The organism is Rhizobium sp. 01L410 (assembly GCF_056400165.1).
Genome location: NZ_JBFTST010000006.1, coordinates 57405 through 112660, shown reverse-complemented (window position 1 = coordinate 112660; position 55256 = coordinate 57405). Strand labels below are relative to the sequence as shown.

The window sequence follows — 55256 nt, the reverse complement described above, 5'->3', positions numbered from 1 at the left end:
GCGCAGGATCTTTTCGGATTCGGCGACGTGGGGATCGGTCAGTTGCTCGGCGGTGAAGTTTGTTTGCATCAGTGGTGTCCCGTCGAGGGGTTGTGGGTGGGGGCACCCCCCTCTGCCCTGCCGGGCATCTCCCCCTCAAGGGGGGAGATTGGCGAGCGGCGCCCGCTCGCCAGAACAATGATCGTCGTGAGGGTGCACCCAGCCGATCTCCCCCCTTGAGGGGGAGATGTCCGGCAGGACAGAGGGGGGTAGCCCACAGATGCTAAGCCAGCCATCACCACCCCATCTTCCCCGGATTGAAAATCCCGGCCGGATCGAACTTTTCCTTCACCCGCGCCGAGAGCATTGCCACCGCTTCCGGCTGCGGCTGGAAAGCCGCCACGTCAGCACGCATCACTTCCGAAGCACGCATCAGCGTTGCATGCCCGCCGCCGAGCGCCTTGATGAAGCGGCGTAGCAGGCCGGCTTCGGGATCGGCCTCCATGCGCATCCAGACGAGGCCACCCTGCCAGTCGTAATAAGCATCGACGCCAGCTTCGAGACGGAGAGCGGCGACGAGCTGGTGACCAGCGGACGGCGCGACCGAGACGCGCCAGACGGGGCGCATCGTGCCATCGGCATAGGGATGGACATCGCGGATTTCGCGCCAGAGGCCGCGGCTCACCTGCTGATCGAGCTTGGTGACCGGCCCGAAAGCGGCCATCGCTTTGGCGAGCTTTTCGGCACGCACCTCGACGGAACCCGGCAGGCCCTCGAGGCGCAGCACCGTCGCCTCGCCTTCGGGCAGCGTGCCGCCTGCAAAGCGCCAGGTGACCGTCATCGGCAGATGCGCCGCACCCGAGACCTCGACAGATAGCGCCATGGCGGCAGCCATCGCATTGGCCGCTTCGGCATCGTTGAGGCCGGATATGACGACTGTCTCTTCGGCTTTCGGACGCGGGGGAACGCGGAAGGTCACTTCGGTGAGAAAGCCGAGCGTGCCGTGCGAACCCGCCAGCAGTTTCACCAGATCGAGACCGGTGACATTCTTCATCACCCGGCCGCCGTTCCTGATGATCTCGCCGCGGCCATTGACGAAGCGGATGCCGAGCAGACTGTCACGCGCCGCACCCGAAACGAAGCGTCGGGGGCCGGAGACATTGGCGGCAAAGACACCGCCGATCGTCGGCTCGCCCGAGGTGCCCATGACGCCGCGGTGATCCATCGGCTCGAAGGCCATCATCTGGCCGTTTTCCGCAAGGGCGGCCTCGATCTCGGCGACCGGTGTTCCGGCACGCGCGGTCATGACCATTTCGCCGGGGTTATAGGCGACGATGCCGGAGAGGCGGGTTGAGCGGAGCGTGTCTTCGGCCGCGACAGCATTGCCGAAACCGGCGCGGGTGCCGCCGCCGGAGATGGCGAGTGCTCTGCCTGATGCGGCGTGTTCGCGGATCAGCCCTGCGGCTTCGTCTTCGCTCCCGGGGAAGAATTCACTCATGCGGCCGGCCGTCCATCGAGCGGGAAAACCTTGGAAGGATTGAGGATCCAGCCCGGGTCGAAGGCAGCACGCGCCGACATCTGCTGTGCCAGGTCCACCTCGGAATATTGATGGCGCATCAGGTCGCGCTTTTCGATGCCGACGCCGTGTTCACCGGTCAGGCAACCGCCGGCATCGACGCAGAGCTTCAGGATGTCGTTACCCGCCGCTTCGGCGCGCGCCGCATCCTCGGGGTCGTTGGCGTTGAAGAGGATCAGCGGGTGCATGTTGCCATCGCCGGCGTGAAAGACGTTGGCGACGCGCAGGCCGTAGTGATCGACGATCTCGGCGGTCTTCTTCAACACGTAGGAAAGCTGGCTGAGCGGCACAGTGCCATCCATGCAGATGTAATCGGCAATGCGGCCGGTAGCGCCGAAGGCGGATTTGCGGCCTTTCCAGATCAGCGCGGCTTCCGTCGCCGACTGGCATTCGCGCACGGTCTTGACCCGGTGCTTGCGGGCGATCTCGACGATGCTCTTCAGCATGTCGTCCATCTCGGCTTCCGAGCCCTCGACCTCGACGATCAGGAGCGCGCCGACATCGAGCGGATAACCGGCATGGGCGAAGGCCTCGCAGATCTCGATCGCCGGCTTGTCCATGAATTCGATGGCGACGGGGATAATGCCGGAGGCGATGACATCGGCGACGCAGGAGCCGGCGTCCTCCGATGTATCGAAGCCGAAGAGAACCGGGCGGGCGCCTTCAGGCTTGGCGATCAGCCGCACCGTCGCCTCGGTAACGATGCCGAGCTGTCCCTCGTGGCCGCAGACGAGGCCGAGCAGATCATAGCCGCCGGCATCCAGCGCCTTGCCGCCGAGTTCGATGACCGTGCCATCGGTCAGCACCATCTTGACGCCGAGCAGGTTGTTGGTGGTGACCCCGTATTTCAGACAGTGGGCGCCGCCGGAATTCATGCCGATATTGCCGCCGATGGTGCAGGCGAGCTGCGAGCTCGGATCCGGCGCATAGAAAAAACCGTCCGCAGAGACGGATTCCGAAATATTGAGGTTGGTGACGCCCGCCTGGACGACGGCAACGCGGTTGGCGAGGTCGATCTCGAGGATGCTGTTCATCTTCGACAGTCCGATGACGACGGCGTCTTCCTGCGGGATGGCGCCACCCGACAGCGAGGTGCCGGCGCCGCGCGGCACGACCGGGATGCCATAGCGATGGCAGTATTTCATCACGGCGGCGACTTCGGCCGTCGAGCGCGGCAGGGCGACGGCGAGCGGCAGGCGGCGATAGGAGACGAAGGCATCAGTCTCGAAAGGCACCAATTCGCGCGCCTCGTGCACCAGACATTCCGGCGGCAGGAGATCGATGAGATCGCCGACGATCTGGCTGCGGCGGGCAAGCACATCGGCGCGCGGAGCAAGGAACGAAATGGTGTCGGACATGGCGCGCTTCCTCCCGATTGGCAGCGAGGCCGGCCCGTCCTCCGTGGCAGCCGGTTTCACTCGGCTTAACACTTTCCCGAAACCGGCGCAAATGCTAAGCACTTATGCCTAAAGGGGAAACAGTGCTGCATCATGACCAATCTGGGTGATCTCGAGATATTTGCCAAGGTCGTTTCGACCGGCAGCATGTCGCTTGCCGGCCGGGCGCTGGGCTTTTCCCCCGCCGTTGTCTCCAAGCGCATCAAGCGGCTGGAAGACCGGCTCGGTACGCGCCTCCTGCAGCGCACGACGCGGCAGATTTCGCTGACAGAGGCCGGTCAGGGTTTCTACGACCGCGTGCTCGGCATTCTGGCCGGTCTTGAGGAGGCCGAATATTACATTTCCGGCCGCTCGGCGCAGATGCACGGCACGCTGAAGATCTCGGCGCCGACCTCCTTCGGGCGCATGCATATCGCCCCGCATCTGAAGCGCTTCATGGAGGAGCATCCGGAGCTGGCCATCAATCTGGTGCTGACAGACGAGTTCAGCGACATTGTCGGCGGCGGCTTCGATCTGGCGATCCGCATTGCCGAACTCACCGATTCCAGCCTCGTCGCCAGGCGTCTGGCGCCGGTGCGCCGCCTGCTCTGCGCCGCACCGTCCTACATCGAGGCGCATGGGATGCCCGCGAACCTCGACGACCTGAAGAACCACCGCTGCCTGCCCGCGCACAACAATGATGTCTGGCGGCTGGAAGGACCTGACGGCGCCATGACGCTGCGGCCGGAGGGCATGCTGATCACCAATTCCAGCGAGGTCATCCGCGAGACGGTGATCGCAGGTCTCGGCATCGCGCTGCGCTCGACCTGGGATATCGGCGAGGAGCTGAAGAGCGGCAAGCTGGTGCAGGTGCTGCGGGAATATGAGGGCTCGCGGAACGTGGCGCTTTCGGCGGTCTATCCGAGCCGCCAGTTCCTGCCCGCCAAGGTGCGGTTGTTCATCGATTATCTGGCGGAGCTTTATGGGCCTGTTCCCTACTGGGAGCTCTGACGCCTCCACCGTAGATCACATCTGGAGACTGACATGACTGCTTCGCCTCCCTTCCTCGGCCTGGCCGACAGTCTCGATGACGGCGGAACGCCGCGTATGGTGATCTTCGGCGCCGGTCACGGCACGACCTATCCCGGCAAGGACAGCAGTGGCTATGCGGGCTCGGCCAACGCCATCCGCGCGGCCAGCCAGGAGGATGCGGGGCTGATCGAGCATTGGGATTTCGATCTCGGCGGGCCGCTTTTCGACGGCAAGCCGGTCTGCTGCGTCGATGCCGGGGATTTGCCGACCGACGCCCGGGACAATGCCGGAAACCGGGCGCTGATCGAGGCGAAGACGCGGGAGGTGCTGGCGATGCCGGCCGTGCCGATCCTGCTTGGCGGCGACGATTCCGTGCCGATCCCCTTCCTTGCCGGTTTCGCAGATCACGGCCCGATCTGGATCCTGCAGATCGATGCTCATATCGACTGGCGCGACGAACTGCATGGCGAGCGCCAAGGCTATTCCAATCCCATGCGCCGGGCGAGCGAGATGGCGCATGTGGCGGGCATGGTGCAGGTCGGTATCCGTGGAGTCGGCAGCGCGCGCCGCGCGGAGGTCGAGGCCGCCGAGCGCTATGGGAGCCATCTCGTCACCGCGCGGGAAATTCATGCGCAGGGCGTCGAGGCGGCGCTGCGGCATATTCCTGAAGGTGCGCAGGTGGTGATCACGCTCGACTGCGACGGGCTCGACCCCAGCATCATGCCCGGGGTCGCGGCCCGCACGCCCGGTGGGCTGACCTATACACAGGTCATCGACCTGATCGCCGGCGGCGGCAGCCGTGGGCGGATCGTCGGTTTCGATCTTGTGGAGCTTTATCCGCCCGCCGATATCGACGGCATTTCGGCGCTGACGGCAGCGCGGCTGCTCGTCAACGCAATCGGGACGATCGTCCGCCAGGGCTGAGCCTAGCGCGCGAGATCGAGATAGGCGCTCGCGACCGTCGCATCGATATCCCTGGGCACCGGCACGATGCAGGCCTCAGGTCCCGCTCCGCGCTTGGCGACACGTTCGAGGCAGCGGGCCTGCAGCGTGAAGCCAAGATCCATGGATTCGACCGAATTGCCGAGCGGGCGCGGGCCGGCGAGATTGGCCATATGGCCGCCACCGAGGATGTGGATCGAGCGGCCGTCATTCAGATGCAGCGTCTCCATGACATCGGTCTCGTAGCGATCGATGGCGATTACATCGGAATGAGCGCGGAAGCCCGATACGTCGATCTCCAGCGGGAAATGGCCGCCGTTCATGAGGATCGCGCCGTCCTTGATCAGCGGCAGGTCGGCGACCGTGACGATGCCGGGGAAACCGGTGACGGTGATCAGGATATCGGCGGAGCGGATCGCATCCTCGCGGAGCGGCGTGACAAAGCCGTCGAGATGCGCTTCCAGCGCCGTCACCGGATCGATATCGACGACGCTGACGGTCGAGAAGGCGTTGCGGAAACTGGCGGCCGTGCCCTTGCCGCAGGCGCCGTAGCCGAAGACGGTGACGCGCTTGCCGTTGGTGGAGCGGTTGGTGAAGCGCATGTAGCTTTCGAACAGGCTCTGGCCGACAGCATGCTTGTTTTCGGCGAATTGCTTGATCGGGCTGTCGTTGATGACAAGGATCGGCATGTTCAGCTTTTCACGCATCGGCAGCAGGCGCGTGCGGCCCGAGGTCGTCTCCTCGGTGCCGCCGAGCAGGTTGGCATAGGGGCGTTCCGCGGCAATGGCGAAGAGATCGCCGCCGTTATCGAGCAGCAGGTCGGGCTTGGCAGCGACGACGGCTTCGAGGCTGCGGTGATGTTCTGCCGGATCGGTGGTCTGCGTTGCGAAAACGGTGATGCCCTGGGATCGGAGATAGTCGACCGTCGATGGCTGGGTGCTGTTCAGATTTCCGGTGCAGACGAGCTTTGCGCCGCCGGCACGCAGCGTCGTCAGGAGCGCCACCGTCTTCGGCTCCAGGTGGATACCGGTGCCGATCATGAGGCCTTCGAAGGGGCGGGTGCGTTCGAACTCGGCGGCCGTTGCCTTCAGCAGACGGCAGCTGTTTCCGATCCAGTCGATGCGGGTGGCGGTATTTTCCATGATGGTCTCCTGTCGCTGATGACCGTCATAATGCCCACCGCGACCGCGCGGCATGGATAATCCGCTGCCGATACGGCAGTAAATCTGCCCTATTCGGTTCCCTCGCCTGCCTTGACCAGCCAGTCGCGCAATGCGGTGAAATGCGGCTTTCGGAGATCGGTCGTGCGGCAACAGAGGCTGTAGCCTGCCGGGCGACGGATGAAGCCGAAGGGAGCGGTCAGAATATTGCGCGCCAGATCATCCTCGATCGACGCGCGCGGGGCGAGCGCTACACCGAGCCCGGATCGGGCGGCACCGAGCGCCAGCAGCAAATCCTCGAATTCCTGACGGCGGGCGAAGCTGACTGCTGGCGTGCCGCTTTCGGCAAACCATTCGTCCCAAAGCTTCGGCACGCTGCGGCTGACGAGCATGGCAGCCGTAGCCATGCCCATGGGATCGCTGCCGAAGGTGGCGGCAAGTTGGGGTGCAGCCACCGGACCGAACTCGTCTTCCATGAAGCGAATGGCGGCGACACCGGCCGAGGGGCGGTATTCGCCACCCATGATGACGGCATCGAGCTCCGGATGCTGCAACAGCGGCTCGGCGACCGCCATCGGCACGATATCGATCTCGGTATCGCCAAGCGCCCTTTGCAGGCTACCGATGCGCGGCATCAGCCACCAGATGCCGAAGGCAGATGGAACGCCGAGACGGAGCCTGCGGCTATCGTCCTTCTGCAGGTCACCGGCGGCATGCTGCAACAGGGAGAAGGCCGCCGTTGCCGCTTCGGCAAAAGCCCTGGCCCGGTCGGTCGGCACGAGGCGGCGACCTTCACGGGTGAAGAGCTTCTCGCCGAAATAATTCTCGAGCGCCGCGATCTGCAGACGCACCGCGCCGCGCACGACACCGAGCTCCTCGGCAGCCCTGAGCACGCTGCCCCGACGGCAGACGGCTTCGAAAGCTCTGATTGAATTGAGTGGCGGAAGGCGCATGGCGGTCATCAACAGGAAACGATATCCCCAGATTGATATGGGCATTGAACGAAAGGCAAGAAGGCCCCATATTGAACACCTGTGCAAAGGCGGAAACAGAACAGGTTTTGCCGGAATTTCGACCCGCTGCGGCGTGAGATTTGCCTATTAAAAACCATAGCCGCGTTATGCACCGTTAAATGGCGCATGGATCGCGCAAGCTTTCCAGCACATGCTAATATTAATGATTCTTTGAAACGACTCGAAAGGTGACCCGACAGTTGACTCTTCTCTCCCGCCTAGCCTCCGACATGCAGCTGATGTTCCGGCGTCCGCCGAGACAGCAGTATGCTGCGCTGTGCTATCGGATGAAGAAGAAGAGCAACGACGTCGAGGTCCTGCTGATGACCAGCCGCGATACCGGCCGCTGGGTCATCCCCAAGGGCTGGCCGATGAACGGCAAGTGCTCCTATGAGGTCGCCGCCCGCGAAGCCTATGAAGAAGCAGGCGTGCGCGGCAGCGTCGAGCACGAGACGCTCGGCGCCTACAGCTATCCGAAGGTCCTGAAGGATGGACTGAAGGTGAGCTGCAAGGTGCAGGTCTATGCGCTCGAGGTTTCCGAGCTTGCCAAGAACTTCAAGGAAAAGGGCGAACGCACGATCGAGTGGGTTTCCTGCGACGAGGCCTGCAAGCGGGTCCGTGAGCCGGAGCTTCGCGACCTGTTCCTGCAGTTCAAGCGCCGCATCGACGAACATCTTCAGGCAAGCCGCGCCAAGCAGATTCCGGCGGAATGATTCCTGCCATCTTGCGCTGTTAGGAATGACAGCGTTAAAGCAGGATTCCTTCCAGGAAAGAGCATGGCCGAGAAGACACCTGTCCTTACAAAACGCACGCTCGACAAGGACCTCGACAAGTATAGCCACGTCGAGGATGCCTCGAAGTTCGTTGCGCGCAAGCTGATCGCGCCGGGCATCGGCCTGGTGTTCCTCGGTCTCGCGATGCTATTTGCCGGGGTCTACGTCTTCGACCGGCCGAGTGCGGTGCTGATCATCGCCGCTGCCGCGCTTGCCGCCTACATGGCAATGAATATCGGCGCGAACGACGTGACGAACAATGTCGGCGCCGCCGTCGGTGCACGCGCGATGACGATGGCGCAGGCGCTGGTGATTGCCGCGATCTTCGAGATCCTGGGCGCGACGATTGCCGGCGGCGAAGTGGTGAAGACCATTTCGTCCAGCATCGTCGATGCCGTGCAGGTTCCGGAAGGATTGCTTGCCTGGATCATGATGGCGGCGCTGATGGCGGCCGCGTTGTGGATCAATCTCGCGACCTGGCTGAATGCACCCGTTTCCACCACCCATGCGATTGTCGGCGCGGTCATCGGCGCCGGCATCGCTGCCGTCGGCCCGGAGCCGGTCAACTGGCGGGTGATGGCGGAAATCTCGTCGAGCTGGGTGACGTCGCCGATCATCGGCGGGGTGATCGCCGCCGGTCTGCTGTTCCTCGTCAAGACCTTCGTCATTTACCGCGACGACAAGATCGCGGCGGCCCGGCGTTGGGTGCCCGTGCTGATCGCGGCAATGGCCGGCGCATTTACGGCCTATATGATCCTCCAACTCACGACACCGGACCGTTTCCCGGCAACGACGGTGCTGGCCTATGGGCTGGCGACAGCCGTTGTCTGCTGGCTGATCGCCCGGCCGATCGTCCGCCGCCAATCCGAGGGGCTCGAGAACCGCAACAGCTCGTTGCGCATCCTGTTCAAATATCCGCTGATCGGCTCTGCCGCCCTGCTCTCCTTCGCCCATGGTGCCAACGACGTTTCGAACGCGGTCGGCCCGCTTTCGGCAATCGTGCGCTCGACGACGCTTCTGCCCGTTCACGGGGAGATCGCCCCGCCGCTCTGGGTGATGCTGATCGGCGCTCTCGGCATCTCGGTCGGTCTGCTGCTGTTCGGCCCGCGCCTGATCCGTCTCGTCGGCGAACAGATCACCAAGCTCAATCCGATGCGCGCCTATTGCGTGGCGCTGTCGACCGCCTTTACCGTCATTCTTGCCTCCTGGTTCGGCCTTCCGGTCAGCACGACGCATATCGCGGTCGGCTCGGTCTTCGGCGTTGGCTTCTTCCGCGAATGGTACACCCGCAACTCGAAGCGCCGCATCGCCTATATGCGCCATAAGGCGGAGAGCTGGGCGATCGACGAACCGGCCGATCCGAATGTCCATGAGACCCGCCGCCGCTATCTGGTGCGCCGGTCGCATTTCATGACGATCATCGCCGCCTGGGTGATCACGGTTCCGGCCTCCGGCGCGCTTGCGGCGCTGCTCTATTGGGTTATGTTCGCCCTCTTCGTTTGACCGGGAAATCTAGAATGCGCGCCAATTTCCGCATGCAGCGGCTGTTCATCGACGCACCGCTTGCCGCCAATGCCGCCGTCGAAGCCAGCTCTGACCAGTATAATTACTTGGCGAATGTGCTGCGCCTGACCGACGGCGCGGAGATTCTCGTTTTCAACGGCCGGGATGGGGAATGGAAAGCCACCCTAGCCTTCCCGACCCGCAAGCGCATCCTGCTGACACCGGTCGAACAGACGCGGCCTCAGCCGGCGCTTTCCGATCTTCACTATCTCTTCGCGCCGCTCAAAGTGGGGCGGCTGGATTATCTGGTGCAGAAGGCGGTGGAGATGGGAGCCGGCGTTCTGCAGCCGGTCATGACCCAGCATGTGCAGGGCAAGATCACCAATCTCGACAAGCTCAAGGCCAACGTCATCGAGGCGGCAGAGCAATGCGGCATTCTCGGCATTCCCGATGTCGCCGAACCCTTGAGACTTTTCGATCTTCTGGACGGCTGGAAGGCCGATCGGCGGATCATCTATTGCGACGAGGGCGATGCCGGGCAGAATCCGCTGCCGCTGCTCTCGGCGATCACCGAAAGGCAGCTGGCGCTTCTGGTCGGCCCTGAAGGCGGATTTTCGGAAGAGGAGCGCGCCCGGCTTCGCAACCTCGATTTCGTCACCGCCATCCCGCTCGGCCCGAGAATCCTGCGCGCGGATACCGCTGCCGTGGCGGCAATGGCCGTCATCCAGGCAGCGATCGGCGACTGGAATTAACCTTGCGCCTATTCACTCAAGATACAGGATGCTATTTTTTTGAACCGGCGTTGAAAGAATTTCACTTGCAACATACCTGAGAGCGGTCCTAATCACCCTTCCATTGCCGCGCCCAAAAGGCGTTCCCCCAGAATACAGGTTAGATTTGCATGGCTCGCGACACCACCGACCAGACACCGCTCTCTTCGGTTCAGGAGCTGACCGATTATCTTGCTGCGGGGAACAAGCCGACGGAAAAATTCCGCATCGGCACCGAGCATGAGAAGTTCGCCTTCTTCCGCGCCGACAACAGCCCCGTTCCCTATGCCGGCGATGCCAGCATTTCCGCGCTGTTGAAGGGCCTGCAGGAACGTTCCGGCTGGGAGCCGATCATGGACGGTGAGAATATCATCGGCCTTGGCGAACAGCACGGCATGGGCGCGATCTCGATCGAGCCCGGCGGCCAGTTCGAACTGTCGGGTGCTCCGCTCGAAACCATTCACGAGACCTGCAGAGAATCCAACCAGCATCTCGCCGTTCTGCGCGAGATCGCCGAGCCGATGGGCATCCGCTTCCTCGGCATCGGCGGCAGCCCGAAATGGACGCTGGCGGAAACGCCGCGCATGCCGAAATCCCGTTACGACATCATGACCCGCTACATGCCGAAGGTCGGCAGCAAGGGGCTCGACATGATGTACCGGACCTGCACGATCCAGGTGAACCTCGACTTCTCCTCGGAAGCCGACATGCGCAAGAAGATGCGCGTTTCGATGAAGCTGCAGTCGTTCGCGACAGCGCTCTTTGCCTCCTCGCCGTTTACAGAAAACAAGCCGAACGGCCTGCTCTCCTGGCGCGGCGACATCTGGACGGATACCGACAACCGCCGCTCGGGCCCGCTCGATTTCACCTTCCGCGACGATTTCGGCTTCAAGGACTATGCCGAATGGGCGCTCGACGTGCCGATGTATTTCATCGTCCGCGACGGCCGTTACAAGGACTGTACCCACGTCACCTTCCGCCAGTTCATGAACGGCGCGCTGAAGAGCGAGATCAAGGACTGGGAGCCGACGATGGGCGACTGGACCAATCACCTCTCGACGCTGTTCCCGGATGTACGGCTGAAGCGCTTCCTCGAGATGCGCGGCGCCGATGGCGGACCGTGGCGCCGGATCTGCGCGCTGCCCGCCTTCTGGGTCGGCCTGCTCTATGATGAAGCGGCACTCGAAGCTGCCGACCAGTTCACCAAGGACTGGACGTTCGAAGAGGTCGTCGCATTGCGCAATGACGTGCCGGCCGAGGGCCTGAAGGCTTCGTTCCGTGGTCATGCCTTGTTCGACGCAGCGAAGGATGTGCTCGCCATTTCGAAGGCCGGGCTCAAGTCGCGCAATCGCCTCAACAAGGAAGGCCAGGACGAAACGATCTTCCTGTCGCCGCTCGATGAGGTGATGGCCAAGAAGGCGACGCTCGCGGAGGACCTGCTCGCCCGCTTCAACGGCCGTTGGAATGGCTCGGTCGAACCTGTCTTCGAGGAATATCAGTACTAAGGTCTCCGGCAAAAAGCCGTTTGCGCATTCCTATTTCTGTTTATAGTAGCGATTCAAACGCACTAAACAGCGGAAGGACTGCCCATGCTGCCACTCTTCGACATGATGATGCAGGCGCAGAATGGCGCGGCGATGGATGCCATCGCCAAGCAGTTCAACCTTGCGCAGGAACAGGCGACCAAGGCGATGGCGGCGCTGATGCCGGCCTTCTCCGCCGGACTGAAACGCAGCACAAGCAATCCCTATGATTTCATGGGGCTGATGCAATCGGTTTCCTCGGGGAATTACGGCAAGTATTTCGAGGACATGAGCAAGGCCTTCACGCCGCAGGGCGTGACCGACGGCAACAATGTCCTCGCACAACTGTTCGGCTCTCAAGAGGTCTCCCGTGCCGTCGCGGCTCAGGCAGCACAGATGACCGGGATCGGCCAGGAGATCTACAAGCAGATGCTGCCGGTGATCGCCAGCACACTGATGGGCGGGCTGTTCAAGCAGTCGATGGGCCAGATGTCATCGCCGGTCAATCCCTTCGTCAACACGGCGATGGGCGAGACGATCCAGACATGGCTGGAGAGCACCGGTTTTGCGCCGAAGCAGAAGGCCGCACCCGAGCCCAGCATCTTCGACAATCCCTTCACGCAGGCGATGCAGCTGATGTTCAGCGTGCCGAAGCCTGAACCGGAGAAGACGCAGAACCCGTTCCTCGACAATCCCTTCGCCAAGGCATTCCAGGACATGATGGCGGGGATGAACCCGCAACCGCCGAAAGCCCCGGAACCGGCCAAGGACGCGCCTAAGGAACAGGCTGCGGGCTACATGGACATGTTGAACACCATGTTTGACAGCGGGCTGGAAGTGCAGAAAAGCTATCAGAAGAGTATCGAGACGATTTTCGGTGCCTATCAGAACGGCGGGACCGCCAAGAGTTAGCGACGTTTCCCGCTAAGGGCGATTGTGAGTTGCAATTCTGTGTTGCATCATGCCTCCAGACAATCCGGGGGTTTCGATGTCCGATAAGTCTTTTCCCACAGCGGCAATCATTACCGCTTCCGGCGCGATACTCGTTTGGGTTTTGACCAAGATTGGCGAGTTGGCGCGGGATCGGCGACAGAGAAAGAACGATACCGAAAAATACGTGATGGCGCTCTTTGCCGAGATCGACTTCAACACGCGAGACATGGAAATCTTTCTGGAAGAGTCTGCTTCAGTCGACGCCGTGATCAATAAGGTGAAGTCGGATCAGAAATTCATTCCGCACATTACCGACGCACGCCATATTTCCATATATTCGGAAGGCATCTCCAATATCCATTACATCGGAAAGGAGCAGATAGGCGCGCTCGTCTACTTTTACGGCCTGCTTGAAAAATTGAAAAACCAGGTTGCCGGCATCTATCTGCCGAGCTTTGTTCTCATTTCTCCTGAGGGCCGTGCGGCCACGATCAGAGAGATCATACAGACAGCAGATGAGATCGAAAGCGTGGGAAGGACGGTGCTTGATCGCCTGAAATCAAGCTACAAGCACTTAAGCTTAGAGCGAACGATCAGACACAAGCCAACGCGCGGTCTCACCGACGCGCAGCTGAAAACGAGAGCTGAAATCCTCAGCTCAGATCTTGATCGGATCAATACCAAACATAAAAGGTCTCCTTACAACGCCAACGAGAATAGCATTCTCTTTCTATCAACACCAGACACGACGTTGCTGCTGATATCGAAATAGATGGCGCTGGAATTCCGCTCTTTCAAGCCACCGCCAAACCATAAAAAAACCGGAGACGGCTTGGGAAAGCGGTCACCGGGTTAAGAGGCAGGGCTATTGGCTATCACCCTGCGGGGAAAAAGGGTCCGCTCCTAATCGATATAGGAGCGGAAGATCGACAGACGCCAGCGGCGGCGGGCGGAGTCGGTCAGCTGCGGTGACGGGTCCTCGAAGAAGGTCGACGTCAGCAGGGCGGAGGCGATATCGGCGCGGGTCAGGCCGATATCCCGCAACTGATAGTCATCAAGCTCCGTAAGACCGTTGATTGCTCTGCGATTGCGGTAGCCGCGAAAGAGAGCAGCGAGCGGCGCAAGGAGGCCGGCAAGACGTGCGGACACGCTCACAGGCTGCTTGGCACAGTCGAGTTCTAAAGTCTGGTCAATCATGCGCATCGAACTCTCCTTTCTTTCGGGCGCAACAACCCACCCCTCCCGCGAGGTCGAGCGGGAAGGCATGCGGGCTGGAACTCAAGGCGGACAGAAGGGTCTCTGTCCTTCACTTTGCTTGATTTGCACGCTGAAGATGCCAAAGCCCTATTGATCAGTCCAACGAATGTTTCTAATGGTTATTATCAGAGATCGTTATAGGTGAGCCCATGTCAGCGCCTCTTGATATTGACCAGTTGCAGACCTTCATCGCCATCGTCGATTCCGGCAGCTTCACCAAGGCGGCAGATCGCGTCTACAAGACGCAGTCGGCGGTCTCGATGCAGATGCGGCGGCTGGAAGAGCGGATCGGCAAGCAACTTTTTATCAAGGACGGCCGCGGCAACCGGCTGACGGCCGAGGGCGAGAAGCTGCTCAACTATGCGCGGCGGATCATCCGTCTGAACAACGAGGCGATGGCGGCTTTCGACGACAATCGTCTCGAAGGCATGCTGCGCATCGGCACGCCCGACGACTATGCCGACCGTTACATGCCTGAGATCATCGGCCGTTTCGCCAAGACGCATCCAAATGTCGAGCTCTATATCGTCTGCGAGCCATCGGTGGACCTTGCCGAGCGCATGCACAAGGGCGAGCTCGATATCGCGCTCGTCACCCATAACCCGCGCGAACGCATGTCGGATGTCGTCAGAACCGAACCGCTCTGCTGGGTCGGCTCCGCCAACCATCCGATCCGTGACGACGCGCCGGTGCCGCTTGCCGTCGGGCGCCGTGACTGCCAGTGGCGCCAGCTTGCCTGCTCGGCGCTCGATGCCGTCGGCCGCGAGCATCAGATCCTGTTCACCAGCTGGTCCTGCACTGTTGTTGCCGCTGCCGTGCTGGCGGGCATGGCCGTCTCGGTCATGCCGGAATCGGCGCTGAGAACCGGCATGAAGGTGCTCAGCCAAGCAGACGGCTTCCCCGCCCTGCCCCCGGTCCAGATCGGCATCATGAAGCGTCCCGGCGTTTCGATCTCGCTGATGAATGCGATCACCGCCCATATCACGGCCTGCCTCGACAACATCACGCCTGCTGTCGTCGACGACAATCTGGAAGTCGATCTGAAGACCGCCTATGCGCGCAACTACCCGCGTCTGAAAGCCGCCAACATGGTGCCGAGCTGGTAAGTTTCAGCTTGCCTTGGAGAAGAGCGAAGCGCGGATCACGCGCTTCCATTCGCCGAGCATGCGCAGCGCCAGTTCTTCCTCGCTCTTGACCGCAAGACGGATCGAGGCTCCAATCAAGTGGCTGAAGAGATAGGTGCGCGCCTGCATGTCGATCGCTTCGAGTTCCGGCGCTACGCGCTTGACGGCTTCGTAGAAGATATCGGCAACCCGATTGCTGTGATCGATGTTCAACCGCAACAGATCCTGATCGGTTTCGGTGCCCATCCAGACGCCGAGATAGGTCGGGTCGTTGCGATAGGCATCGTAGTACCAGTCGATCATCCCCTCGATGAGATGAAGGGCGTCTTCCAGTGAATGGACGTTGGCGAAGACCTGCGCGGTCTTGGCCTGCACCTCGCTGGCATGACGATCGAACAGCGCTTTGACGATCGCCGCCTTTTCGGGAAAGTACTGATAGACCGAGCCGATCGGTACCTTGGCGGCGACCGCAAGCTCGGTCATGCGCATGGCACTCACACCTTTTTCGGCTATAATCTCGGCGGCAGCTGACAGGATGAGATCGAAACGCTGAATGCTGCGCTCCTGCTTCGGTTTCCGGCGCAGGCCGATGCGATCCACATTGTCTATGCTCATGCCGACCCGCCCCCACAGCTTATTCTTGAGCGGCGGCAGCTGTCTCAAACCGGCGCATCCGAGCGATATGGCATGCAGGTCTTCATGCGCCGTGAAGGGAAAACTTCGCATTTTATCGAACTGTCAAACTCGACAAAAATCGGAGCAAAATGCCCCGATTTTTCATGTCTAACCCTGTGGATGACTTGGCAGCCGAAAGATCAGGCCAGGTTCTTCTTGAGGAAATCCACGGTGCGGCTCCAGGCCAAATCAGCAGCCTTCTTGTCGTATCGCGCAGACGACGTATCGTTGTTGAACGCGTGATTGACGCCATCATAGACGAAGATCAGGAAATTCTTGCCGTTGGCCTCCAGCTCCTTCTTGTAGGCATCGATCCCGGCATTGATGCGATCGTCGAGACCGGCATAGTGCAGCATCAGCGCCGCCTTGATACCGGGCACCTGATCTGCCTTCGGCTGGGCGCCATAATAGGCGACACCCGCCTTGAGCTCCGGCGATTTGGTGGCGAAGTTGTTGACCGTGCCGCCGCCCCAGCAGAAACCAATGGCGCCGACATTGCCATTCGCATTGGGCAGCGTCTGCAGATATTTCAGCGTCGCTTCGGCATTGGCCGCTGTGGCTGCGGCATCGAGCTTGCCGAAGAGCTCGCGGGCCTGATCCTCGTTTTCAGGCGTGCCGCCGAGCGGCGACAGGAAGTCTGGCGCCAGCGCGATGAAGCCTTCCAGCGCCATGCGGCGGGCGACATCGCGGATATGCGGGTTGAGGCCGCGGTTCTCGTGAATGACGATGACGCTGCCGAGCTTGCCGGATGCGGCCTTCGGCTCAACGAGATACCCCTTCATATCGCCGCTGCCACTCGGATAAGTCACGTCCTTCGCCGTCAGCCGCTCGTCGCCGGCCGGCACCATTTCGGCTGCGGCCTTGTTTGCCGCCAGCATCGGGGCGATGACGGCGGCGGCACCTGCGGATCCGGCAAGCTTCGTCAGCTTGTCCATGAAGCCGCGGCGGTCCAATGTCAGATGTGTGTATTCATCATAGGCGCTGATCATCGCCTGTGTGATTTCCGGCTTGTCCATATCGATCTCCTCTTCCCTACCCGGGCCATGCCCGAGCAGGAAGATAGGTCAGTGCAAAACAAGCGGTGTACAAATATGCGTTACCCGCTGAAGGCCATCCAGCCGATCAGCCAGGCCCACATGCCGAGCAGAGCGGCGCAGCCGAGCGCAAAGAGCGGGCTGCGGATTCGCATGTTATTGCTGGTCACGTGAACATAGGCGTGTGCGTAGCGCAGCACGACAAAGAGCCAGGCGAGCACGAGCGACGGAAGATTGTCGGCCTCGGTGATGTAGAGAAGCACACAACAGACATAGAAGAGAACCGGCAGCTCGAACTGATTGGCGATGCTGTTCTTGACGAAAAGGCTCTCCGGCGGCTCATCCCGGTTTTCGCGGTACTCGGAAATCCTGATCTTGCCCTGCCTCACCATCCGGCGGCGGCGGTAGCCGAGTAGACCGTAAAGGATGAAGACCAGGACGACTTGGCCGACGATCGGCCAGAAGATCTCGAAACCGGTCATATGGGCATTTCCTTTCAGCTTCTTTCAAATTTTTCAGAGCAGTAAAGGAAAAGGAAAGAGCTTGCCAGAGGAATGCCCGCCGCGAAAAGACGCAGCGGGCATGAGGTTCAGACTTGGGCGATGCCGCCATCGGCAAAGAGCTCGGCACCGGTGACGAAGCTCGAGTCATCGGAGGCGAGGAAGAGCGCGGCGGCGGCGATCTCATCCGCGCGGCCGACGCGGCCCATCGGAACCTGACCGGCCAGAAGATCGAGCAAGCCCTGCTGCTGCGCCTTGTCCTGACCGGCAAGTTCGACGAGACCGGTGGTCTCGGTTGGGCCGGGGCTCAGCGTATTGATGCGGATGCCGCGATCCTTGAGATCGAGGATCCAGTTGCGCGAGAAATTGCGGATCGCAGCCTTGGAAGCGGCATAGACGCTGAAGGCGGGCGTGCCGGTCGAGCCTGCCGTCGAGCCGGTGAGGATAACGGAGGAGCCTTTGGCGAGTAGCGGCAGCGCCTTCTGCACGGTGAAGAGCACGCCCTTAACATTGCGGCCGAAGGTGTCGTCATACTGCGCCTCGGTGATTTCGCCGATCGGTGCGAAAGAGCCGCCGCCGGCATTGACGAACAGCACATCGATGCGGCCGGCCTCAGCCTTCACCTGCGCGTAGAGCCTGTCGAGATCGGCAAGCTTTGCCGAGTCGGCCTGAATACCGGTGGCATTGCCCCCGATTTCGGCGACGGCCTTCTGCAGCACATCGGCACGGCGGCCGGTGATAAAGACGCGTGCGCCTTCGGCGGCGAAACGTTTGGCGGTGGCAAGGCCGATGCCCGAGGTGGCGCCGGTGATGACGGCAATCTTTCCATTCAGTCTCTGGGTCATATCAGTCGTCTCCTTGTGTTCGACTGATGCTGAGATATGGACGAGCAGATCATTTCGGAATAGAAAGAAATGAAAGTCATCATTGCATTTGAAACAATGAAACTGCCCGATTTCGAAGGTCTCGCAATGTTTGCCAAGGTTGCCGAGGAGCACTCTTTTGCCCGCGCGGCAAAGACGCTCGGCGTCTCGGTTGCCACCGTCTCGCGCGGTGTCGCAAGGCTGGAAGAACGGCTCGGGGCGCGGCTTTTCAACCGCACCTCCAGGCAGCTGTCGCTGACCGAGTTCGGAGCACGGCTCGCCGACCGGGCAACGCGCATCTATTGCGAAGCGGAAGAGATGGAAAATGCCGCCCGCGAACTCTCCAGCCGTCCGCGCGGGTTGATCCGGCTGGCTGTGCCGATGTCCTTCGGCCTGCGCTGGGTGGCGCCGATCCTGCCCGATTTCTTCGAACAATACCCTGACATCAGCATCGACCTGCATATGAGCGATGCCAGCGTCGATCTCGTCGGCGACGGCTTCGATGCGGCGCTCAGGATCGCCGTGCTGCCCGACTCATCGCTGGTCGCGCGGCGGCTGGCGCCGGTTGCGCCGTTCATTCTGGCCGCACCCGCCTACCTTGAGAAATACGGCTGCCCTGAGCATCCGCGCGATCTCGCCGCCCATCATCTGCTCGGTTATTCCTACCGGCCGAAGCAGGATGTCTGGCGCCTGAAGAACCGGCAGGGCGACGAGGAATATGTGACGCCTAGCGGGCGGTTGAGGGCGACCAATTCCGAAGCACTGGTGCCACTGGCGCTACGCGGTCTCGGGATCTGCGAACTTCCGGAGTTCCTGGCCAGCGAATATCTGGCAGACGGGCGGCTGAAGGCGATCTTGCCGGACTGGACGCTGCCGAGCGGGGCGCTCTATTTCGTCACGCCATCGGCGCGGGCACGCCCAGCGAAGATCGAGGCACTGTCGGAATTCATGATTGCGCGGCTTTCTAACCCGCCCTGGCGCTGGCCGCGCTAGGCTTCGTCCTTCGGCCCGAAACGGATCAGCGCGAAGCGGATGATGGCGATCACGGTGACGGCGAGCGAGGCGAATTTCAGCTTGGTCAGCCAGGGCAGGATGGTGACCGCGGTGGTCGAAGACGGGCTGCCGCCGAAGGCAATCAGGCTCGATATGTTTTCGGCATAATCGGAAAACGCATAGATGAGTGGCAATGCCAGGACGGCTTTTACAAGGGCCGGGTGAACCGGTTTGCCGAAATATCGCCCTGTCGTCTCGAGCTTGAGGATGAGGCTCAGGAGCAGCATCGCCAGCAAGGCGGGCAACACCAGCTCAGGGCCGAGATACATGGAACGGAGAATTCCATAGGCGGCGGCATTGTCCTTCAGCAAGGACTGCATGGCCGCGACAGTCGCCTCGTCATAGCCTGCGACATAGGTATCGAGCATGGCGCGGCCGGTTTCGTGCTGAAAGGGTAAGACGAAACCGAAGAGCGCCCAACCAAAAGCGGCAATGCAGAGAATGGCGAGCAGCCCGATGATGCGGAGCGGTATCCGGCTGCCCGCTGTCATCATCAGACGCCGGAGCCCGGATAGTTCGGGCTTTCGCGGGTGATCGTCACGTCATGCGGATGGCTTTCGCGCAGACCGGCGCCGGAAATGCGCACGAAGGTGGCGCGCTCCTGGAATTCCTTGAGGTCCTTGCCGCCGACATAACCCATGGCAGCCTTCAGGCCGCCTGCGAGCTGGTGCAGCACGCCCGATACCGGTCCCTTGTAGGGAACCTGGCCTTCGATACCCTCTGGCACGAGCTTGAGCGTGTCGCGGACCTCGGCCTGGAAGTAGCGGTCAGCAGAGCCGCGGGCCATGGCACCGACGGAGCCCATGCCGCGATAGGCTTTGAAGGAACGGCCCTGATAGAGGTAAACTTCGCCCGGGCTTTCGTCAGTACCTGCGAGCAGCGAGCCGATCATGACGGCCGATGCGCCCGAGGCGATCGCCTTCGCGACATCACCGGAGAACTTGATGCCGCCATCGGCGATCACAGGGACGTCCTGCGCCTGCGCTGCTTCGACAGCCGACATGATGGCTGCGAGCTGCGGAACGCCGACACCAGCGACGATGCGCGTCGTGCAGATCGAACCCGGGCCGATACCGACCTTGACCGCATCCGCACCGGCATCGATCAGCGCCTTGGTGCCATCAGATGTGGCGACGTTGCCCGCCATGACGCGAACCGAGTTGGAGAGCTTCTTGACGCGCGCCACGGCATTGAGAACGCCCTGCGAATGACCATGGGCGGTATCGACGACCAGAAGGTCGACGCCGGCTTCGATCAGGCGCTCGGCGCGCTCGAAACCATCGTCACCAACGCCGACAGCAGCGGCGGCTCGAAGACGGCCCTGCGCATCCTTCGAAGCGTTCGGGTTCAGCTGAGACTTCTCGATGTCCTTGACGGTGATCAAACCGACGCAACGGCCTTCACCATCGACGACCAGCAGCTTCTCGATGCGGTGCGTATGCAGAAGGCGCTTGGCCTCCTGCTGATCGACATTTTCCTTGACGGTGATGAGGCCTTCGCGGGTCATCAGCTCGTAGATCTTCTGCGAAGGATCGGAGGCGAAGCGAACGTCGCGGTTCGTGAGGATACCGACGAGGCGGCCGGACTTCTCAACGACCGGGATACCGGAGATCGAGTACATTTTCATCAGGCCCAGCGCATCAGCGAGCGTCGCATCGGGGCCGATGGTGACAGGGTTAACGACCATGCCGCTTTCGAACTTCTTGACCTGGCGAACCTGCTCGGCCTGCTCGACCGGCGTCAGGTTCTTGTGGATGACGCCGAGGCCGCCGGCCTGCGCCATGGCGATCGCCAGACGGCTTTCGGTGACGGTGTCCATGGCAGACGAAATGATCGGGATATTCAGTTCGAAGTCGGTGGCGATACGTGTCGCGACGCTGGTCTGGCCCGGCAGAACTTCGGAATGACCGGGCTGCAGCAGCACGTCGTCAAACGTGAGTGCGTCCAAACCGGTCGGCGTTTCAATGATGCGAGCCATGGCCAATTTCCTTCAAATAAGAAAAATGCGACCCCACCCGGAACGAATCGTCCGCACCGGCGGTGTGCAAGGGTTGCTTTGGAAGTTGGCGAGGGCTGGTAACACGTCTATGACAGGTTGGGAATAGCAAAACGCGAATGCCTGCTGCGCGTCCAGGGAATAGGACGATGTGGCGCATTCCCAGGCCACGCAGCCTTGTTTCCGGCATGTCCGTTTCCCATGTGTCCACGGGCTGGACCGCATTGCCTTCAAGACGACACCATCCGCCAATTCCAACGGGCACTGGAGCTGCAAGCCGTGAACACCACCTGCACATCCTCCGACACGTTTCTATTTCTGCGCGCCTGGCTGCGAAATCCGCTGCGCGTCGCCTCCGCCATTCCTTCCGGCCACTCGCTGGCCCAGCTGATTACCCGGGAGATCGAGCCGGCAGCCGGCCGCGTCATCGAACTCGGGCCGGGCACCGGCGTCTTCACGCGCGCACTGATCGGCCGCGGCGTTGCCGAGAGCGACCTGGTGCTGATCGAGAAAGGACGCGAATTCACCGGCATGCTGGCGGCACGTTTTCCGCAGGCGGCGATTGTCGAAAGCGATGCGGCGAAGATCGGACAGCTCGATATTGGCGGCCCGGCGGGCGCCGTCGTCAGCGGCCTGCCGCTGCTCTCCATGCCGCCGCGCCAGGTGATGGCGATCCTGGCCGGTGCCTTCAGGCATCTCGACAAGCAAGGGAAATTCTATCAGTTCACCTACGGCCCGCGCTGCCCGGTGCCACGCCCGATCCTCGACAGGCTGGGCCTGAAAGCGGTGTTCCTGGGACGGACGATCCAGAATTTCCCGCCGGCTGCCGTGTACCGTATCTCGAAGCGGACCACCCTGCCCTTCTGGCAGGGCGACTGAGCTTTGAAAATACGGGAGCGGCATTGGCCGCTCCCGTCTCCCATCAGATATCGAACTGATAGCTCTTGGGGACGAAGCGATAGCCTGCCCCCTGCTTCTCGACGAAACCGACCGCCGGGAACGGCATGTGATAGCCGAGGAAGGCGATCTTGTCGGTGGCGATCAGGTCGAACACCTTCTTGCGCGAGGCGGCGGCCTCGGCCTTGTTCATGTCGAAGCGCACTTCCCATTCCGGATGCAGCAGCGACAGGATGTAATGGTTTGCCGTATCGCCGGTGAAAACCAGCTGCTTGTTGTCGGACTGTGCATGAAAGACCATGTGGCCGGGCGTATGGCCAGGCGCCAGCATCGCGGTGATGCCGCTGACGACGGAATCTCCTTCCTTGATGAAGGTGGTGTTTTCGGCAAAGGGCACGACATTGGCGAGAACAGCCTTGTGGCCGCCTTCGGCCGGCGTCCCCTCGCGGGCCTTGTCGGTCCAGAAATCGTATTCCGCCTGGCCGGCTACATAGCGGGCGTTCTTGAAAGCCGGGGCGCCGCCTTCCATCATGCCGCCGATATGGTCGCCATGCATATGCGTCAGTGCCACGACGGTGACGTCATCGACGCTGTAGCCGGCAGCCTTCAGGCCATCCTGCAGCTTGCCCATGCCACGCTCGCGGGCACCGGCGCCGAAGCCTGTATCGACGAGGATCACATCGGAACCGGTATCGATGATTGCCGGCGAATAGCTATTCACGAACTTGTCGGCGGGCAGGAAGTTTTCGGTGAGCAGTGTCTTCACTGCTTCCGAGTCCTGATTGGTGCCGAAGGTTTCGAACGGCTTCTCCAGCACGTTGCTGCCGTCGCGGACGGCGGTGATCTTGAAGGAACCCAGCTTGAATTGATTGATCTCTGGCAATGCTGTCGTCATCTTTGCTTTATCTCCGGTCTCGGCCGCCTGGGCCGGTATTCTCAAAATGGCCGGCGCCGCCAGCAGGCCAAGACCTGCGGCAAAAAGCGTGCGCCGCTTCATCCCCAATGAAACTGCCATATATCCATCCTCCGGCAACGTGCGATCTCTATTCGCACTCATCCCCACGTGCTTGCCGGGCATTTCTGGCCGCGGCGGCGTAAGCATATGTCAATGTTGAAAGGAGAAGTTGTCGAACAAGCCGTCTCACGCAGACGTGAAGCGGATGTGTAGACTTCAGCGTTTCCGGGATTGGCAGAGACCGAGACCGGGACTAAACAGCAGCCGCCCCCAAGACCATTCAAGGCTTTCGCCTATGAACCGCATCGTTCCGCTTATCCTTGCCGTCGCGCTCTTCATGGAGCAGATGGATTCGACCGTTATCGCCACCGCGCTGCCGGCGATCGCCAATGACCTGCATGTCAACCCGATCACCCTGAAGCTGGCGCTGACCTCCTACATGGTATCGCTTGCCGTCTTCATTCCGATCAGCGGCTGGATGGCCGACAGGTTCGGCGCCAAGAACATCTTCCGGCTGGCCATCGGCGTTTTCGTCGTCGGCTCGATCTTCTGCGCCAGTTCGTCCAATCTCGTCGAATTCGTCTTCGCCCGCTTCCTGCAGGGTATCGGCGGCTCGATGATGACCCCGGTTGGACGCCTCGTGCTGGTGCGAACGACGCAGCGCAGCGACCTCGTTTCGGCCATGGCGCTGCTCACCATTCCGGCGCTGGTGGGCCCGCTGGCAGGCCCGCCGCTCGGCGGCTTCATCACCACCTATTTCAGCTGGCACTGGATCTTCCTGATCAATGTTCCCGTCGGCGTGATCGGCGTCTGGCTGGCGACCATCTTCCTGCCGCATGTCGAGGCGACGCGGCCACCGAAACTCGATGTCATCGGCTTTATCCTGACGTCCGTCTCAGCGGCCGGCGTCGTCTTCGGCCTCTCGGTCGTCAGCCTGCCTGCGCTGCCGCCGGTCATCGGCATCACGGCGACAATCGTCGGTCTCATCTGCGGCTGGCTTTACGTCCGCCACGCCAGGAGCCACCCGGCGCCGATCCTGAACCTCGACCTTTTCAAGAACGCCACCTTCCGCGCCTCGACCACAGGCGGCACGCTGTTTCGCATCTGCGTCGGCGCCATGCCGTTCCTGACGCCGCTGATGCTGCAGCTCGGCTTCGGGCTGACGCCGTTTCAATCCGGCCTCATCACCTTCTCGGGTGCGATCGGGGCAATCACCACCAAGTTCATGGCGCGCCGCGTCTTTGCCGCCGCCGGTTTCCGCTCGACGCTGCTGACTGCGGCGTGCGTGACGACCGTCGTCACCGCCGCAACGGGCTTCTTCACGCCAGAGACCCCGCATGTTGCGATCGTCGTCATTCTCCTGATCGGCGGCTTCTCGCGGTCCTTCATCTTCACCGGCATCAATGCGCTGGCCTTTGCCGACATCAAGGATTCGGAGGCCAGCCAGGCGACGTCGATGAGTTCGGTGATGCAGCAGATCAGCCTGGCGCTCGGCGTTTCCGTTGCCGCCATGATCCTGGAAACCTGCATCTATTTCCGCGGCGAAGCGCTGCAGGTGGCCGATTTCCACGTCGCCTTCTACGTCATCGCCGCGCTGACGCTCATCGCGATGATCCCGTTCATCCGCATGGACAGGAATGCCGGGGCCGTGGTCTCCGGCCATCGTGGCAAGCCGATCACGCCTGCCGCCATCGAGGCCGAGCAGCAGGCGGTGAAATAACCTATTCCGGCTGTTCGCAGACGGCGCTAAGCTTATTGCCGTCGGGATCGCGAATGTAAGCGGCGTAGAAACTGTCGTGGAATGGGCGAAGGCCCGGTTCGCCTTCGTCCTTGCCTCCGGCGGCGATCGCCGCCGCGTAGAAGGCATCGACATCGGCCCGGCTCGCCGCAGACAGTGCGGCCATCGTGCCATTGCCATTCGACGCGCGACGCCGGTTGAACGGCGTGACCACCCAAAGGCGGCATCGGGTGTCGCCATCCGCCGAATAGCCGATTTCTTCTTCCGAATAGCGCTGGCAGCGATAGCCGAGCGGCGGCATGATGGCATCATAGAAATGCCGTGCCCGCTCGATGTCGTTGGTTCCGAGGGTCAGATAAAGAAGCATGGGTCGGTGATATTCCAAGTCTTGGGACTGTCATAATCGCCCCAGTTCACCGGAAAGATCAAGCTTCCGTAACGTCAACCTGCTTTTGACGGCCCTTGAAGCCCTTGGCGAGCAGGAACATCTCGACCGATTCGGCGCGCGACGATGCCGGCTTGACGTGGACGACCTGCTTGAAATGCTGCTTCAGCATGGTCAAGAGCTCGCGCTCGGTGCCGCCCTGGAAGGTCTTGGTCAGGAAGTGACCGCCCTCGCCCAAAACCTCGATGGCAAAATGCGCCGCGACCTCGCAGAGATGCATGGTGCGCAGATGGTCGGTGCGGTGATGGCCGGTGGTCGGCGCGGCCATGTCGGAGATGACGAGATCGGGCGTGCCGCCGACGGCTTCCATCAGCGCTGCCGGCGCCGATGGATCCAGGAAGTCGAGCTGAAGAACCTTGACGCCCGGAAGCTGCGTCATTTCCAGGAAGTCGATGGCCGCGACGCGGATATCCTCGTCGGTCGAGCCGGTGACCTTGGCGGCGATCTGCGACCAGCTGCCCGGCGCAGCGCCGAGATCGATGATGCGGCGGGCCCCCTTGAGGATGTTGTACTTCTCGTCGATTTCCAGCAGCTTGAAGGCCGCGCGGGCGCGATAGCCCTCGAGCTGCGCGCGCTGCACATAGGGATCGTTGATATGGCGCTGCAGCCACTGGCGCGACGACGCCTTCATCTTCTTGTTCTTGACGCGCTGGCCGAGCTTGCGGCCGGTGCGGTTGCCCGCGATGGGTGCCTTGGTCATTGTTCTCTTACCTTCCACGCTGGCCGCGGCGATTGCGGTGACGGCGCCAGACGCCATCATCCGCCATCATGTCGGTCAACAGGCCTTCCCTCAAGCCGCGATCGGCAACGCGCATGCGCGGGCTCGGCCAGCGGCGGCGGATGGCTTCCAAAATGGCGCAACCGGCCAGAACCAGATCGGCACGGTCGGGGCCGATGCACGGGTTGGCGGCGCGGCTTGCAAAATCCCACGACAGGAGCTTCGCCTGCATGGCCGAAACCTCATCGTCCGACAGCCAGATACCATCCACCTTGCGGCGATCATATCGTGGCAGATCGAGATGCACGCCGGCAAGCGTCGTCACCGTGCCCGATGTGCCGATCAGATGGAAATCGGTCGACTGGGCAACCTCGATATCGGGGCAATCGAAACCGGAGAGCATGCCCGCGACTTCGCTGACCATGCCTTCGAAAACATCGGGCGTCACATCCCGGCCGCCGTGGCGCTCGGACAGCGTGACGACGCCGACCGGCAGCGAGGTCCAATGGGTGATGTGATTCGCCAGGCGGCTGAAGCGATTTTCGCCGATGCGGATGACGGCGATCTCGGACGAACCGCCGCCGATATCGAACAGAACGACGGAGCGGGTTTCACGCCCGACAAGCGACGAGCATCCGGAGACCGCAAGCCGGGCTTCGGTTTCGCGGTCGATGATTTCGAGATCCAGACCGGTTTCGGCAACGACGCGCTCGAGGAACGCTTCGCCGTTCGATGCCTGGCGGCAGGCTTCGGTGGCGATCAGCCGCATACGGCGGATTTCGCGGTTCTTCAATTTGCCGGCGCAGACGCGAAGCGCATCGACGGCGCGATCCATCGCCTCGTCGGAGAGACGGCCGCTGGCCGCCAGCCCCTCGCCGAGGCGGACGATACGCGAGAAGGCATCGACGACGCGGAACTGGCCGGGGCGTGTCGGCTGGGCAATCAGCAGGCGGCAATTGTTGGTGCCGAGGTCGAGCGCCGCATAGAGCTCGTCCGGCCAGGGATGTTCGAAGCCGTGATGCTCGCGTTCGCCGGGGCGATGCGGGCGTGGCTGGTCGCCGCTTCGCGCATCGGCATGACTGTTTGCCCGGGCGGACGGCTGATTTGCAGCAGACGATGGCTGAGAAGCGGTCTTCTCCGGCGTCAGCGGACGGCCCTGCAGGCCGCGTTTTCCGCGATGCTTGCGCCGGTTGCGGCGCGAGGCATGCTCCGAATCACCAGATGGATTCGCCGCACTGTCGGCAACCTTCTGATGCTGGATGGCGGCCTGCGGTGCCACGCCGGTTTGCGGCGCAGCATTGCCACGGCGGCGGCGCTTGCGCTTGCGGGACGGATTCCCTGCGGTGTTTTCCGTTGGGCGCGCAGCGTCTCCAGAGGGTCCGGAGGCGGTCTGCGAAGCGGCCTGGGGCGCGTTGCGGTTCTGGCCGCCACGTTTTCCCTTGCGGCGCCTGGACTTTTTGCCGTCCTTGCGCTGTGCCGCTGGCGCCCCGTCAAATTGCGGCCTGGCGCCGCCTTCGGGGTCTTCCACGTTGTTTTTCCACGCGCCGCGCAAGGCCTGAACGGTATGCTGCTGGCGCTCATTAGATTTTTGCGTTGCCGCAAGAATACCAGCGCATGCCAAAATCACCAAATTCTTTTTGAAAACAGTTTTAGAAGCGCCTGAAACGCGTCATCCACATGCCCTGAATTTTTTTCAAAACAGCTATTTGCATTCCGCCGCGATTTGGTTATAAGCCCCGCACGACAGCGAAGCGGCCGACGCGCCGCTCCTGCTGGGGAATAGTTCAATGGTAGAACGACGGACTCTGACTCCGTTAATCTTGGTTCGAGTCCAGGTTCCCCAGCCAAACTTATTTTTCTTACTGAAATCAGCGACTTATACAATATTAAAAACACTAAGTGTTGCGATTTTGTGGATGGTCCACATGGCTCAATGAGCCCGATTTCGTTAGCTACCCAAAGTCACCGTTGCCGCCGAACGTCAAATGATTCCAGTGAGGGAATTTCCCTCTTGCTAGGAGTGCACATAGAAGGCGGACAAGAAGCGCGTCTGCGTCTTCGTGTTTAAACTTCGCAGGGTCGAGCCTCCCTGTATGCGTAGCGCTCGACCGGGCCGAATAGAGATTTCCAATGTCTTTTCGGGCCTCCATCCGTGTCTCAGGCGAAGAGCCAAGTAACCAGCCCGCGCGAAGACCAAGCTTGGCGTTGATCTCTTCCTTGGCGTTCTGGTCATCGTGCATCAATGCAACTTCCAATGACATTCCGAGGTCGATGGCCTTATTGACGATATCAAAATCACCACGGGACCGAGCTAAGCGATCAATTGCAAGATAAAGCGAAGCAGGACCTTCAAAAGCATCTAGCTGTTTGACTAGCGAAAGTGTTCTTGGCGACATCGGGTTGAGCGTTATGAAAAATATTCGCCGAACTGAAGATCGAACTGAATCCTGAATCTTGAGCAAGAATGTGATCTGTTTCAGCGGCCATATAGCTGCTTATGATTTCAACTGGTCCTGTGCCTTGCAACGCCAGCGCCCGCCGAAGTTGGAGCCGGTAGCCAAGCCGCTTTTCTGACTCTTTTGCACGATGACTGCTTAGCTTCTCGATTAGGGGCTGGTCGTGCCGATTAACATAAACAGGCTCGACATGAACCTTTCGGACCAAAGCAGCCGTATCTGTCTTAATCATATGTCCTCCAGCCCATCGCTGAACGAACACGTATCCGTTGTATCTGCTTTCCGGCAGATTGTCGTTTTGGGTAGAGCCAGCAGTCGTCCTCAGCTGAATAATTTCAGATACCGTGATGCCACTCACGTCGGAAATTTCGTAAAGTTCTACGGCATTCTTCGATAGCTGTTCGGCTGCGAGTTCGAGAACAGCGACAGGCTCCATTCCCCTGATTAGTTGGCGTATAGCCCAAGCAGTTTCTGTTTCAGCGGCGTTCCCCGGCATTCCGCCGCCTCCTGCAAACGCAATCCACGTATCAGAGTTCAACACGCCGAAAGGCTTGCAGTCCTTTAAAAGCTTGGCCTTTTCATACAGATACGTGGGGTTAATTTGATGAGGACTAGACCGCGGGGATGAATTGTCGATGTCCTCTTTGATCGCCTGAAGAATCTCTGTCGCGGTCATGCGTTTCCTCAAGTTACTAGAATGGCAAATAATAGTTTGCCCAAGGCCATGACGGCATCTGCAGCGTGTATGATTGCCTCATAAATTTGATGCTGATGCGCTTTGTATGCATCTACGGCTATACCTCGCACTCGCACAAGAAGCCCGCCGATGGCGGGCGAAGGTCTCAAAGCAATCGCCGGAAATTCAAATGCATTCAGCTCTTGTAAAGCGCGACCTTGTTGCACTTATCGTTGTCATCGCGCCTACTCATCTATGTCAAGTGCGACTGGAAAGCATGGTCCCCTCACCCTTCCCGCGGCGAAGCAAAGTCATGCCACTCCGCCTCGGACCCATGGAACACGTTCAAATCGATCTTGCCCTGAACGCCCTGGGAGAGCCCTGAACCCGAATATTGCCAGAGCATCCAGCGGCGGCCGGGATAGACTTGGGCCGGGTGGGCGGCGACGGAGCGGAGCCAGAAAGGGTGGCTCGGAAACTGGCCGCGGAGGTTGTCGCGATAGAAATCGGGCGCCGTGTAGATGATCGGGCGCTTGCCGTAATAGCGCTCCAGCTTGTCCATGAAGACCTGCATCTTTTCGACGACGCGCTCGGGTGACGGGCGGCGCTTGCAGCTGGATTCGCCGTTCCATTCGACGTCGATGACGGGCGGCAGGGCATCGGGATCGCGCGGCACGTTGCGCATGAACCAATCGGCCTGTTCGCCGGCGGTGCGGCACCAGTAGAAGAAATGATAGGCGCCGCGCTTCATGCCTGCGGCCTTGGCGCGCTGCCAGTTGGTGCGGAACATCGGGTCGAGATGGTCGCCGCCGTCGGTGGCCTTGATATAGGCGAAGTTGGCGCCCTGGGTTCTAAGCGTCGCCCAGTCGATATTGCCCTGCCAGCGCGAGACATCGACGCCGTGGACGGCGAGCTTGCGCGGCGAGGCGCGGCCGAAATTGATCGGCTTGGCATCGCGGAACTGATGGGCATAGATGCGCGAGCGGGTGCGCGGGGCGAAGGCGGGTTCGGCCATCGGCACGGGTGCCGCCATCAGCGCTTCCGGGCGCTCGGCCGGAACCGGGGCGCCGACCACGCGATTGACAGGCTCGAAGGCCTGCGGCTGCGGCACCTGGCCTGCCCAGGCCAGCTCTTCCTGATGCGGCATGGGGGCTGACGGAGCGGCCTGCGCATAGACGGGCGCGGCCGGAACGGGCGCCGGCGGCGGGGACACCGAGCTCGTCGTTTCCTTCGACACCACACCGGAAACCAGACCCTCGGGGGTCGTGCTGGATGCGCAGCCCGACACAGTCAGGCAGGCAAGAAAGATCGCAGGAACAGCCGAAAAACGCATGGAACCCGTACACAACACAGAAAACGACATTGGCTTCATCAGGCCCGAACGGGGCCGGATGAATGGCTAACGGCAGTTTACCGGGAAATGTTGAATCCAATCTTTACGCCGGAATTTTCCGGACGGGCGTGTCATTTTCGCACGCAAGCACTTGTTAAAGATACAGAAAACCCGGCGTTTCACCGCCGGGCCGGGATGCGATCCTGTTTGTTCGCTGCCGTCAGCGGCGCATTAAGCGCATGACGAGCGAGACGACGAATAGAACCAGGAATATGAAGAAAAGAACCTGCGCGATGGACGCCGAAGCGCCTGCAATGCCGCCGAAGCCGAGCACGCCGGCAATCAGTGCCACGACGAGGAATACCAGAGCGTAATACAGCATGGCGATCTCCTAAGCGTTGGACTGACATAATAACGGCCGCCCAAGGACTTAGTTCCATGGGCGGCCGCTTCAGAATGAGATTTCGCGTGAGCTGTCAGCCGAAATTGAAGAGCGCGCGTTCGGCGCGGTCGCCCTGATCAGGCGCCGGCGGCTCGGCGGCATCCAGATAGAACTTGACCGGCGCCGTCAGCACGAACCAGACGCAGGCGCCGGCCATGAAGGCGTGTCCAACAGGATCATCGCTGCCGGCGAGAAACGGCAGGCCGCCCGATACCGAAAGCACCGTCATGCGCAGCGACCATTCGGCTTCGCGCTTGGAAACGGCGCGGGCGCGGGCCGACTTGTATTGGCGGGCGTCATAAGGGTTGGATTTCTTCAGCCGCAGAAGCTTGCGCAGCGATGGCAGAGCGAGCGCCAGGAGAGCGGCGAGGCTGAGCGCCAGCGGCATGCCCGCAAGCCCATACCAGCAGCCTGCCGTCAGAAGCGAGATGACGATGAGATTCCAGACCGGCTCAAGCCGTTCCGGCGCCTGGCCGGTGCGGATATGCCATGCCCTGAGCACGCTCGCCGCGCCGTCAAGCAACGGCTCGTCGATATAACGATTGATCCAGTTCACGCTGATGCGCCCCTTCATTAGGAGAGGCTCAGGCAAAACCACGCAAAATCGGCATGAAGATGGCGAGACAGCTTCAGGCCGTCAGTTTTGGCCTCACCACATCAGCAATTTCACGCATCCGATCGACCGGCGCGTGGCCGATCAGCATGAAGGCATGGGTCGCCGTCGACCAATAGATGACGTTCATGCCCTTGCGCCCCTCGATATCGGGCTGCTTCGCCCCTTTGTCGGAACGGATGATGCAGAGCGCCAACGGCCCGCTCTCGGGATCGAGATAGGCGATCTGCGCCAGGGGATGATCGTCGTATTCGAGCAGCTGGGCGCGCTTGAAATCGACGCCCGGCAAGGCCACCGTTTCAGGCGAGAGGTTCAGTCCAAGCTTCCCATCGACGCGGGCAAGCTGCGCGGTCTGGACATCGGCCGGCGGCACCGGACCGGCCAGCGTATCCGGCGTATAAAGTGCGATATATTCGGCGACGACGCTGCGCCACTCGCTGCCTTCGTCCTTGCCGATGCTGCGGCCGATACCAAGATAGGCGCGGTCGGCGATGATGCCGATTGCAAGCGAAGCGGCGAGCGCGCCGAAGAGGCCGCGGCGGGTGATGGTGGGGCGCTCCGCGCTCGCAGCCGCAGCGGCGGGAGCCGGGATCGCGGCAAGCATCGCCTCGAGCCTCTGCTTCGGCGCCTCGTCGAGCAGCGGCGCGAAAGCTTCGCTGAACGGCATGCTGCCATTGGCCAGGAACTCGATGCGGACAGCCACTTCCTCGTCTTCATTGGCGAGCGCTTCGATGCGCGCCATCTCCGGCTGCGGCAGTTCGCCGTCAAGAAAGGCGGTCAGCTCTTCGTCGGAAGGCATGCGGATATTGCTGGTCATGGGCGCCCTCCTTCGGCTGTTTCGGCGGAGAGCCTGGCGCGGGCGGCGGCAAGGCGGCTCATCACGGTTCCGATCGGAATGTTCAAGATTTCTGCGACCTCACGATAGGCGAGCCCTTCGACATAGGCCAGGAAGACGGCGCTGCGCTGGGCCTCCGGCAAGGCATCGACCTTGCGCAGCAACTGGGCGGCGGCGACATGCGTTTCGGTCGCCCCTGCCCCATCGAAAACCAGGGTTTCCTCGGCATCGGCAAAGCCTTGGCCCTGCCGCACCTTGTTGGCCCTGATCTCGTTCAGCCAGATGGAATGGAGAATGGAAAACAGCCAGCGGTCCAGCCGGGTGCCCGGCTCGAACTGCGCGGCGCGCTCCAGCGCCCGCACGCAGGTCTGCTGCACCAGATCCTCGGCGACATCCCGCTTGCGCGACAGCACGAGACCGTAACGCCAGAGCCGGGAGAGGTGCTCCGTCAGGCCCGTCCTGATATCCGCTTCGCTCGCGATGGCCGCCTCCGCGCCTGCTGTTTTCGGCGGCGCCGCCGGGGTGACCGGCGACTCCGATTTTTCGCGACTATAGGCAAGAAACGGGGCGTGTGCGACCGCCATCAGAGCAATCCTTTGCAGCCGGCTTCGCCCATGTGCCGATCCTCAGATTTTCGAGGGGTCGATGATCGCGGCGTTCAGATCCTGGTATTCTTCGCAATCCGTGCCGCAGATCGTCTTGATCGTTGCCAGCTGGTCCTTGGCCATGTCGAGTTGGCCCTTGATGACATAGGCTTCGCCGAGATATTCGCGGACCTTCGCATATTGCGGATCGAGCTTCACCGACTGCAGGTAATAGGAAATGCCCTCGTCGGTGCGGCCGAGCTTGCGGGTGGCATAGCCGCGGTAGTTCAGGACTTCGGCGTTGTTCTGATCCTTGACAGTGTCGAGCATGGCGAGCGCCTCATCGAAACGGCCGCTCTTTGCCAGCGAATAGGCATAGTCGGTGCGGTTTTCATCGGTGATGTTGGCGCTGCTCTGCTTCACGCACTTCTTGGCCTTCTTATCGTAGACCTCGCCCTTCTTGCAGACCGGCATGGTCTCGCTGTCGTCGCCTGCGGCAAAAACAGGGACGGAGAATGCCGACGCGGCGATGAAGCCGCCGAGGATGAGAGAAGCGATACAGACAGTTGTGGTCGTCATGGGAACATCTCCAGGAAAATGACGTTGCACACCGAGAACACCGGTCATCGGGATTTTATTCGGCGGGGGTCATTCATTTTTTCGCATCACCTTTTCGTGACGGCGGGGGCCTGAATAAAGCGGCTCTAAGTAGTGTTCTCCAGCGCCGGGTGCATAAAGGAGAACTCCGTGAACGAACGGGTGACATTGCTTAGCGTTGCGACTGCCGTGCCTGAAGCCATCATCACGCAAAGCGAGGCGGCGGCGACGTCAGCCCGCCTTTTTGCGCACCGGTTCAAGGATTTCAGGCATCTCGCGGGGGTTTTCGAGAATGCCGGGATCAATAAGCGCCATGCGGCCCGGCCGCTTTCCTGGTTCGAGGACAATCACGGCTGGCCGGACAGGATGGCCGCCTATGCGGAGGTTGCCGGTCAGCTCTTTGCAGAAGCGGCAGCAAAGGCTCTCGCCGGCGCCGGGCTGGAGGCAGGCGACATTGATTGCGTCGTCACCGTCTCCTCGACGGGGATCGTCACCCCAAGCCTCGATGCTCGGCTGGCACGGCAGCTCGGATTTCGCGCCGATATCGAACGTGTTCCGGTCTTCGGTCTTGGTTGTGCGGCCGGCGTTTCCGGGCTTGGCATCGCGGCGCGGCTGGCGGCGGTGCGGTCCGGCAAGACGGTGCTCTTCGTCGCCATCGAGCTCTGCACGCTGGCTTTCCGGCTGGACGAACTGACACGGCCGAACATTATCGCCACCGCGCTTTTTGCCGATGGCGCTGCGGCCTGCGTGCTCCGGAGCGGAGACAGCGGCATCGCCGAGATCGAATCGTCAGGCGAACACCTGTTTCCCGATACGCTAGACATCATGGGCTGGAAGATCGACGACACCGGCTTCGGCATCATCCTGGCGCAATCGCTGCCGCCATTCGCCGAGCGCGAACTGGGGCCCGCGATCGACGGCATTCTCGCCCGCAACGGGCTGACACGCGCGGACATCGGCCGGTTCATCTGCCACCCGGGCGGCACGAAGGTTCTGGGTGCGATGGAAACGACGCTGGGGCTCGAACAGGGCTCTCTCGACCATGAGCGCGCCGTGCTTTCGGAATACGGCAACATGTCCTCGCCGACGGTACTTTTCGTGCTGGAGCGCGCGATTGCCGCCGGTCTGCCGGAGCGCGCGGCGATGATCGCCATGGGGCCAGGCTTTTCGGCAAGCTGCGTGACACTGAGGAGGATCGGCTGATGGACGCTTCTTTGCTGCTTCTTGCTTTCGTCACCCTGCAGCGGCTGGCAGAGCTGGTGATTGCGAAGCGGAACACGCTTGCCCTGTTTGCCCGCGGCGCACGGGAGGCCGGGGCCGATCATTATGCCTACATGGTCGCCCTGCATGCGGCCTGGCTTGGCGGCCTGTGGCTGCTTGCTCCCGGCAAGCCGGTTCAAGCGGGCTGGCTTGCACTGTTCCTGGTGCTGCAGGCCTTGCGGATCTGGGTGCTCTTCACGCTGAGGGGACGCTGGACGACGCGGATCATTATTCTGCCCGGCGAGACGCTGGTCAGAGCCGGTCCCTACAAGCTTCTCAACCATCCGAACTATGTGATCGTGGCGGGCGAGATTGCCGCCCTGCCGCTTGCCTTCGGCATGCCCGCCTACGCGATCCTGTTCTCGGTTTTGAACGCCATGATGCTTGCCGTTCGCATCCGCGTTGAAAATGCCGCATTGAGAGGGCAATGAAATTGAAATGAAACGCGATTTTTCATTTGCACCATCGCCAGCCTAAGGGCATTTTCGGGCTTGGGAACTCATTGGGTTGCAAGGAAAAATGACAAAGACTGCAATCGTGCTTGGTGCCGGCATCATCGGCGTTTCGACAGCCATCCACCTGCAACGCCGCGGCTGGCAGGCGGTGCTGGTTGATCGCAAGGCACCGGGTAACGAAACGTCCTTCGGCAATGCCGGCCTCATCCAGCGCGAGGGCGTCGTTCCCTACGGCTTCCCGCAGCAGGTCGGGCTGTTGCTGCGCTACGCGCTGAACAACCGCATCGACGCGCATTATCACCTGAAGACGCTGCCGAAGCAGGTCGCCTTCCTCGCCCGCTACTGGTGGAACTCCAATGCCCGCCGGCACGACGCCATCACCCGTGCCTATGCGCCGCTGATCGAGAATTCGGTGCTTGAACACAAGGACCTGATCGAGGCGTCGCATGCCGAAGCGCTGATCCGCAAGGATGGCTGGATGCGGGTGTTTCGCACCGCCGAGAAATACGACCAGGCGATTGCCGAAGCCGCACTCTGGGAACGGGAATTCGGCGTCGAATACGACAAGTTGAGTTCAGCTGATGTCGCGCGCATCGAGCCGGGCCTGATCCAGAATTTCACCGGCGGCCTGCGCTGGCGCGATCCGTGGTCGGTTCTCGATCCGCATGCGCTGACGGCGGCTTACTGCGCTTATTTCGAAAGCATCGGCGGCCGTTTCGTCAGCGGCGATGCAAACTCGCTCGGACAGGCCGGCTCGGGTTGGCGGATTTCCACGGCGGAAGGCCCGCTCGATGCCGATGATGCGGTTCTGGCGCTCGGCCCCTGGGCCGAGGTCGCGACCAAGCGGCTCGGCTATTCTTTCCCGCTCGGCGTCAAACGCGGCTATCACATGCATTACGCCGCGCAGGGCAATGCCGTTCTCAACAACTGGACGCTGGATGCCGAGCGCGGCTACTTCCTGGCGCCGATGAACAAGGGCATCCGCCTGACGACGGGTGCGGAATTTGCGACGCTCGACGCCCCGAAAACGCCGGTGCAGCTTGACCGCGCCGAGAGGGTGGCGCGCACGATCTTCCCGCTCGGCGAGCGGCTGGACCCCGAACCCTGGATGGGCGCGCGCCCCTGCACGCCTGACATGATGCCCATCATCGGCAAGGCGCCACGGCATAATGGATTGTGGTTTGCCTTCGGCCACGCGCATCACGGGCTGACACTCGGACCGGTCACCGGCAGAGTGCTGGCGGAGCTGATGACCGGCGAGACACCCTTCATCGATATATCCGCTTACTCGCCGCAGCGTTTCAATCCTTAAGCACTTGCGCAGACTGGCGTTTTTCCGCCAGATGAATCCGCGTCAGGGGCTTTTCAGGAAATGGGATTCCTCCAAAACCAGCACCTGAAGTTCTAGTATTGCGCTAGAATTTCAGGAGAATCCCATGTCTATCGCTTCACCCAGCCTCCCCGGCATCAAGGAGCCGTCGCTCGGAACCCCGGGCCTCGGCTCGATCATCGTGCTTGTTCTCGGCACTCTGCTGCTCGGCTATTTCTACGGCCCGGCACAAGGCGCCCTCTTCCTCGTCGGCGGCGCTCTCGGTATCGCGCTCTACCATGCCGCCTTCGGCTTCACCTCCGCCTGGCGCGTGCTGATCCTCGATGGGCGCGGCCGGGGCTTGCGGGTGCAGATGATCCTGCTTGCCATCGCCGTCGTGCTATTCTTCCCGTTCCTGGCAAGCGGCACGCTGTTCGGCCATGAAGTGAAGGGCTCCGTCTCGCCCGCCGGACTCGGTGTCATCGCCGGTTCCTTCATGTTCGGTATCGGCATGCAGCTCGGTGGCGGATGCGCGTCGGGCACGCTGTTCACCGCCGGCGGCGGCAATGCGCGCATGCTGATCACGCTCTTGTTCTTCATCATCGGCTCGGTGCTCGGCACCGTCAATTTCGACTGGTGGGTGAGCCTGCCGTCGCTGCCGCCGACTTCTCTGGTGCAGAGCTTCGGCGCTGTGGGCGGTATCGCCGTATCACTGGCGATCTTCGCAGCCGTCGCCTGGATCAGCGTTATCGTCGAGAAGCGCTGGCACGGCTCGCTCGAGCAACCGGCCCCCTCCCCGCGTCAAGGCCTTTCGCGCTTCCTGCGTGGTCCCTGGCCGCTCGTCCTCGGTGCGGTGGCACTGGCGCTTCTGAACTTCCTGACACTGGCCATCGCTGGCCGTCCGTGGGGTATCACGTCGGCCTTTGCGCTCTGGGGTGCCAAGGGCGCCGTGCTGCTCGGCATCGATCCGACCGCCTGGGCCTACTGGCAGATGCCTGCCAATGCCAAGGCGCTCTCCGACAGCGTCTTTGCCGATATCACCTCGGTCATGGATTTCGGGATCATCGCCGGCGCAATGCTGGCCTCCTCGCTCGCCGGCCGTTTCTCGCCGAGCTGGGATATTCCGCTTCGTTCAGTCGTTGCCGCCGTCGTCGGCGGTCTGCTGCTGGGTTATGGGGCGCGCATCGCCTATGGCTGCAATATCGGCGCCTATTTCTCCGGGATCGCTTCGGGCAGCCTGCACGGCTACCTCTGGGCGTTCTCTGCCTTTGCGGGGAATATCGTCGGCGTAAAGTTCCGTCCGTTCTTCTTCCTGGAGAAGAAGAACCTGCGCCGCATCGACGGCTAGGAAATACCGAGCGGCGCGAGCTTCATTCGCGCCGCTTCCGCGATCGCGTCGATGGTGCCGTCGATATCGACCGTGACGACGCCGGGCTCGCCGGTCGGGACCTCAAGCGTTGCAAGCTGGCTTTCCAGCAGGGATGCTGGCATGAAGTGGCCGGTGCGATGACCCATGCGGTCCATCAGCAGTTCTTTCGAACCTTCCAGATAAACGAAAAAGAGATTGCCGCCGGCAGCACTGCGAAGCCGTTCGCGGTAGATGCGCTTCAGCGCCGAACAGGAGACGATGACACCCTCGCCTTCTGAGAGCGCGGACCTGATCGTCTGGCCGATCACATCAAGCCAAGGCATGCGGTCCTCGTCGGTGAGCGGAATGCCTTTCGACATCTTCTCGACATTGGAGCGCGGATGCAGTGCATCGCCTTCGACGAAACGGAGGCTCAACGCCTCCGCCAGTTTCTCGCCGATCGAGGATTTGCCGGAGCCGCTGACGCCCATGACGATGATGGCATGGGGCTTGCGGTCATTCTCCGGCATCTCTAATCCTCTTTGTTCCGGCTATTTCCATGCCTCAGGAGGCAGCAGCAGCCTTGCGGGCCAGACGCGCCCGGATGGTTTCGACATCGGCCCGCGGCGTCGCGGCAAACAACGTCTTGGTATAGCTGTGCTGCGGATCGCTGAAGACCTGATCGCGGCTACCGTATTCGACGGCTTCGCCGAAATACATCACCATCACGTCGTCTGCCATATAGCGAACGACCGAGAGGTCGTGGCTGATGAAGACGTAAGTCAGGTTCAGCTCGTCCTGCAGGTCGGCCAGCAGGTTAAGCACCTGTGCCTGGACCGAGAGGTCGAGGGCCGAGACCGGCTCGTCGAGAACCAGAAGCCGCGGGTTCAGCATCAACGCGCGCGCGATGGCGATACGCTGGCGCTGGCCGCCCGAGAACATGTGCGGATAGCGGTTGAAGTGGATCTCCTGGAGACCGACCTTTTTCAACATCGCCATCGCCAGTTCCTGCCGTTCGGCAGCGGGCGTCTTGGTGTTGATGATCAGCGGCTCCATCAGGATGTCGCCGATCTTCTTGCGCGGGTTCAGCGAACCATAGGGGTTCTGGAAGACGATCTGCACCTTGCGGCGGATTTCCGGCGTCAGATCGCCGGCAGCGATATCCACCTTCTTGCCGTCGATCATCAGTTCGCCTGCCGTGGCAGGGTCGATCATCGTGACGATACGGGCGAGCGTGGACTTGCCGCAGCCGCTTTCGCCGACGATTGCCAGCGTCTTGCCCTGCTCGACCTTGAAGCTCACGCCCTTGACGGCATGAACGGTCTTTGCCTGCTTGAAGAGGCCGCCCGGGAGATAGTAGTCGCGGACGATAGTCTTGGCTTCGAGGACTGGCGTCATTGTGCCGCTCCCTGATTGAAAAGCTCGCCGATGGTCGGCAGGCGATCACCGGTGGCGTTGTCTGGAAGAGCGGCGAGCAGAGCGCGGGTATAATCGCTCTTCGGCGCTTCGAAGAGCGACAGGACGTCGGCCTCTTCCATCTTGCGGCCCTTGTACTGAACGATGACACGATCGGCCGTCTCAGCGACCACGCCCATGTTGTGGGTGATCATGATCAGGCCCATGCCGTGCTCACGCTGCAGACGCATCAAGAGATCGAGGATCTGCTTCTGGATCGTCACGTCGAGCGCGGTGGTCGGCTCGTCGGCGATCAGGAGCTTCGGATTGCAGGCGATCGCGATGGCGATCATGACGCGCTGGCACTGGCCACCCGACATCTGGTGCGGGAAGTGGTTGAGCCGCTCCGCCGGGTTCGGAATACCGACAGCTTCGAACAGTTCGATCGCACGCTTGCGGCGCGCGGCCTTATCGAGGCCGAGGTGGATCTTCAGAACTTCCTCGATCTGGAAGCCCACCGTGAAGCACGGATTGAGGCTGGCGATCGGTTCCTGGAAGATCATCGACATGTCCTTGCCGATGATCTGGCGGCGCTGGGCGCCGGACATGCCGAGCAGGTTCTGGCCGTCAAAGACCATCTTGTCGGCGGTGACCTTGGCGGTCCAGGGCAGAAGGCCCATGGCAGCCAGCATCGAGACCGACTTGCCGGAACCGGATTCGCCGACGATGGCGAGAACTTCGCCCGGATCGACCTTCAGAGAGACGCCGTCCACGGCGCGGAAAGCACCAGTCGACGTCTGAAACTCGACGACGAGATTTTCGATTTCGAGAAGTGCCATATCAGGACCTCTTCAGCTTGGGGTCGAGCGCATCACGCAGGCCGTCACCCATGAGGTTGATGGCAACAACGGTGATGAGGATCGCCAGACCCGGGAAAGTGACCACCCACCAGGCGCGCTGGATGAATTCGCGCGCTTCGGCAAGCATCGTGCCCCATTCGGGTGTCGGCGGCTGAGCGCCCATGCCGAGGAAGCCGAGGGCGGCTGCGTCGAGGATCGCCGCCGAGAAGGCGAGCGTTGCCTGAACGATCAGCGAGGCAAGGCAGTTCGGCAGGATGGTCTTGAACATCAGCCGCAGCGTGCCGGCACCGGCAACGCGGGAAGCCACGACATATTCCTTCTCGCGCTCGCTCATGACGGCGGCACGCGTCAGGCGGACGAAATGCGGCTGGTTGACGATCGAGATGGCGATCATCGCGTTGGTCAGGCCGGGACCGAGGACCGCGACCAGCACGAGGGCGAGCAGCAGCGACGGGAACGCCAGGATGATGTCCATCAGGCGCATGATGACGATATCGACGCGGCCACGAAAATAGCCGGCAACAAGGCCGATCAGCACGCCGGCGACAACCGACAAAGTGACGACGACGACGCCGATGAACAGCGAGAAACGTGCACCGTAGATCAGACGGGACAGGATATCACGGCCGACGGCATCGGTGCCGAGCGGATAGGTGAAGCTGCCGCCGTCCATCCAGAACGGCACCGACAGCAGCAGCTGGCGGTTCTGCTCATCAGGGGCATGCGGCGCGACGATTGGCGCGCCGATGGCGATGACCAGGATGAAGAGGAAGATGAAGAGGCCGATGACGGCGCCCTTGTTTCGCGAGAAATAGTACCAGAACTCCGCAAGGACGGATGGCTGGCCGGTTTTTGTGCTTACCGTGCTCATGAGCCGCTCCTAATGACGAATACGCGGGTTGATAAAGCCATAGGTGACATCGACGAGCAGATTGACCAGCATGATGATGCCGGCGATCAGCAGAAGACCACCCTGGACGACCGCATAGTCACGCTTGAAGACCGCATCGACCATCCACTTGCCGATACCCGGCCAGGAGAAGATCGTCTCGGTGAGGATCGCGCCCGCCAGGAGCACGCCGACCTGCAGGCCGATCGTGGTGATGACGGGGATCATGGCGTTGCGCAGCGCATGAACGCCGACGACGCGGAGGGGCTTGAGGCCCTTGGAGCGTGCCGTGCGCACATAGTCTTCGCCGAGCACTTCGAGCATTGCCGAACGCGTCTGGCGGGCAATGACCGCAAGTGGGATCGTCGCGAGAACGATGGTCGGCAGGATGAGATAGCTGACGGCGGACTTGAAGGCGCCGGCCTGGCCGGACAGCAGGCTGTCGATCAGCATGAAACCGGTGACCGGCTTGAAGAAATACATCAGCGAGATGCGGCCCGAAACGGGCGTCCAGCCGAGATAGCCGGAGAAGAAGATGACGAGCAGCAGGCCCCACCAGAAGATCGGCATCGAATAGCCGATGAGGGCGACGCCCATCACGCTCTGGTCGAACCACGTCCCTCGCTTGACCGCGGCGAAGACACCAGCGGGAATGCCGAGCGCGGCCGCCAGAATGATGGCGCAGAGCGACAGCTCGAGCGTGGCCGGGAACAGTGTGAAGAATTCGCCGAGAACCGGGCGCTTGGTAACGATCGAGGTTCCGAGATCGCCGTGCAAGACCTTACCGAGGTAATCGAAATACTGCACATACATCGGCCTGTCGAAGCCGAGATCATGCATGATCTGGGCGTGACGTTCAGGCGCCATGACTCGTTCCCCCGACAACAGCATGACGGGGTCGCCCGGTAGCAGGCGGATAAACGAAAAGGCGATGAGCGAAACGCCGAGGAACGTTGGGATCAGCACCGCAAGGCGGCCGATGAAGAAACGTAACATGGCAGGTGTCCAATAGTTTCCGGCGGTCAGGATGATCCCGACCGCCGGCCAAGCCCGGCTTTCACCGGACAGTTTACAGATTTTCTATTATTCGGAAATGTCCACGCCGTCGAAGCGGTGGATGCCGAGTGGGTCCATGTGGAAGCCCGTGACCTTCTTGCTCATCGGAACGAAGACGACAGAGTGGTCGATCGTTGCCCAAGGAGCTTCCTTCTTGAAGATCAGCTGAGCCTGCTCATAGAGCTTCGTACGCTCTGCGACGTCGGCCGTCTGCTTGGCCTTCTTCATCAGATCGTCGTAGTCCTTGTTGCACCATTGAGCGCGGTTGTTGCCGCCAACAGCGGTGCAGCCGAGCAGCGTGTCCATGAAGTTGTCCGGGTCACCGTTATCGCCGGTCCAGCCGAGGATGACGGCGCCATCACGCTTCACATCGGAGGAGAGCTTCAGGTATTCGGCCCATTCATGGGTGACGATTTCGACCTTGACGCCAGCCTTGGCGAAGTCGGCCTGCATCAGTTCAGCTGCGCGGCGTGCGTTCAGCATGTAAGGACGCGAAACCGGCATTGCCCAGATCTTCATCGAAAGATCCTTGACGCCTGCAGCTTCGAGGGCCTTCTTCGAGCCTTCCGGATCGTACTTGTCGTCAACGACGGCATCATTGTACGACCACATCGTCGGCGGGATCGGGTTCTTGGCAACGGTTGCGGCGCCCTGGAAGACTGCGTCAACGATCGCCTGCTTGTTGATCGCCATGTTCAGGGCGCGGCGAACTTCCGGCTTGTCGAACGGGGCCATCTGCGTGTTGTAGGCGAGGAAGCCGATGTTCAGGCCCGGCTGTTCGAGAACAGTCAGGTTCTCGTCCTTCTTCAGCTCGGAAACGTCAGCTGCGTTCGGGTAAGGAAGGATGTGGCATTCGCCGGCCTTCAGCTTCTGAGCGCGAACCGAAGCGTCCGTGGTGATCGCGAACACGAGATCGTCGATCTTTTCCTTGCCCTTGAAGTAGGTTTCGTTGGCCTTGTAGCGGATGACGGCATCCGGCTGGTAGGCAACGAAGGTGAACGGACCGGTGCCGAGCGGCTGCTGGTTCAGCTGAGCCATCTTGCCGTCAGCAGCGAGCTTGTCGGCGTATTCCTTGGAAACGATCGATGCGAAGTCCATGGCCAGGTCGGCCAGGAACGGCGCTTCCGGACGGTTCAGGGTGAACTTGACGGTCAGGTCGTCAACCTTTTCGATCGACTTGACGAGATCCGGGAAGCCCATGCCGGCAGCGTATTCGTAGGAACCGCCTTCGACATACTTGTTCCACGGATTGTCGGCGCGCAGCTGGCGCTCGAACGAGAAGACGACGTCGTCGGCGTTCAGGTCGCGGGTCGGGGTGAAGAAGTCGGTGGTCTGGAACTTGACGCCCGGATGCAGCTTGAAGGTGTATTCCTTGCCGTCGTCAGAGACGGTCCAGCTGTCGGCGACGCCCGGCTCGATCTCCGTACCGCCATGCTTGAACTCGACGAGACGGCTATAAACCGTACGCGAGGAAGCGTCAAAGGTCGTGCCTGCGGTGTAGAGGCTCGGATCGAAGCCTTCCGGCGATCCCTCAGAGCAATAGACAAGCGTCTTGGAGTAGGCGGCGGTGGCCATGACGGAAGCCAGGGCAGTCGCTGCCAGCAGGACAGAGAACTTTTTCATGATGTTGTTTCCCAGGTTTGTTCTTTTTGATCTTTGGAGATCGGCGCTAGTTATCCCGATCAGCGGGCCGATGGAACGATATTTATTTGCTGAAAGCAACGGCGTAGGCAGAAAATTTTTCCAGAAAACCAACTTTAGAAATTTTCGGTCAAAAATAGGCCTGAATTTGCAAGATTGAGGCACATTCGACCGCGATTCTGTCGCATTTGGTATAAATTCGCGCCTGTGGACGGCATTGGAAGCGGTTTCAACGTGCTGTGATATATCAACACTGCGTGAGCCGGAACTAAAAAGCCACGGCTACCGGGGGTAGCCGTGGCTTCATGATGACTTTCGACTATTCAAATATTAAGCAGCCGGAGCGGGTATCGCCGCCTTGCGATAAGGCTGCTCGCCGGTGATACCGAGAAGGAAATTGATCTGCGGACGCGCTTTGACGAGGTCGTCGATCGAGTACTCGGTCAATACGTCGAAGAAGGCATTCAGCGCCTTGCGAAGCGCGGAATTGAGACCGCAGCTATCGACCAGCGGGCACTCGACGGCGCCGTCCTCAAAGCATTCGGCCATGGCGAAGCTGTCTTCGGTGACGCGGACCACGTCGAACAGGCTGATGTCAGCTGCCGGCTTGCCGAGACGCACGCCGCCATTACGGCCGCGAACGGTTTCGACCAGGCCAGCCTTGTTGAGCGGCTGCAGAATCTTGAAAAGGAAGAGCTCGGACACACCATAGGCTCTGGCGATTTCCGGAATCCGGCTCAAGTGTCCGTCATTGGCAGCGCAATACATCAACATGCGAACCGCATAGTTGGTCTGCTTCGTCAATCGCATGCCGGTCTCCTGACTCGAATGGGGCTGAAGCCTATATAGTGGGTAAGATAGTTTTGAACAATTCCAAAATATGAAAATCGGAGTCACGTTTATGCGGCCCCTCGCCGCATCGTCTCAAACGAAAAACGGGCCCGCCGAGGAGCCCGTTTTCCAAGTCTTCCAGGATGATGCGCTTACTTCATCGTCGGCATGACGAACTCGGCACCGTCCTTGATGCCCGACGGCCAGCGGCTGGTGACCGTCTTGGTGCGGGTCCAGAACTTGATCGAGTCGGTACCATGCTGGTTGAGATCGCCGAAGGAGGACGACTTCCAGCCGCCGAAGGAGTGGTAGGCGAGCGGAACCGGGATCGGAACGTTGACGCCGACCATGCCGATATTGATGCGCGAGGCGAAGTCGCGGGCCGCATCACCATCACGAGTGTAGATCGCAACGCCGTTGCCGTATTCATGCTTCATCGGCAGGTCGAGGGCTTCTTCGTAGTTCTTGGCGCGGACAACCGACAGAACCGGTCCGAAGATTTCGGTCTTGTAGATATCCATGTCGGGCGTGACGTTATCGAACAGGCAGCCGCCGACGAAATAGCCGTCTTCGTAGCCCTGGAGCTTGAAGTCACGGCCATCAACGACGAGCTTTGCGCCTTCGTCGACACCCTTGTTGATCAGGCCCATGATGCGCGCCTGGGCTTCCTTGGTAACGACCGGGCCAAGATCGGCCTTGTCATCGGTATAGGGGCCGATGCGCAGGGATTCGACCATCGGGGTCAGCTTGGCGATAAGACGGTTGGCGGTTTCCTCGCCAACCGGAACAGCGACCGAGATCGCCATGCAGCGCTCGCCGGCGGAGCCGTAGCCTGCGCCCATCAGCGCGTTGGCAGCCTGATCGAGATCGGCATCGGGCATGATGATCATGTGGTTCTTGGCGCCGCCGAAGCACTGGGCGCGCTTGCCGTTCTGGGCAGCCGTGCCATAGACGTAGCGGGCGATCGGCGTGGAGCCGACAAAGGAGACGGCCGAGATATCCGGATGCGTCAGGATCGCGTCGACCGCGCCCTTGTCACCGTTGACGACGTTGAGGATGCCGGCAGGCAGGCCTGCTTCGATCATCAGTTCGGCAAGACGGATCGGCACGGACGGATCACGCTCCGACGGCTTCAGGATGAAGGCGTTGCCGCAGGCGATCGCCGGGGCGAACATCCACATCGGGATCATGGCCGGGAAGTTGAACGGGGTGATGCCGGCGCCGATGCCGACAGCCTGGCGGATCGAATACATGTCGATATTCGGGCCGGCGCCTTCGGTAAACTCGCTCTTGGCAAGGTGCGGAATGCCGATAACGAACTCGCAGACTTCAAGGCCGCGAATGAGATCGCCCTTGGAGTCTTCGATCGTCTTGCCGTGTTCCTTGGAGAGTAGTTCGGCGAGCTCGTTCATGTTCTCGTTGAGAAGCTGCACGAACTTCATGAACACGCGGGCGCGGCGCTGCGGGTTGGTGGCAGCCCACTTCGGCTGGGCAGCCTTGGCGTTCTGAACCGCTGCGTCCAGTTCGGCATCGCTGGCGAGCGCGACGGTCGCCTGCACTTCGCCGGTTGCCGGGTTGTAGACGTTGCTGGTGCGGCCGCTGGTGCTGGCGACCTGCTTGCCGCCGATGAAGTGTCCGATCTGACGCATGAAGTGCTCCTCCTGTATTTTCTCGATGGCAAACAATCGCACTTCAATTTGCACAAATCAATGAGCTGAGATAAGCAACCGTTGTGCGTAAATTAAAGTTACAAGACTGGAAAGCGGCCTTGTGAACGATAGATAGGTCCGCTTCTGCATTGGCAACCGGCATCCCAGAGGAGGCGAGTGAGCGATGAGCGAAAATCGTATCGTCAGAATAGCCGAGATCGAGGTCGATCCCCAACATCTCGAGACCTACCGCGCATTACTCGCCGAGGAGATTGCGGCATCGGTTGCCGCCGAAGAGGGTGTCTTGTCGCTGAATGCGGTGGCGATCAAAGGCAGCCCGAGCAGGATTCGTATCCTGGAGGTCTATGCCAGCCAGGAAGCCTATGAGGCCCATCTTCGGGCGCCGCATTTCCTGAAATACAAGACCGGGACGGCAGGAATGGTGACATCGCTGACACTGCTGGAGGCCGATCCGATCATGATGTGCAGCAAGCCATGAACTGGGACGATGTTCGTATCTTCCTCGCCGTCGCCCGCACCGGGCAGATCCTTGCCGCGTCGAAGCGGCTGGGGCTGAACCACGCAACGCTGTCCCGGCGGCTGACCTCGCTGGAGGAAGCTTTGAAGACGCGGCTCTTCATTCGCCGCACCAATGGCTGCGAACTGACTGCGGAGGGCGAAATCTTCCTGTCGTCGGCGGAGCGAATGGAAACCGAGATGCTGGCAGCGCAGGCCAATCTTGGCCGGACCGATACGGCGATCGCCGGTACTGTGCGCGTCGGGGCGCCCGATGGTTTCGGCGTCTCGTTTCTGGCGCCGCGCATGGGGCGGCTGATCGAGCGGCATCCGGAGCTGAAGATCCAGCTGGTGCCAGTGCCCCGATCCTTCTCGCTGTCGCAGCGCGAGGCGGACATCGCCATCACACTCGAGCGGCCGGAACAGGGCCGGCTGATTTCCGCGAAACTCACCGACTACACACTTGGTCTCTACGCATCGAAAAGCTACGCGGCGCAAAACGGCCTACCCGCAGATGCCGAGGCTTCGAAGCAGCACAGGCGGATCGGCTATGTCGAAGATCTGCTTTTCTCGCAGTCACTGAACTTCACCGGCGAAGTCATGCGCAATTGGGATGCCGCCTTCGAGATCTCCTCGGCGACGGGGCAGACGGAGGCGGTGCTTTCCGGCGCGGGGATCGGCATCCTGCATGACTATATCGCCCGGCAGCATGCTGAACTCGTCCGCATCCTGCCCGATACGTCGATCCGACGTGCTTATTGGACGACATTCCACGAAAGCGCCCGTGAACTCGTTCGCGTGCGCACCGTCTCGGATTTCCTGCAGGAACTGGTCAGTGCCGAGCGGCACATTTTTCTATAGATGCTTCGCCGGCTCTTCGTTCTCATCCGGATTGGGGTTCGGAACCTCGTCGGGAAGCCTGTCGGGTTCCGGCTCCTTGATCGGCGGCTCCGGCATCCAGCCGGGTCCCGGCATCGGCGGCTGATCGGGGATAGGTTCGTTGGGTACGGACATATCCTGCTCCTTCCGTCTCTGTTGATTTCAATTTTCTGGTTTCGTGGATTCGGCAGCGCGCATCGGCATGCTGTCTATGATGGCAAACAGCTCGCCATTGCTCACGTGTTCGCTGGCCTTGAGCTTGACCGTGCCGTCCTTGCCGATCAGTGCCGCATGAAAGGTACCGGCATCAGATACGTCGAGCGCTTCGCGCAATGCGCCGGCATCTACCGGTTCCGCCGCGCCGAAAACGGCCCTCACCGCGTTGCCTGACACCTTGAGGACGATCATGTCGCGCTCTTCGAGCGCCGGGCGATCAGCAAGCAGCTGGTTTTCCTGACGCGCGGCGCGGCTGTTGTCGCTGTCTGAGAAGATCACCAGAACGCGATTCTTCCACTGAAATTGCGAGAGGCTTGCGATTGCCGCATAGGCGGCGTTCGTCTCATCGACCTTGGTCGCGCCATATAGAAGCGTCTTCGACATTCTCGTTCTCCCGTCCGCTGATAGAACGGGTGGGAGGATCGGACGGTTCCATGGTGCAATGGAACCATGCCCCTGAAATGAAAAAAGCCGGTCAGATCGACCGGCTTTTTAGTTCGTTCCTGCGTCAGTTACATCGGAACGAAGGCAGACAACGGGACCTGCAAGGCAGCGGCAATGCGCTTGAGCTTTGCGGGGTCGGCGTTTTCCCCATTTTCAATTTCCGTAATTTCACTCGGCACGAGACCACAGGTCACCGCCAGATCGTCGATGCTGTAGCCGACGGCTTCGCGCGCACTCTTGACCTCGGCCGCGACGTTGATCGCAGACACCACAGTCGCCTTGGATTCATCCAGATTGTTGAGAGAAATGGACATGAAGTCTCCTTCGATAAGCAGCTCTGAAGTAACCCCCGGCACAAAATGGCACTGCCGCTCACATTTTGCAACGCAATATAAGAGAAAGTTTACCTGTGCCGGTACGGGTAGATAGGCGGATGGGCCTGGACGGCAAGACCGGTAGAATGTGATGGTCCCTGCTGTGCTTCAGGGTCCGCTTCGGGATCATATATAGAAGGAAAAATGGTACGGTTGGGGGGTCTCGAACCTCCGACCTCAGGTGCCACAAACCTGCGCTCTAACCAACTGAGCTACAACCGCACAATGCCGCGCTCGGCGCGACGGGGGTCACATACGAGGACTTGAAAATTAATTCAAGCCCTATCTCCCCTCAATGTACAAAAAGGCCGGACGAAGCGTCCAGCCTTTTGTTCTATGTGCCCGAAATCGATCAGGCAGCCTTGAAGGATGCCATGACCTTTTCGGCGGCTTCCTTGGAAGGCTTTGCGAGCTTTTCGGCAACCTGCTTGGAGGTTTCCTGCATCGACTTCGCCTGCTCGACTGTCAGCTCTGCCTGCTTGCGGAAGAAGGTGGTCTGGAGTTCGAAGAACTCGGCAACCGACTTGACGCCAAGAAGCGCTTCCATGTGCGAGAGAGAGTTTTCGGCATTGGTGCGGAGCGCATCAATGGCCTTGAGGCCGATCTCGACGCTGCCGGCCTGTGCCGTCTGAACGGTGGCTTCAAGCGTCTTGCCGGCGTCTTCGCCAGCGGACTTGATCTTGCCATAGGCTTCGCGCGACTGCTGAGCGCCCTTTTCAGCAAAATCGCGGAACGATTCTGCGAACTTGGACGGGTCGAATGCGGCCATTGAAAAAACGTCGTCGGTCTTTATGGTAGCCATTGGATGCGAGCTCCTTGAGTCCGGGCGTTTGACGCCCTTTAGTTTGGATAGAGCTTATATAGACCAACTTATTGTGCATTGCAACATAATTGTGCGACGCACAAGGCGTTAACCTTTCCGCCCGAAAAGGCGGCCTGAAGCTGGACCCTTTTCCGGCGCATCGTTATTAATAGACCGTTAATTAAAAGAGACCTAAGGCAACAAGGTTCCCCATGCCCGCTGTCCAGTACCCGTTCATCGACATTGCCGTGCATCAGCGGGTGCGGGAGCGTTTTTCGCGTGGCGAGGCCCTGGTGCTTTTTTCCGCCGACCTGAGCCGCCTGCTCTGGGCAAATGGCGCGGGTGCCGAGCTCTTCGGCCATTCGGCAGTCTATGACCTGCTCGACCAGGGCGTCGGTAACGGCGACATCACCTTCCGGCAGCTGGAGACGACGGCGCGGCAACTGAGCGCGACCGGCGACAGCCGCAGCCTGATGATCCGCATCGTCAAAGGCTTCCAGCGTGTTCCGGTTCAGGCAAATGCCGAGCTGATCGGGCTTTCAAGCGGCGAGCGCGCTATCCTGTTTTCTGTCCCCGTCGCCGGCAAGGCGTTGAGCCCGACCGCCTCGGCTGCGCAGATGCTACAAGGTCTCGACGATCCGGACACGCATATGGCCGTCATCGGTGCGGACGGCGAGGTCATCGCTTCCTCCCCCGGATACGCCTCGCTCGGGATCACCCAGCAGACGGCAAAGACCCTGACGGCACTCGCATCCGGCCATCCCGATCGCCTCGTCAAGCGGCCGGTCGCCACCGGCAAGGGATATCTCCCGGCCGCCGTCGGAAAGCTGAGCGACGAACCGGTTCTCAATCTGCTTTTTGCCGTAGAGACCGTGCTCGGGCATCTCGATCCGATCGACACCGCGGCTCCGGAAGAGGGCTTATCCACAGCCGCCATTAACCATATCTCTCCCGCGAAATTCGATGAGGCCCTGAGCGCCGTCGCCGGGATTGAAGAGGTCGAGGAGACGCTGGAAAGCGTTGACGAGCCAGAAGAGGCGCTCGCCGAAGAACCGCGCGCTGAGGAACTCGTCGATAGCGAACTGCAGAGCGAAACAGCAGCGGACGAGCCGGAACAGCAGGCCGCCGCCGAGCATGTGACTGACGAGACGCCCGATGAGCTGCCGGAGCCGTCCGTCGAAGCAGAGCCCGTTACGATCGAACCGCAGCCGAATGTCGTGCTTCATGACGAAGCCGATGAGGCCGTTGCAGATGACGAGCCGGCAGAGGAGACCGTGGAAACGCCGCTGATCGAAGCCGCCGCTGCAGAGATTGCAGACGAACCGGTAGCCGATGCTCCGGCTGCAATGGAATCCGTCGCCGGCGAACAGACACCTGCCGCCGCCTTCAGGTTCCAGCCGAATAGCCGGGCAACGCGTTTCGTCTGGAAGATCGATGCGCAGGGTTGTTTCAGCGAGGTATCGAACGAGTTTGCCGAGGCCGTCGGCCCGAATGCCGCCAACATAATCGGCGTCGCCTTCAGCGATATCTCCGCCCTCTTCAATCTCGATCCGGAAGGCAAGATCGCCGAGGCGCTGGAACGCCGCGATACCTGGTCCGGCAAGACGATCAACTGGCCGATCGAAGGCACAAGCCTCGTCGTGCCGGTCGATCTCGCCGCGCTGCCGACCTATACGCGTCATCGCGAGTTTGACGGCTTCCGCGGATTTGGTGTCGTGCGGCTTTCGGATGCCGCGGAAGATCCGCTGGCCCTTGGGCTGACGCTTGGGCCGGATGGTATCGGACGCGATGCCGCAAGTCTCGACCAGCCATTGGAAGACGTTCATGCCGAGGCGCCCTCGCCCGTCGAGGACGCACCGGTGGCGGCGGCCGTTGAAGAAGCGCCCGCCCCAACTGAATTGCCGGCGCCGCGCGAAGAGCCTCCGGCGCTGCGCCTTGCCGAAACACCAAGCCGCCGCCTGACCGACAAGATCGTGCAACTGCACAATGCCGGCCCGGGACTCAGTGCTTCCGAACAGGCAAACTTCCGCGAGATCGCCAAGCGGCTCGAGGCCTTCGGTGTGCGTGAAGACGGCTCTGCAGAAGACGAGCCCGCAAGTGCTGACGCGGTCGAAGCCGTGATACCGGTCGAAGAAATCCCGGTTGCGGCAAATGATTCCGTACCGCCGGACGAAGAGATCGCCGCTGTGGCGGAAGAACCCGCCGAGCCTGCCGAAACGGAGATCGCCGAAGCTGCCAGCGACGGCGAACAGCCTACGGCGGCGGCAGCTGACGGCGACAGCGATGACGACGCCACCGAAGGACTGCCGGAAACATCCTTCAGCCCGTTGGAAATGCTGAGCACCGTCATCCCGCCGCGTGTGAAGATGGTCGATGGGCTTTCCTCGGCGACCGTCGATCAGCTGCCGGTCGCCGTACTGATCCATGCCGGCGACGCGCTGATCCATGCTAATCCCGAATTCATGCGCCTGACCGGCTACACGTCTCTCGGCGAGCTGAACGAGGTTGGTGGCCTGGATGCATTGCTGCAGCGGCACGAGCTGGACGAGAATGCCGGCCGCCCTGGCGCGATGATGCTTGTCACCGCCGATGACCGCGTGGTGCCTGTCACCGCCCGCCTGCAGTCGGTTCGCTGGGAAGACGCCAGTGCGCTGATGCTGGCGCTGATGCCGGTCGAGAACAAGGACGCTCCAACCGGAAAGGCCGAAGATACGCGCCACGACAACCGCTCCGAACGGATGGTCGAGAAGGTTGCCAAGCTGCAGGTCGAAGTCGAAGAACTCCGCTCGATCCTGGAAACCGCGACTGACGGTGTGGTCGTCATCGGCGCCGAGGGCGACATTCGCTCGATGAACCGTTCGGCAAGCGCGCTCTTCAACTACGACGAAGAGGAAACGCGCGGCAAACCCTTCGTCATGCTGTTTGCGCATGAGAGCCAGAAGGCTGTTCTCGACTATCTGAATGGTCTTTCGGGCCATGGCGTTGCCAGCGTGCTGAATGATGGACGCGAAGTGATCGCCCGCGAAGCCGCAGGCGGTTTCGTGCCGCTGTTCATGACGATGGGACGGCTGACGTCCTCCAGCGGTTACTGCGCCGTCATCCGCGACATTACCCAATGGAAGCGCACCGAAGACGAGCTGCGAAACGCCAAGGGCGCCGCCGAAACGGCCAATGCCCACAAGACCGACTTTCTGGCGCGCATCAGCCACGAGATCCGCACGCCGCTCAACGCCATCATCGGCTTCTCCGACATGATGGCCGGCGAGCGCTTCGGACCGATCGGCCACCCGCGCTATATCGAATATGCCAACGATATCGGCCGCTCCGGCCGCCACGTGCTCGATATCGTCAACGATCTGCTCGACATTTCGAAGATCGAAGCCGGCGAGATGGATCTCGACTTCGCCTCCGTCGGACTCAACGATGCGATTTCGGAGGCCGTGGCGCTGGTGCAGCCGCAGGCCAACGGCCAGCGGGTGATCATCCGCACGGCGCTGTCGCATTCGGTGCCCAATGTCGTTGCCGATCTGCGCTCGGTGAAGCAGATCGCCCTGAACATCCTGTCGAATGCCATCCGCTTCACACCCTCAGGCGGGCAGATCGTCGTTTCGACCTCGTATGAAAGCAATGGAAGCGTCGTCCTGCGCGTCCGCGATACCGGTATCGGCATGACACGCAGCGAGCTCGACCAGGCGATGAAGCCATTCCGGCAAGTCTCGGCGCAGTCGCGCCACCGCGGCGACGGCACCGGCCTCGGCCTGCCGTTGACGAAGGCGATGGTTGATGCCAACCGTGCGATCTTTGCGATCAATTCGGCGCCGAACGAAGGCACGCTGGTGGAGATCACTTTCCCATCGCAACGGGTGCTGGCGGGCTGAGGCGTATCCTCGCCGGATTGAACCGCTCGAAAGCGAAAAAAGGCAGCCCGAGGTCTCTAGGCTGCCTGTAGTTTGGTGCTGTTCAACAAGGGCTTAGTCGCTCAACGTCATGTCACGGGAGCCAACGGCTCCTAGCTGCCTATCATCCACAGCTCCAAGTTGCTTCACCTTTGACCAACCTTTCTTAACGAAGGGTTGCCGCGGCTGGGAAGCTATCAAAGGTGAAAGCTTGTAGTTTCGGGCGCCTTTTATTGAAATTAGCCGTTTAGTTCAGCCAATCCGGCGAAAAGCTCCAGCGCTTCCGGGTTTGCAAGCGCCTCCTTATTTTTGACCGGCCGGCCGTGGACGACCTCACGCACGGCGAGTTCGACGATCTTGCCAGACTTTGTGCGGGGAATATCTGTGACGGCAATGATTTTGGCCGGTACGTGGCGCGGCGATGCACCCGTGCGGATGCGGGTCTTGATCGTCTTCACCAGATCTTCGCTCAGCGACACCCCCGGCGCGAGACGGACAAACAGCACAACGCGGACGTCGTCATCCCAATCCTGGCCGATGCACAGCGCTTCGGCCACCTCTTCCATCTGCTCGACCTGATTGTAGATCTCGGCGGTGCCGATGCGCACGCCACCCGGATTGAGCGTCGCATCGGAGCGGCCGTGGATGACCAGACCGCCATGCTGCGTCCATTCGGCGAAGTCGCCGTGACACCAGACATTGTCGAAGCGTTCGAAATAGGCAGCGCGATATTTGGCACCGTCAGGGTCGTTCCAGAAGCCGGCAGGCATGGACGGAAAGGCCTTGGAGCAAACGAGTTCGCCCTTTTCCTGGCGCACCGGCTTGCCTTCGTCGTCCCAGACATCGACGGCGAGGCCGAGGCCTGCACCCTGGATCTCGCCGCGCCAGACCGGCTGCAGCGGATTGCCGAGGACGAAGCAGGAGACGATATCCGTGCCGCCCGAGATCGAAGCGAGCTGGATGTCTTCCTTGATACCTTCGTAAACGAAGGTGAAGCCTTCGGGCGACAACGGTGAGCCGGTCGAGGTCATCAGCCGGAGGCTCGAAAGGTCGTGGCTGGTGCGCGGCGTCAGGCCGCTCTTGCGCACGGCATCGATATATTTCGCCGACGTGCCGAAGATCGCGAATTTCTCTGCCTGGGCGTAGTCGAAGAGAACATTGCCGTCAGGCGCGAAAGGCGAGCCGTCGAAGAGGCCGAGCGTGGCGCCCGCGGCCAAGCCGCTTGCCAGCCAGTTCCACATCATCCAGCCGCAGGTGGTGAAATAAAAGAGCCGGTCGCCGGGCTTGATGCCGCAATGCAGGCGGTGCTCCTTCAGGTGCTGCAACAGCGTGCCGCCCGCCGAATGGACGATGCATTTCGGCACCCCCGTGGTGCCCGACGAGAAGAGGATATAGAGCGGATGGGAGAATGGCAGCGGTGTGAATTCGACCGGCTTTGCCTGAAAGGGCGAAAGGATTTCGGCGAAGGTCTTGGCGCCGGGTGTCGCTCTCGCCACGGCCTCAGCATCACCGGCGTAGTGAACGATCATCGATGGCGCCTGCAGCTTGGCGGCGACGGCAGAGATCTTGGCGGAGACATCCTGCAGCTTGCCTGAATACCAATAAGCGTCGCAGGCAATGAACAGCTTCGGGCCAATCTGGCCGAAGCGATCGAGCACACCCTGCTCGCCGAAATCCGGAGAACAGGAGGACCAGATGGCACCGATCGAGGCGGCCGCAAGCATGCAGGCGATGGTCTCCGGCATGTTGGGCATCATCGCGGCAATGCGATCGCCTTCGCCGATGCCGAGTGCACGATAAGCCTGCTGCAGCTTCGAGACCGTCTCATGGAGACGGTTCCACGACCAGCGATCCTCGACCTTGTCCTCGCCGCGAAAGATCAGCGCATCGCCTTCGCCCTCGGTCGACAGCAGGTTTTCCGCGAAGTTCAGCCTGGCATCGGGAAAGAAGCGAGCCTTCAGCATGAGATCGCCATCGGCAAGTACACGATCGCCCCGGTCGCCGCGAACGCCGCAGAAATCCCAGAGAGCTGCCCAGAATTTCTCGCGCTCGGCAATCGACCAGG

The 55256-nt window shown here is 61.2% G+C and carries 55 protein-coding genes and 2 tRNA genes (2 of these 57 cut by a window edge); 20 read left to right on the top strand and 37 right to left on the bottom strand.

Annotated elements, in window-relative coordinates; genetic code table 11:
• The 3 genes from glcF to AC1DV9_RS14820 all read right to left on the bottom strand — a co-directional run.
• Positions 1 to 69 carry the start of a glycolate oxidase subunit GlcF gene (glcF, locus tag AC1DV9_RS14830; RefSeq protein ID WP_477948713.1) on the bottom strand. 1242 nt of this gene lie to the left of the window's left edge, so only the first 69 of its 1311 coding nucleotides appear in the window; the start codon lies at positions 67 to 69; the stop codon falls past the left edge of the window.
• Positions 70 to 274: 205 nt separating this feature from the next.
• Positions 275 to 1477, bottom strand: a complete 1203-nt coding sequence (locus AC1DV9_RS14825; RefSeq protein WP_477948711.1) for an FAD-binding protein — start codon at positions 1475 to 1477, stop codon at positions 275 to 277.
• A complete protein-coding gene (locus tag AC1DV9_RS14820; RefSeq protein ID WP_477948709.1) occupies positions 1474 to 2913 on the bottom strand; it encodes an FAD-linked oxidase C-terminal domain-containing protein in 1440 nt (479 codons plus the stop codon). Before AC1DV9_RS14820 ends, AC1DV9_RS14825 begins: the two co-directional genes overlap by 4 nt.
• 132 nt (positions 2914 to 3045) lie before the next feature.
• On the opposite strand from AC1DV9_RS14820, the gene AC1DV9_RS14815 reads away from it, so the two are divergent.
• Positions 3046 to 3942 (top strand): LysR family transcriptional regulator, encoded by an 897-nt coding sequence (locus AC1DV9_RS14815; RefSeq protein ID WP_477948707.1) that lies wholly within the window; start codon positions 3046 to 3048, stop codon positions 3940 to 3942.
• Positions 3943 to 3975: 33 nt separating this feature from the next.
• The gene (locus tag AC1DV9_RS14810; RefSeq protein WP_477948705.1) at positions 3976 to 4887 is read left to right on the top strand and encodes an agmatinase; all 912 of its coding nucleotides are present in this window, start codon (positions 3976 to 3978) and stop codon (positions 4885 to 4887) included.
• 2 nt (positions 4888 to 4889) lie between these two features.
• Here AC1DV9_RS14810 and AC1DV9_RS14805 read toward each other — a convergent pair whose 3' ends face one another.
• Together AC1DV9_RS14805 and AC1DV9_RS14800 are read right to left on the bottom strand one after the other, a co-directional pair.
• Positions 4890 to 6101: an adenosylhomocysteinase gene (locus AC1DV9_RS14805; protein ID WP_477948703.1), complete on the bottom strand. Its 1212-nt coding sequence runs from the start codon at positions 6099 to 6101 to the stop codon at positions 4890 to 4892.
• A 35-nt stretch (positions 6102 to 6136) separates the two neighbouring features.
• Entirely contained in the window at positions 6137 to 7018 is an 882-nt protein-coding gene (locus AC1DV9_RS14800) for a LysR substrate-binding domain-containing protein (RefSeq protein WP_112387712.1), read from the bottom strand.
• A gap of 260 nt (positions 7019 to 7278) precedes the next feature.
• On the opposite strand from AC1DV9_RS14800, the gene AC1DV9_RS14795 reads away from it, so the two are divergent.
• The 6 genes from AC1DV9_RS14795 to AC1DV9_RS14770 all read left to right on the top strand — a co-directional run bounded on the left by AC1DV9_RS14795 (position 7279) and on the right by AC1DV9_RS14770 (position 13352).
• Positions 7279 to 7791, top strand: coding sequence for an NUDIX hydrolase (locus AC1DV9_RS14795; RefSeq protein ID WP_112387698.1), 513 nt, complete (start codon positions 7279 to 7281; stop codon positions 7789 to 7791).
• A 63-nt stretch (positions 7792 to 7854) separates the two neighbouring features.
• Positions 7855 to 9354, top strand: a complete 1500-nt coding sequence (locus tag AC1DV9_RS14790; RefSeq protein ID WP_477948701.1) for an inorganic phosphate transporter — start codon at positions 7855 to 7857, stop codon at positions 9352 to 9354.
• 14 nt (positions 9355 to 9368) lie between these two features.
• Complete coding sequence (locus tag AC1DV9_RS14785; protein WP_477948699.1) at positions 9369 to 10106, top strand: 16S rRNA (uracil(1498)-N(3))-methyltransferase; 738 nt, start codon at positions 9369 to 9371, stop codon at positions 10104 to 10106.
• Positions 10107 to 10255: 149 nt separating this feature from the next.
• Positions 10256 to 11629 (top strand): glutamate--cysteine ligase, encoded by a 1374-nt coding sequence (locus AC1DV9_RS14780; RefSeq protein ID WP_477948697.1) that lies wholly within the window; start codon positions 10256 to 10258, stop codon positions 11627 to 11629.
• A gap of 84 nt (positions 11630 to 11713) precedes the next feature.
• On the top strand, positions 11714 to 12559 hold the full coding sequence (locus tag AC1DV9_RS14775; RefSeq protein ID WP_477948695.1) for a DUF937 domain-containing protein: 846 nt from the start codon (positions 11714 to 11716) through the stop codon (positions 12557 to 12559).
• Positions 12560 to 12635: 76 nt separating this feature from the next.
• Positions 12636 to 13352 carry a hypothetical protein gene (locus AC1DV9_RS14770; protein WP_477948693.1) on the top strand — a complete coding sequence of 239 codons (717 nt, stop codon included), beginning with the start codon at positions 12636 to 12638 and terminating at the stop codon, positions 13350 to 13352.
• Positions 13353 to 13483: 131 nt separating this feature from the next.
• Here AC1DV9_RS14770 and AC1DV9_RS14765 read toward each other — a convergent pair whose 3' ends face one another.
• Positions 13484 to 13783 (bottom strand): DUF1127 domain-containing protein, encoded by a 300-nt coding sequence (locus AC1DV9_RS14765; RefSeq protein WP_477948691.1) that lies wholly within the window; start codon positions 13781 to 13783, stop codon positions 13484 to 13486.
• Between the two features lie 203 nt (positions 13784 to 13986).
• Between AC1DV9_RS14765 and AC1DV9_RS14760 the strand changes: the two genes are divergently transcribed.
• Positions 13987 to 14943: a LysR substrate-binding domain-containing protein gene (locus AC1DV9_RS14760; RefSeq protein WP_477948689.1), complete on the top strand. Its 957-nt coding sequence runs from the start codon at positions 13987 to 13989 to the stop codon at positions 14941 to 14943.
• Positions 14944 to 14946: 3 nt separating this feature from the next.
• On the opposite strand, the gene AC1DV9_RS14755 is transcribed toward AC1DV9_RS14760, so the two are convergent.
• The 4 genes from AC1DV9_RS14755 to AC1DV9_RS14740 form a co-directional block, all read right to left on the bottom strand.
• Positions 14947 to 15576 (bottom strand): TetR/AcrR family transcriptional regulator, encoded by a 630-nt coding sequence (locus tag AC1DV9_RS14755; protein WP_310292735.1) that lies wholly within the window; start codon positions 15574 to 15576, stop codon positions 14947 to 14949.
• Between the two features lie 200 nt (positions 15577 to 15776).
• Positions 15777 to 16652: a dienelactone hydrolase family protein gene (locus AC1DV9_RS14750; protein WP_477948686.1), complete on the bottom strand. Its 876-nt coding sequence runs from the start codon at positions 16650 to 16652 to the stop codon at positions 15777 to 15779.
• Positions 16653 to 16732: 80 nt separating this feature from the next.
• Complete coding sequence (locus tag AC1DV9_RS14745; protein WP_112387690.1) at positions 16733 to 17152, bottom strand: MAPEG family protein; 420 nt, start codon at positions 17150 to 17152, stop codon at positions 16733 to 16735.
• A gap of 107 nt (positions 17153 to 17259) precedes the next feature.
• Positions 17260 to 18015 carry an SDR family oxidoreductase gene (locus tag AC1DV9_RS14740; protein ID WP_477948684.1) on the bottom strand — a complete coding sequence of 252 codons (756 nt, stop codon included), beginning with the start codon at positions 18013 to 18015 and terminating at the stop codon, positions 17260 to 17262.
• A 96-nt stretch (positions 18016 to 18111) separates the two neighbouring features.
• Here AC1DV9_RS14740 and AC1DV9_RS14735 point away from each other — a divergent pair, with 96 nt between their 5' ends.
• A complete protein-coding gene (locus tag AC1DV9_RS14735; RefSeq protein WP_477949067.1) occupies positions 18112 to 19026 on the top strand; it encodes a LysR family transcriptional regulator in 915 nt (304 codons plus the stop codon).
• Here the strand turns inward: AC1DV9_RS14735 and AC1DV9_RS14730 are convergent.
• Together AC1DV9_RS14730 and guaB are read right to left on the bottom strand one after the other, a co-directional pair.
• The gene (locus AC1DV9_RS14730) at positions 19023 to 19577 is read right to left on the bottom strand and encodes a hypothetical protein (protein WP_477949065.1); all 555 of its coding nucleotides are present in this window, start codon (positions 19575 to 19577) and stop codon (positions 19023 to 19025) included. The two genes, AC1DV9_RS14735 and AC1DV9_RS14730, sit on opposite strands and share 4 nt — an antisense overlap.
• 2 nt (positions 19578 to 19579) lie before the next feature.
• Positions 19580 to 21064, bottom strand: coding sequence for an IMP dehydrogenase (gene guaB / locus AC1DV9_RS14725; RefSeq protein ID WP_112387687.1), 1485 nt, complete (start codon positions 21062 to 21064; stop codon positions 19580 to 19582).
• Between the two features lie 297 nt (positions 21065 to 21361).
• Between guaB and AC1DV9_RS14720 the strand changes: the two genes are divergently transcribed.
• Positions 21362 to 21961, top strand: a complete 600-nt coding sequence (locus AC1DV9_RS14720) for a class I SAM-dependent methyltransferase (protein WP_477948683.1) — start codon at positions 21362 to 21364, stop codon at positions 21959 to 21961.
• Between the two features lie 43 nt (positions 21962 to 22004).
• Here AC1DV9_RS14720 and AC1DV9_RS14715 read toward each other — a convergent pair whose 3' ends face one another.
• Positions 22005 to 22994, bottom strand: a complete 990-nt coding sequence (locus tag AC1DV9_RS14715; RefSeq protein ID WP_477948681.1) for an MBL fold metallo-hydrolase — start codon at positions 22992 to 22994, stop codon at positions 22005 to 22007.
• A 235-nt stretch (positions 22995 to 23229) separates the two neighbouring features.
• Here AC1DV9_RS14715 and AC1DV9_RS14710 point away from each other — a divergent pair, with 235 nt between their 5' ends.
• Entirely contained in the window at positions 23230 to 24654 is a 1425-nt protein-coding gene (locus tag AC1DV9_RS14710; RefSeq protein ID WP_477948679.1) for a DHA2 family efflux MFS transporter permease subunit, read from the top strand.
• A gap of 1 nt (position 24655) precedes the next feature.
• Here the strand turns inward: AC1DV9_RS14710 and AC1DV9_RS14705 are convergent, their stop codons facing one another.
• Genes AC1DV9_RS14705 through AC1DV9_RS14695 form a run of 3 tightly spaced genes read right to left on the bottom strand, consistent with a single transcriptional unit; the run spans position 24656 to position 27363 of the window.
• A complete protein-coding gene (locus tag AC1DV9_RS14705; protein ID WP_477948677.1) occupies positions 24656 to 25039 on the bottom strand; it encodes a VOC family protein in 384 nt (127 codons plus the stop codon).
• A 58-nt stretch (positions 25040 to 25097) separates the two neighbouring features.
• On the bottom strand, positions 25098 to 25817 hold the full coding sequence (locus AC1DV9_RS14700) for an RlmE family RNA methyltransferase (protein ID WP_477948676.1): 720 nt from the start codon (positions 25815 to 25817) through the stop codon (positions 25098 to 25100).
• Between the two features lie 7 nt (positions 25818 to 25824).
• Positions 25825 to 27363 carry a Ppx/GppA phosphatase family protein gene (locus AC1DV9_RS14695; protein ID WP_477948674.1) on the bottom strand — a complete coding sequence of 513 codons (1539 nt, stop codon included), beginning with the start codon at positions 27361 to 27363 and terminating at the stop codon, positions 25825 to 25827.
• 245 nt (positions 27364 to 27608) lie between these two features.
• Here AC1DV9_RS14695 and AC1DV9_RS14690 point away from each other — a divergent pair.
• Positions 27609 to 27682 (top strand) — tRNA-Gln (locus AC1DV9_RS14690).
• A gap of 502 nt (positions 27683 to 28184) precedes the next feature.
• On the opposite strand, the gene AC1DV9_RS14685 is transcribed toward AC1DV9_RS14690, so the two are convergent.
• The 7 genes from AC1DV9_RS14685 to AC1DV9_RS14655 form a co-directional block, all read right to left on the bottom strand.
• Entirely contained in the window at positions 28185 to 28967 is a 783-nt protein-coding gene (locus AC1DV9_RS14685; RefSeq protein ID WP_477948672.1) for a hypothetical protein, read from the bottom strand.
• Between the two features lie 286 nt (positions 28968 to 29253).
• Positions 29254 to 30300: a glycoside hydrolase family 25 protein gene (locus AC1DV9_RS14680; RefSeq protein WP_310292763.1), complete on the bottom strand. Its 1047-nt coding sequence runs from the start codon at positions 30298 to 30300 to the stop codon at positions 29254 to 29256.
• Between the two features lie 220 nt (positions 30301 to 30520).
• Positions 30521 to 30682 carry a DUF1328 domain-containing protein gene (locus AC1DV9_RS14675; RefSeq protein ID WP_112387679.1) on the bottom strand — a complete coding sequence of 54 codons (162 nt, stop codon included), beginning with the start codon at positions 30680 to 30682 and terminating at the stop codon, positions 30521 to 30523.
• A gap of 94 nt (positions 30683 to 30776) precedes the next feature.
• Entirely contained in the window at positions 30777 to 31316 is a 540-nt protein-coding gene (locus AC1DV9_RS14670) for a hypothetical protein (RefSeq protein WP_477948670.1), read from the bottom strand.
• Positions 31317 to 31371: 55 nt separating this feature from the next.
• The gene (locus AC1DV9_RS14665) at positions 31372 to 32172 is read right to left on the bottom strand and encodes an anti-sigma factor family protein (protein ID WP_477948669.1); all 801 of its coding nucleotides are present in this window, start codon (positions 32170 to 32172) and stop codon (positions 31372 to 31374) included.
• Positions 32169 to 32774, bottom strand: a complete 606-nt coding sequence (locus tag AC1DV9_RS14660; protein ID WP_112387676.1) for an RNA polymerase sigma factor — start codon at positions 32772 to 32774, stop codon at positions 32169 to 32171. The genes AC1DV9_RS14665 and AC1DV9_RS14660 overlap by 4 nt, the downstream gene beginning before the upstream one ends.
• Before the next feature lie 42 nt (positions 32775 to 32816).
• The gene (locus tag AC1DV9_RS14655) at positions 32817 to 33353 is read right to left on the bottom strand and encodes a tetratricopeptide repeat protein (RefSeq protein ID WP_477948668.1); all 537 of its coding nucleotides are present in this window, start codon (positions 33351 to 33353) and stop codon (positions 32817 to 32819) included.
• Positions 33354 to 33521: 168 nt separating this feature from the next.
• On the opposite strand from AC1DV9_RS14655, the gene AC1DV9_RS14650 reads away from it, so the two are divergent.
• The 4 genes from AC1DV9_RS14650 to AC1DV9_RS14635 all read left to right on the top strand — a co-directional run bounded on the left by AC1DV9_RS14650 (position 33522) and on the right by AC1DV9_RS14635 (position 37743).
• Positions 33522 to 34574, top strand: coding sequence for a type III polyketide synthase (locus AC1DV9_RS14650; RefSeq protein ID WP_477948667.1), 1053 nt, complete (start codon positions 33522 to 33524; stop codon positions 34572 to 34574).
• Positions 34574 to 35062, top strand: coding sequence for an isoprenylcysteine carboxyl methyltransferase family protein (locus tag AC1DV9_RS14645; RefSeq protein ID WP_477948665.1), 489 nt, complete (start codon positions 34574 to 34576; stop codon positions 35060 to 35062). Before AC1DV9_RS14650 ends, AC1DV9_RS14645 begins: the two co-directional genes overlap by 1 nt.
• 88 nt (positions 35063 to 35150) lie before the next feature.
• The gene (locus AC1DV9_RS14640) at positions 35151 to 36398 is read left to right on the top strand and encodes an NAD(P)/FAD-dependent oxidoreductase (protein ID WP_477948663.1); all 1248 of its coding nucleotides are present in this window, start codon (positions 35151 to 35153) and stop codon (positions 36396 to 36398) included.
• Positions 36399 to 36522: 124 nt separating this feature from the next.
• Positions 36523 to 37743, top strand: coding sequence for a YeeE/YedE family protein (locus tag AC1DV9_RS14635; RefSeq protein ID WP_477948661.1), 1221 nt, complete (start codon positions 36523 to 36525; stop codon positions 37741 to 37743).
• Here the strand turns inward: AC1DV9_RS14635 and AC1DV9_RS14630 are convergent.
• From AC1DV9_RS14630 to AC1DV9_RS14595, 8 genes are all read right to left on the bottom strand, one after another.
• Positions 37740 to 38273: a gluconokinase gene (locus AC1DV9_RS14630; protein ID WP_477948659.1), complete on the bottom strand. Its 534-nt coding sequence runs from the start codon at positions 38271 to 38273 to the stop codon at positions 37740 to 37742. The two genes, AC1DV9_RS14635 and AC1DV9_RS14630, sit on opposite strands and share 4 nt — an antisense overlap.
• Positions 38274 to 38307: 34 nt before the next feature.
• Positions 38308 to 39141, bottom strand: coding sequence for a dipeptide ABC transporter ATP-binding protein (locus tag AC1DV9_RS14625; protein ID WP_477948658.1), 834 nt, complete (start codon positions 39139 to 39141; stop codon positions 38308 to 38310).
• Complete coding sequence (locus AC1DV9_RS14620; protein WP_112387668.1) at positions 39138 to 39977, bottom strand: ABC transporter ATP-binding protein; 840 nt, start codon at positions 39975 to 39977, stop codon at positions 39138 to 39140. The genes AC1DV9_RS14625 and AC1DV9_RS14620 overlap by 4 nt, the downstream gene beginning before the upstream one ends.
• A gap of 1 nt (position 39978) precedes the next feature.
• The gene (locus AC1DV9_RS14615; protein ID WP_112387667.1) at positions 39979 to 40869 is read right to left on the bottom strand and encodes an ABC transporter permease subunit; all 891 of its coding nucleotides are present in this window, start codon (positions 40867 to 40869) and stop codon (positions 39979 to 39981) included.
• 9 nt (positions 40870 to 40878) lie between these two features.
• Entirely contained in the window at positions 40879 to 41883 is a 1005-nt protein-coding gene (locus AC1DV9_RS14610; RefSeq protein WP_112387666.1) for an ABC transporter permease subunit, read from the bottom strand.
• 87 nt (positions 41884 to 41970) lie between these two features.
• Positions 41971 to 43566: an ABC transporter substrate-binding protein gene (locus AC1DV9_RS14605; protein WP_112387665.1), complete on the bottom strand. Its 1596-nt coding sequence runs from the start codon at positions 43564 to 43566 to the stop codon at positions 41971 to 41973.
• Between the two features lie 348 nt (positions 43567 to 43914).
• The gene (gene rirA, locus AC1DV9_RS14600; RefSeq protein ID WP_112387664.1) at positions 43915 to 44394 is read right to left on the bottom strand and encodes an iron-responsive transcriptional regulator RirA; all 480 of its coding nucleotides are present in this window, start codon (positions 44392 to 44394) and stop codon (positions 43915 to 43917) included.
• A gap of 173 nt (positions 44395 to 44567) precedes the next feature.
• Entirely contained in the window at positions 44568 to 46064 is a 1497-nt protein-coding gene (locus tag AC1DV9_RS14595; protein ID WP_477948656.1) for a CoA-acylating methylmalonate-semialdehyde dehydrogenase, read from the bottom strand.
• Positions 46065 to 46248: 184 nt separating this feature from the next.
• Here AC1DV9_RS14595 and AC1DV9_RS14590 point away from each other — a divergent pair, with 184 nt between their 5' ends.
• On the top strand, positions 46249 to 46563 hold the full coding sequence (locus AC1DV9_RS14590; protein ID WP_477948654.1) for a putative quinol monooxygenase: 315 nt from the start codon (positions 46249 to 46251) through the stop codon (positions 46561 to 46563).
• Positions 46560 to 47441, top strand: a complete 882-nt coding sequence (locus AC1DV9_RS14585; RefSeq protein WP_477948652.1) for a LysR family transcriptional regulator — start codon at positions 46560 to 46562, stop codon at positions 47439 to 47441. The genes AC1DV9_RS14590 and AC1DV9_RS14585 overlap by 4 nt, the downstream gene beginning before the upstream one ends.
• Here the strand turns inward: AC1DV9_RS14585 and AC1DV9_RS14580 are convergent.
• The 5 genes from AC1DV9_RS14580 to AC1DV9_RS14560 all read right to left on the bottom strand — a co-directional run bounded on the left by AC1DV9_RS14580 (position 47436) and on the right by AC1DV9_RS14560 (position 49295).
• Complete coding sequence (locus AC1DV9_RS14580; protein ID WP_477948651.1) at positions 47436 to 47594, bottom strand: hypothetical protein; 159 nt, start codon at positions 47592 to 47594, stop codon at positions 47436 to 47438. The two genes, AC1DV9_RS14585 and AC1DV9_RS14580, sit on opposite strands and share 6 nt — an antisense overlap.
• A gap of 27 nt (positions 47595 to 47621) precedes the next feature.
• Positions 47622 to 48059, bottom strand: a complete 438-nt coding sequence (locus AC1DV9_RS14575) for a DUF4174 domain-containing protein (RefSeq protein ID WP_477948649.1) — start codon at positions 48057 to 48059, stop codon at positions 47622 to 47624.
• A gap of 128 nt (positions 48060 to 48187) precedes the next feature.
• Entirely contained in the window at positions 48188 to 48433 is a 246-nt protein-coding gene (locus AC1DV9_RS14570; RefSeq protein ID WP_477948647.1) for a helix-turn-helix domain-containing protein, read from the bottom strand.
• A gap of 205 nt (positions 48434 to 48638) precedes the next feature.
• Positions 48639 to 48715: transfer RNA gene (locus AC1DV9_RS14565), tRNA-His, on the bottom strand.
• Between the two features lie 130 nt (positions 48716 to 48845).
• Positions 48846 to 49295: a phasin gene (locus tag AC1DV9_RS14560; RefSeq protein ID WP_477948645.1), complete on the bottom strand. Its 450-nt coding sequence runs from the start codon at positions 49293 to 49295 to the stop codon at positions 48846 to 48848.
• Positions 49296 to 49507: 212 nt separating this feature from the next.
• Here AC1DV9_RS14560 and AC1DV9_RS14555 point away from each other — a divergent pair, with 212 nt between their 5' ends.
• Positions 49508 to 53173, top strand: a complete 3666-nt coding sequence (locus tag AC1DV9_RS14555) for a PAS domain-containing sensor histidine kinase (protein WP_477948643.1) — start codon at positions 49508 to 49510, stop codon at positions 53171 to 53173.
• Between the two features lie 257 nt (positions 53174 to 53430).
• On the opposite strand, the gene AC1DV9_RS14550 is transcribed toward AC1DV9_RS14555, so the two are convergent.
• Positions 53431 to 55256: the 3' portion of an acetoacetate--CoA ligase gene (locus AC1DV9_RS14550; RefSeq protein WP_477948641.1), read on the bottom strand. 127 nt of this gene lie beyond the right edge of the window; only the last 1826 of its 1953 coding nucleotides appear in the window; the start codon falls outside the window, past its right edge — the gene reads right to left on this strand; it ends in the stop codon at positions 53431 to 53433.

What these genes read in the sequence shown, in the direction of transcription:
- AC1DV9_RS14640 (WP_477948663.1), top strand. Translation starts at nt 35,151, where the DNA reads ATGACAAAGACTGCAATCGTGCTTGGTGCCGGCATCATCGGCGTTTCG.
- AC1DV9_RS14740 (WP_477948684.1), bottom strand. Translation starts at nt 18,015, where the DNA reads ATGACCCAGAGACTGAATGGAAAGATTGCCGTCATCACCGGCGCCACC.
- AC1DV9_RS14670 (WP_477948670.1), bottom strand. Translation starts at nt 31,316, where the DNA reads ATGAAGGGGCGCATCAGCGTGAACTGGATCAATCGTTATATCGACGAG.
- AC1DV9_RS14615 (WP_112387667.1), bottom strand. Translation starts at nt 40,869, where the DNA reads ATGAGCACGGTAAGCACAAAAACCGGCCAGCCATCCGTCCTTGCGGAG.
- AC1DV9_RS14625 (WP_477948658.1), bottom strand. Translation starts at nt 39,141, where the DNA reads ATGACGCCAGTCCTCGAAGCCAAGACTATCGTCCGCGACTACTATCTC.
- rirA (WP_112387664.1), bottom strand. Translation starts at nt 44,394, where the DNA reads ATGCGATTGACGAAGCAGACCAACTATGCGGTTCGCATGTTGATGTAT.
- AC1DV9_RS14630 (WP_477948659.1), bottom strand. Translation starts at nt 38,273, where the DNA reads ATGCCGGAGAATGACCGCAAGCCCCATGCCATCATCGTCATGGGCGTC.
- AC1DV9_RS14555 (WP_477948643.1), top strand. Translation starts at nt 49,508, where the DNA reads ATGCCCGCTGTCCAGTACCCGTTCATCGACATTGCCGTGCATCAGCGG.
- AC1DV9_RS14665 (WP_477948669.1), bottom strand. Translation starts at nt 32,172, where the DNA reads ATGACCAGCAATATCCGCATGCCTTCCGACGAAGAGCTGACCGCCTTT.
- AC1DV9_RS14810 (WP_477948705.1), top strand. Translation starts at nt 3,976, where the DNA reads ATGACTGCTTCGCCTCCCTTCCTCGGCCTGGCCGACAGTCTCGATGAC.
- guaB (WP_112387687.1), bottom strand. Translation starts at nt 21,064, where the DNA reads ATGGCTCGCATCATTGAAACGCCGACCGGTTTGGACGCACTCACGTTT.
- AC1DV9_RS14620 (WP_112387668.1), bottom strand. Translation starts at nt 39,977, where the DNA reads ATGGCACTTCTCGAAATCGAAAATCTCGTCGTCGAGTTTCAGACGTCG.
- AC1DV9_RS14765 (WP_477948691.1), bottom strand. Translation starts at nt 13,783, where the DNA reads ATGCGCATGATTGACCAGACTTTAGAACTCGACTGTGCCAAGCAGCCT.
- AC1DV9_RS14700 (WP_477948676.1), bottom strand. Translation starts at nt 25,817, where the DNA reads ATGACCAAGGCACCCATCGCGGGCAACCGCACCGGCCGCAAGCTCGGC.
- AC1DV9_RS14825 (WP_477948711.1), bottom strand. Translation starts at nt 1,477, where the DNA reads ATGAGTGAATTCTTCCCCGGGAGCGAAGACGAAGCCGCAGGGCTGATC.
- AC1DV9_RS14760 (WP_477948689.1), top strand. Translation starts at nt 13,987, where the DNA reads ATGTCAGCGCCTCTTGATATTGACCAGTTGCAGACCTTCATCGCCATC.
- AC1DV9_RS14685 (WP_477948672.1), bottom strand. Translation starts at nt 28,967, where the DNA reads ATGACCGCGACAGAGATTCTTCAGGCGATCAAAGAGGACATCGACAAT.
- AC1DV9_RS14635 (WP_477948661.1), top strand. Translation starts at nt 36,523, where the DNA reads ATGTCTATCGCTTCACCCAGCCTCCCCGGCATCAAGGAGCCGTCGCTC.
- AC1DV9_RS14780 (WP_477948697.1), top strand. Translation starts at nt 10,256, where the DNA reads ATGGCTCGCGACACCACCGACCAGACACCGCTCTCTTCGGTTCAGGAG.
- AC1DV9_RS14680 (WP_310292763.1), bottom strand. Translation starts at nt 30,300, where the DNA reads ATGCGTTTTTCGGCTGTTCCTGCGATCTTTCTTGCCTGCCTGACTGTG.
- AC1DV9_RS14610 (WP_112387666.1), bottom strand. Translation starts at nt 41,883, where the DNA reads ATGTTACGTTTCTTCATCGGCCGCCTTGCGGTGCTGATCCCAACGTTC.
- AC1DV9_RS14785 (WP_477948699.1), top strand. Translation starts at nt 9,369, where the DNA reads ATGCGCGCCAATTTCCGCATGCAGCGGCTGTTCATCGACGCACCGCTT.
- AC1DV9_RS14660 (WP_112387676.1), bottom strand. Translation starts at nt 32,774, where the DNA reads ATGGCGGTCGCACACGCCCCGTTTCTTGCCTATAGTCGCGAAAAATCG.
- AC1DV9_RS14590 (WP_477948654.1), top strand. Translation starts at nt 46,249, where the DNA reads ATGAGCGAAAATCGTATCGTCAGAATAGCCGAGATCGAGGTCGATCCC.
- AC1DV9_RS14715 (WP_477948681.1), bottom strand. Translation starts at nt 22,994, where the DNA reads ATGGCAGTTTCATTGGGGATGAAGCGGCGCACGCTTTTTGCCGCAGGT.
- AC1DV9_RS14570 (WP_477948647.1), bottom strand. Translation starts at nt 48,433, where the DNA reads ATGTCCATTTCTCTCAACAATCTGGATGAATCCAAGGCGACTGTGGTG.
- AC1DV9_RS14800 (WP_112387712.1), bottom strand. Translation starts at nt 7,018, where the DNA reads ATGCGCCTTCCGCCACTCAATTCAATCAGAGCTTTCGAAGCCGTCTGC.
- AC1DV9_RS14745 (WP_112387690.1), bottom strand. Translation starts at nt 17,152, where the DNA reads ATGACCGGTTTCGAGATCTTCTGGCCGATCGTCGGCCAAGTCGTCCTG.
- AC1DV9_RS14655 (WP_477948668.1), bottom strand. Translation starts at nt 33,353, where the DNA reads ATGACGACCACAACTGTCTGTATCGCTTCTCTCATCCTCGGCGGCTTC.
- AC1DV9_RS14585 (WP_477948652.1), top strand. Translation starts at nt 46,560, where the DNA reads ATGAACTGGGACGATGTTCGTATCTTCCTCGCCGTCGCCCGCACCGGG.
- AC1DV9_RS14820 (WP_477948709.1), bottom strand. Translation starts at nt 2,913, where the DNA reads ATGTCCGACACCATTTCGTTCCTTGCTCCGCGCGCCGATGTGCTTGCC.
- AC1DV9_RS14575 (WP_477948649.1), bottom strand. Translation starts at nt 48,059, where the DNA reads ATGTCGAAGACGCTTCTATATGGCGCGACCAAGGTCGATGAGACGAAC.
- AC1DV9_RS14705 (WP_477948677.1), bottom strand. Translation starts at nt 25,039, where the DNA reads ATGCTTCTTTATCTGACCCTCGGAACCAACGACATCGAGCGGGCACGG.
- AC1DV9_RS14675 (WP_112387679.1), bottom strand. Translation starts at nt 30,682, where the DNA reads ATGCTGTATTACGCTCTGGTATTCCTCGTCGTGGCACTGATTGCCGGC.
- AC1DV9_RS14770 (WP_477948693.1), top strand. Translation starts at nt 12,636, where the DNA reads ATGTCCGATAAGTCTTTTCCCACAGCGGCAATCATTACCGCTTCCGGC.
- AC1DV9_RS14755 (WP_310292735.1), bottom strand. Translation starts at nt 15,576, where the DNA reads ATGAGCATAGACAATGTGGATCGCATCGGCCTGCGCCGGAAACCGAAG.
- AC1DV9_RS14605 (WP_112387665.1), bottom strand. Translation starts at nt 43,566, where the DNA reads ATGAAAAAGTTCTCTGTCCTGCTGGCAGCGACTGCCCTGGCTTCCGTC.
- AC1DV9_RS14805 (WP_477948703.1), bottom strand. Translation starts at nt 6,101, where the DNA reads ATGCCGCGCGGTCGCGGTGGGCATTATGACGGTCATCAGCGACAGGAG.
- AC1DV9_RS14750 (WP_477948686.1), bottom strand. Translation starts at nt 16,652, where the DNA reads ATGGACAAGCCGGAAATCACACAGGCGATGATCAGCGCCTATGATGAA.
- AC1DV9_RS14595 (WP_477948656.1), bottom strand. Translation starts at nt 46,064, where the DNA reads ATGCGTCAGATCGGACACTTCATCGGCGGCAAGCAGGTCGCCAGCACC.
- AC1DV9_RS14730 (WP_477949065.1), bottom strand. Translation starts at nt 19,577, where the DNA reads ATGACAGCGGGCAGCCGGATACCGCTCCGCATCATCGGGCTGCTCGCC.
- AC1DV9_RS14775 (WP_477948695.1), top strand. Translation starts at nt 11,714, where the DNA reads ATGCTGCCACTCTTCGACATGATGATGCAGGCGCAGAATGGCGCGGCG.
- AC1DV9_RS14790 (WP_477948701.1), top strand. Translation starts at nt 7,855, where the DNA reads ATGGCCGAGAAGACACCTGTCCTTACAAAACGCACGCTCGACAAGGAC.
- AC1DV9_RS14815 (WP_477948707.1), top strand. Translation starts at nt 3,046, where the DNA reads ATGACCAATCTGGGTGATCTCGAGATATTTGCCAAGGTCGTTTCGACC.
- AC1DV9_RS14710 (WP_477948679.1), top strand. Translation starts at nt 23,230, where the DNA reads ATGAACCGCATCGTTCCGCTTATCCTTGCCGTCGCGCTCTTCATGGAG.
- AC1DV9_RS14560 (WP_477948645.1), bottom strand. Translation starts at nt 49,295, where the DNA reads ATGGCTACCATAAAGACCGACGACGTTTTTTCAATGGCCGCATTCGAC.
- AC1DV9_RS14580 (WP_477948651.1), bottom strand. Translation starts at nt 47,594, where the DNA reads ATGTCCGTACCCAACGAACCTATCCCCGATCAGCCGCCGATGCCGGGA.
- AC1DV9_RS14645 (WP_477948665.1), top strand. Translation starts at nt 34,574, where the DNA reads ATGGACGCTTCTTTGCTGCTTCTTGCTTTCGTCACCCTGCAGCGGCTG.
- AC1DV9_RS14735 (WP_477949067.1), top strand. Translation starts at nt 18,112, where the DNA reads ATGAAACTGCCCGATTTCGAAGGTCTCGCAATGTTTGCCAAGGTTGCC.